General features: G+C 71.6%; 49 protein-coding genes and 2 tRNA genes (1 of these 51 running past the window's edge). 35 read left to right on the top strand and 16 right to left on the bottom strand.

Annotation, left to right across the window (positions count from 1 at the left end):
- The 4 genes from B9S57_RS03580 to moeZ form a co-directional block, all read left to right on the top strand.
- A protein-coding gene (locus B9S57_RS03580; protein ID WP_258036201.1) for a hypothetical protein crosses the window boundary here: on the top strand, positions 1-1,198 show its 3' portion. The gene continues 2 nt to the left of window position 1, outside the view; 1,198 of the gene's 1,200 nt are visible here — the last part of the coding sequence; its start codon straddles the left edge of the window (only 1 of its three bases is visible, at position 1); the stop codon is at positions 1,196-1,198.
- A gap of 134 nt (positions 1,199-1,332) precedes the next feature.
- Positions 1,333-2,298 (top strand): NAD(P)-dependent oxidoreductase, encoded by a 966-nt coding sequence (locus B9S57_RS03575; RefSeq protein ID WP_103514075.1) that lies wholly within the window; start codon positions 1,333-1,335, stop codon positions 2,296-2,298.
- Positions 2,286-3,113, top strand: a complete 828-nt coding sequence (locus tag B9S57_RS03570) for a spherulation-specific family 4 protein (RefSeq protein WP_103514074.1) — start codon at positions 2,286-2,288, stop codon at positions 3,111-3,113. The genes B9S57_RS03575 and B9S57_RS03570 overlap by 13 nt, the downstream gene beginning before the upstream one ends.
- 84 nt (positions 3,114-3,197) lie before the next feature.
- A complete protein-coding gene (moeZ, locus tag B9S57_RS03565) occupies positions 3,198-4,376 on the top strand; it encodes an adenylyltransferase/sulfurtransferase MoeZ (RefSeq protein WP_103514073.1) in 1,179 nt (392 codons plus the stop codon).
- Between the two features lie 134 nt (positions 4,377-4,510).
- On the opposite strand, the gene B9S57_RS03560 is transcribed toward moeZ, so the two are convergent.
- Positions 4,511-6,103 (bottom strand): alpha/beta hydrolase, encoded by a 1,593-nt coding sequence (locus B9S57_RS03560; protein WP_103514072.1) that lies wholly within the window; start codon positions 6,101-6,103, stop codon positions 4,511-4,513.
- A 77-nt stretch (positions 6,104-6,180) separates the two neighbouring features.
- Positions 6,181-8,937: a lysylphosphatidylglycerol synthase domain-containing protein gene (locus tag B9S57_RS03555; RefSeq protein WP_103514071.1), complete on the bottom strand. Its 2,757-nt coding sequence runs from the start codon at positions 8,935-8,937 to the stop codon at positions 6,181-6,183.
- A 216-nt stretch (positions 8,938-9,153) separates the two neighbouring features.
- Between B9S57_RS03555 and B9S57_RS03550 the strand changes: the two genes are divergently transcribed.
- The 5 genes from B9S57_RS03550 (at position 9,154) to nudC (ending at position 19,233) form a co-directional block, all read left to right on the top strand.
- A complete protein-coding gene (locus tag B9S57_RS03550; protein ID WP_103514070.1) occupies positions 9,154-9,564 on the top strand; it encodes an MGMT family protein in 411 nt (136 codons plus the stop codon).
- A gap of 309 nt (positions 9,565-9,873) precedes the next feature.
- Positions 9,874-13,236 carry an ATP-dependent DNA helicase gene (locus B9S57_RS03545; protein WP_103514069.1) on the top strand — a complete coding sequence of 1,121 codons (3,363 nt, stop codon included), beginning with the start codon at positions 9,874-9,876 and terminating at the stop codon, positions 13,234-13,236.
- Between the two features lie 59 nt (positions 13,237-13,295).
- Positions 13,296-16,835, top strand: coding sequence for an ATP-dependent DNA helicase (locus B9S57_RS03540; protein WP_103514068.1), 3,540 nt, complete (start codon positions 13,296-13,298; stop codon positions 16,833-16,835).
- A gap of 10 nt (positions 16,836-16,845) precedes the next feature.
- Positions 16,846-18,240, top strand: a complete 1,395-nt coding sequence (locus B9S57_RS03535) for a dipeptidase (protein ID WP_103514067.1) — start codon at positions 16,846-16,848, stop codon at positions 18,238-18,240.
- A gap of 45 nt (positions 18,241-18,285) precedes the next feature.
- Positions 18,286-19,233, top strand: a complete 948-nt coding sequence (nudC, locus tag B9S57_RS03530; RefSeq protein ID WP_181011219.1) for an NAD(+) diphosphatase — start codon at positions 18,286-18,288, stop codon at positions 19,231-19,233.
- 140 nt (positions 19,234-19,373) lie between these two features.
- Here the strand turns inward: nudC and B9S57_RS03525 are convergent, their stop codons facing one another.
- A complete protein-coding gene (locus tag B9S57_RS03525; RefSeq protein WP_103514066.1) occupies positions 19,374-19,631 on the bottom strand; it encodes a mycoredoxin in 258 nt (85 codons plus the stop codon).
- Positions 19,632-19,875: 244 nt separating this feature from the next.
- Between B9S57_RS03525 and B9S57_RS03520 the strand changes: the two genes are divergently transcribed.
- From B9S57_RS03520 to B9S57_RS03500, 5 genes are all read left to right on the top strand, one after another.
- On the top strand, positions 19,876-22,098 hold the full coding sequence (locus tag B9S57_RS03520) for an ATP-dependent DNA helicase UvrD2 (RefSeq protein ID WP_103514065.1): 2,223 nt from the start codon (positions 19,876-19,878) through the stop codon (positions 22,096-22,098).
- 167 nt (positions 22,099-22,265) lie between these two features.
- Complete coding sequence (locus tag B9S57_RS03515; protein WP_103514064.1) at positions 22,266-22,598, top strand: hypothetical protein; 333 nt, start codon at positions 22,266-22,268, stop codon at positions 22,596-22,598.
- A gap of 169 nt (positions 22,599-22,767) precedes the next feature.
- Positions 22,768-23,136 (top strand): WhiB family transcriptional regulator, encoded by a 369-nt coding sequence (locus tag B9S57_RS03510; RefSeq protein WP_031091240.1) that lies wholly within the window; start codon positions 22,768-22,770, stop codon positions 23,134-23,136.
- Positions 23,133-23,498: a hypothetical protein gene (locus tag B9S57_RS03505; protein WP_103514063.1), complete on the top strand. Its 366-nt coding sequence runs from the start codon at positions 23,133-23,135 to the stop codon at positions 23,496-23,498. The genes B9S57_RS03510 and B9S57_RS03505 overlap by 4 nt, the downstream gene beginning before the upstream one ends.
- A gap of 172 nt (positions 23,499-23,670) precedes the next feature.
- Positions 23,671-23,874 carry a hypothetical protein gene (locus B9S57_RS03500; protein WP_103514062.1) on the top strand — a complete coding sequence of 68 codons (204 nt, stop codon included), beginning with the start codon at positions 23,671-23,673 and terminating at the stop codon, positions 23,872-23,874.
- A 39-nt stretch (positions 23,875-23,913) separates the two neighbouring features.
- On the opposite strand, the gene B9S57_RS03495 is transcribed toward B9S57_RS03500, so the two are convergent.
- A complete protein-coding gene (locus B9S57_RS03495; RefSeq protein ID WP_258036199.1) occupies positions 23,914-25,389 on the bottom strand; it encodes an AarF/ABC1/UbiB kinase family protein in 1,476 nt (491 codons plus the stop codon).
- A 61-nt stretch (positions 25,390-25,450) separates the two neighbouring features.
- Positions 25,451-26,596 carry a ThiF family adenylyltransferase gene (locus B9S57_RS03490; RefSeq protein WP_103514061.1) on the bottom strand — a complete coding sequence of 382 codons (1,146 nt, stop codon included), beginning with the start codon at positions 26,594-26,596 and terminating at the stop codon, positions 25,451-25,453.
- Between the two features lie 180 nt (positions 26,597-26,776).
- On the opposite strand from B9S57_RS03490, the gene B9S57_RS03485 reads away from it, so the two are divergent.
- The 5 genes from B9S57_RS03485 to B9S57_RS03465 all read left to right on the top strand — a co-directional run bounded on the left by B9S57_RS03485 (position 26,777) and on the right by B9S57_RS03465 (position 31,902).
- Entirely contained in the window at positions 26,777-27,400 is a 624-nt protein-coding gene (locus tag B9S57_RS03485) for a M48 family metallopeptidase (RefSeq protein WP_103514060.1), read from the top strand.
- Between the two features lie 106 nt (positions 27,401-27,506).
- Entirely contained in the window at positions 27,507-29,081 is a 1,575-nt protein-coding gene (locus B9S57_RS03480; protein WP_103514059.1) for a TerD family protein, read from the top strand.
- Positions 29,082-29,092: 11 nt separating this feature from the next.
- Positions 29,093-29,773: an AIM24 family protein gene (locus tag B9S57_RS03475; RefSeq protein ID WP_103514058.1), complete on the top strand. Its 681-nt coding sequence runs from the start codon at positions 29,093-29,095 to the stop codon at positions 29,771-29,773.
- 18 nt (positions 29,774-29,791) lie between these two features.
- The gene (locus tag B9S57_RS03470; RefSeq protein WP_103514057.1) at positions 29,792-30,547 is read left to right on the top strand and encodes an AIM24 family protein; all 756 of its coding nucleotides are present in this window, start codon (positions 29,792-29,794) and stop codon (positions 30,545-30,547) included.
- 152 nt (positions 30,548-30,699) lie between these two features.
- A complete protein-coding gene (locus B9S57_RS03465) occupies positions 30,700-31,902 on the top strand; it encodes an IS630 family transposase (protein ID WP_258036202.1) in 1,203 nt (400 codons plus the stop codon).
- Here the strand turns inward: B9S57_RS03465 and B9S57_RS03460 are convergent.
- On the bottom strand, positions 31,882-32,316 hold the full coding sequence (locus B9S57_RS03460; RefSeq protein WP_103514056.1) for a MarR family winged helix-turn-helix transcriptional regulator: 435 nt from the start codon (positions 32,314-32,316) through the stop codon (positions 31,882-31,884). The two genes, B9S57_RS03465 and B9S57_RS03460, sit on opposite strands and share 21 nt — an antisense overlap.
- A gap of 106 nt (positions 32,317-32,422) precedes the next feature.
- Between B9S57_RS03460 and B9S57_RS03455 the strand changes: the two genes are divergently transcribed.
- A complete protein-coding gene (locus B9S57_RS03455) occupies positions 32,423-33,337 on the top strand; it encodes an alpha/beta hydrolase (RefSeq protein ID WP_103514055.1) in 915 nt (304 codons plus the stop codon).
- 35 nt (positions 33,338-33,372) lie between these two features.
- Here the strand turns inward: B9S57_RS03455 and B9S57_RS03450 are convergent, their stop codons facing one another.
- Positions 33,373-33,915, bottom strand: a complete 543-nt coding sequence (locus B9S57_RS03450) for an NUDIX hydrolase (RefSeq protein ID WP_103514054.1) — start codon at positions 33,913-33,915, stop codon at positions 33,373-33,375.
- Positions 33,912-35,375: a zinc-dependent metalloprotease gene (locus B9S57_RS03445; protein WP_103514053.1), complete on the bottom strand. Its 1,464-nt coding sequence runs from the start codon at positions 35,373-35,375 to the stop codon at positions 33,912-33,914. The genes B9S57_RS03450 and B9S57_RS03445 overlap by 4 nt, the downstream gene beginning before the upstream one ends.
- A gap of 191 nt (positions 35,376-35,566) precedes the next feature.
- Between B9S57_RS03445 and B9S57_RS03440 the strand changes: the two genes are divergently transcribed.
- The 4 genes from B9S57_RS03440 to B9S57_RS03430 all read left to right on the top strand — a co-directional run bounded on the left by B9S57_RS03440 (position 35,567) and on the right by B9S57_RS03430 (position 38,893).
- Positions 35,567-36,709: an SDR family oxidoreductase gene (locus B9S57_RS03440; RefSeq protein ID WP_103514052.1), complete on the top strand. Its 1,143-nt coding sequence runs from the start codon at positions 35,567-35,569 to the stop codon at positions 36,707-36,709.
- Positions 36,710-36,821: 112 nt separating this feature from the next.
- Positions 36,822-37,283, top strand: coding sequence for a molybdenum cofactor biosynthesis protein MoaE (locus tag B9S57_RS03435; protein WP_103514051.1), 462 nt, complete (start codon positions 36,822-36,824; stop codon positions 37,281-37,283).
- A gap of 127 nt (positions 37,284-37,410) precedes the next feature.
- A complete protein-coding gene (locus tag B9S57_RS34325) occupies positions 37,411-37,581 on the top strand; it encodes a hypothetical protein (RefSeq protein WP_181011218.1) in 171 nt (56 codons plus the stop codon).
- A gap of 205 nt (positions 37,582-37,786) precedes the next feature.
- Complete coding sequence (locus tag B9S57_RS03430; RefSeq protein ID WP_103514050.1) at positions 37,787-38,893, top strand: PDZ domain-containing protein; 1,107 nt, start codon at positions 37,787-37,789, stop codon at positions 38,891-38,893.
- Between the two features lie 19 nt (positions 38,894-38,912).
- Here the strand turns inward: B9S57_RS03430 and B9S57_RS03425 are convergent, their stop codons facing one another.
- Entirely contained in the window at positions 38,913-39,482 is a 570-nt protein-coding gene (locus B9S57_RS03425; protein WP_258036197.1) for a PPA1309 family protein, read from the bottom strand.
- Positions 39,483-39,609: 127 nt separating this feature from the next.
- Here B9S57_RS03425 and B9S57_RS03420 point away from each other — a divergent pair, with 127 nt between their 5' ends.
- The 4 genes from B9S57_RS03420 to B9S57_RS03405 all read left to right on the top strand — a co-directional run bounded on the left by B9S57_RS03420 (position 39,610) and on the right by B9S57_RS03405 (position 45,084).
- Positions 39,610-42,534, top strand: coding sequence for a UPF0182 family protein (locus B9S57_RS03420; RefSeq protein WP_103514048.1), 2,925 nt, complete (start codon positions 39,610-39,612; stop codon positions 42,532-42,534).
- Between the two features lie 42 nt (positions 42,535-42,576).
- Positions 42,577-42,650, top strand: a tRNA-Met gene (locus B9S57_RS03415).
- A gap of 212 nt (positions 42,651-42,862) precedes the next feature.
- Complete coding sequence (locus B9S57_RS03410; RefSeq protein WP_103514047.1) at positions 42,863-44,917, top strand: SEL1-like repeat protein; 2,055 nt, start codon at positions 42,863-42,865, stop codon at positions 44,915-44,917.
- 93 nt (positions 44,918-45,010) lie between these two features.
- Positions 45,011-45,084, top strand: a tRNA-Met gene (locus tag B9S57_RS03405).
- Between the two features lie 102 nt (positions 45,085-45,186).
- Here the strand turns inward: B9S57_RS03405 and B9S57_RS03400 are convergent.
- The gene (locus tag B9S57_RS03400) at positions 45,187-45,606 is read right to left on the bottom strand and encodes a Fur family transcriptional regulator (protein ID WP_103514046.1); all 420 of its coding nucleotides are present in this window, start codon (positions 45,604-45,606) and stop codon (positions 45,187-45,189) included.
- A 158-nt stretch (positions 45,607-45,764) separates the two neighbouring features.
- Between B9S57_RS03400 and B9S57_RS03395 the strand changes: the two genes are divergently transcribed.
- Positions 45,765-47,234, top strand: a complete 1,470-nt coding sequence (locus B9S57_RS03395; RefSeq protein ID WP_103514084.1) for a catalase — start codon at positions 45,765-45,767, stop codon at positions 47,232-47,234.
- A 143-nt stretch (positions 47,235-47,377) separates the two neighbouring features.
- Here the strand turns inward: B9S57_RS03395 and B9S57_RS03390 are convergent, their stop codons facing one another.
- Together B9S57_RS03390 and hisN are read right to left on the bottom strand one after the other, a co-directional pair.
- On the bottom strand, positions 47,378-47,779 hold the full coding sequence (locus B9S57_RS03390; RefSeq protein ID WP_103514045.1) for a cyclic nucleotide-binding/CBS domain-containing protein: 402 nt from the start codon (positions 47,777-47,779) through the stop codon (positions 47,378-47,380).
- A 363-nt stretch (positions 47,780-48,142) separates the two neighbouring features.
- Positions 48,143-48,943, bottom strand: a complete 801-nt coding sequence (gene hisN / locus B9S57_RS03385; protein ID WP_103514044.1) for a histidinol-phosphatase — start codon at positions 48,941-48,943, stop codon at positions 48,143-48,145.
- Between the two features lie 141 nt (positions 48,944-49,084).
- Here hisN and B9S57_RS03380 point away from each other — a divergent pair, with 141 nt between their 5' ends.
- Complete coding sequence (locus tag B9S57_RS03380; protein ID WP_103514043.1) at positions 49,085-49,723, top strand: TetR/AcrR family transcriptional regulator; 639 nt, start codon at positions 49,085-49,087, stop codon at positions 49,721-49,723.
- Here the strand turns inward: B9S57_RS03380 and B9S57_RS03375 are convergent.
- The 4 genes from B9S57_RS03375 to B9S57_RS03360 all read right to left on the bottom strand — a co-directional run bounded on the left by B9S57_RS03375 (position 49,615) and on the right by B9S57_RS03360 (position 53,270).
- A complete protein-coding gene (locus B9S57_RS03375; RefSeq protein WP_103514042.1) occupies positions 49,615-49,938 on the bottom strand; it encodes a multidrug efflux SMR transporter in 324 nt (107 codons plus the stop codon). The two genes, B9S57_RS03380 and B9S57_RS03375, sit on opposite strands and share 109 nt — an antisense overlap.
- Before the next feature lie 102 nt (positions 49,939-50,040).
- Entirely contained in the window at positions 50,041-51,057 is a 1,017-nt protein-coding gene (gene rsgA / locus B9S57_RS03370; RefSeq protein WP_103514041.1) for a ribosome small subunit-dependent GTPase A, read from the bottom strand.
- A 4-nt stretch (positions 51,058-51,061) separates the two neighbouring features.
- Positions 51,062-52,441, bottom strand: coding sequence for a 3-phosphoshikimate 1-carboxyvinyltransferase (gene aroA, locus B9S57_RS03365; protein ID WP_103514040.1), 1,380 nt, complete (start codon positions 52,439-52,441; stop codon positions 51,062-51,064).
- 115 nt (positions 52,442-52,556) lie between these two features.
- On the bottom strand, positions 52,557-53,270 hold the full coding sequence (locus B9S57_RS03360) for a M50 family metallopeptidase (protein WP_103514039.1): 714 nt from the start codon (positions 53,268-53,270) through the stop codon (positions 52,557-52,559).
- 74 nt (positions 53,271-53,344) lie between these two features.
- On the opposite strand from B9S57_RS03360, the gene B9S57_RS03355 reads away from it, so the two are divergent.
- From B9S57_RS03355 to B9S57_RS03335, 5 genes are all read left to right on the top strand, one after another.
- Positions 53,345-54,160 carry an SOS response-associated peptidase gene (locus B9S57_RS03355; protein WP_103514038.1) on the top strand — a complete coding sequence of 272 codons (816 nt, stop codon included), beginning with the start codon at positions 53,345-53,347 and terminating at the stop codon, positions 54,158-54,160.
- A 53-nt stretch (positions 54,161-54,213) separates the two neighbouring features.
- On the top strand, positions 54,214-54,867 hold the full coding sequence (locus B9S57_RS03350; RefSeq protein WP_181011221.1) for an alpha/beta family hydrolase: 654 nt from the start codon (positions 54,214-54,216) through the stop codon (positions 54,865-54,867).
- Between the two features lie 280 nt (positions 54,868-55,147).
- On the top strand, positions 55,148-55,804 hold the full coding sequence (locus tag B9S57_RS03345; protein ID WP_190174995.1) for a sigma-70 family RNA polymerase sigma factor: 657 nt from the start codon (positions 55,148-55,150) through the stop codon (positions 55,802-55,804).
- Positions 55,801-56,121 carry a mycothiol system anti-sigma-R factor gene (rsrA, locus tag B9S57_RS03340; RefSeq protein ID WP_103514035.1) on the top strand — a complete coding sequence of 107 codons (321 nt, stop codon included), beginning with the start codon at positions 55,801-55,803 and terminating at the stop codon, positions 56,119-56,121. Before B9S57_RS03345 ends, rsrA begins: the two co-directional genes overlap by 4 nt.
- Before the next feature lie 163 nt (positions 56,122-56,284).
- On the top strand, positions 56,285-57,671 hold a 1,387-nt coding region (locus B9S57_RS03335), incomplete at its 3' end, for an HD-GYP domain-containing protein (protein WP_103514034.1).

The raw sequence follows: 57,671 nt of genomic DNA, 5'->3' as shown, positions 1-57,671 counted from the left end.
GGGCAGACCGACCGACGCCCCGGCCCCGGACACCGGGGGAGAGGCGACGGACACCGGGCCGGGGGCGGTCCGGTCCGCCGTCCGGGCACCCGAGATCGCCTACCACCCCGCCCGCAGATCCGCGGCCCGGCGCGGCCCCGCGGACCCCGTGAAAGTGCTCATGCACCGCCACCGGGACCTCTGCGAGCGCGCCGTCGACCCCTTGGAGATCGCCGCCGGCCTGGAGGCCCACGGGCTCACCGACCGGACCGCCGCGCGCTACCGGCACCGCGACGTCTTCTCGCTCGCCGAGGAGCTCTACGCCCGCGTGCCCGGCGCGGGCAGACACGCCCCCCGCGCCCCCCGGCCGAGGCCCTACCCCGGCAGGGACGCGCGGGCGGGATGGACGTGCGCGGCGCTGCTTCCCGGGGCCGCCTGCCTCGCGACCGCCGGGGCGCTCAGGGCCACCGAGGGGGTGCTCGGCGGCGAAGCCCGGTTCGCGGTGACCGCCGCCGGCGCGCTGCTCGCCGTCCTCGGGCTCCGCCTCTGTCTGCGCGGCGGCCCGCTGCGCGCGCCGGACGGCACCGGGGGAGTCACGCCGTACGTCTGCTGGCTCCTCGGCTACGTCGTGTACGGCGACGACCTGCTCGCCCAGGTCATCAGCGGCGGTCCCGAAGGCGGCTGGACCGCCGCACCGGGCCCCTTGCTCGGGCTGGCGCTCGCCCTGGCCCCCGCGGCCTGGTGCGCCCACCTGTTCGCCGGGCACGCGCGCCACCGGCTCGCCGGCTCACACGCCCTGTCGGAGTTCGGCGCCGGTGTGCGCCCCCTCCTCCTCGGGGTCCTCGCGCTCTTCCTGTGCGCGCTGACCGCGCTGGTGTACCTCGCCGCCCTCGGCCTGCCCGGTCCGGGCAGCGGTCCGGCGGGACCGGTCGCGCTCGGCGCCCTGCTCTTCCTGGCCCGGCTGCTCGCCGTCCACGGCTTCCCGGAACCCGCCGCCACCGGGCTCGCCGCGGCCTGCGCCGTCGAAGTGGCCGCCCCCTTCCTGGTCCTCGCCGGACGCCTGCCCGGCCTCGACCTCCTCGCCCGGCCGGTGGACGCCGTGGTCACCGCCGCCGGCCCCGGCGGCGTACCCGTCCTCGCGTGCGGCATCGCCGCGTCCGGGCTGCTGATCCACGCATCGGTCACCCTCACCCGGGCGTCCGCCCACGCCTCGGCCTAGCCGGGCCCTCCCCGCCCCGCGGAGCCGACGCCGCGGGTCTTCCGTACCGCACACACCTTCCTCAAGGAGACACCGGACATGACCCCCCAATCCCCCGCTCCGGCAGCGCGCCGTCGGTACCGAGGGGGCGCGCGATGAGGGTTCTGCTGCTCGGAGCGAACGGATTCCTCGGCCGCTTCGTCGCCGACCGCCTGCTCGCCGACCCCGCCGTGCACCTCACGGCCCTCGGCCGCGGCGACGACGCCGACGTGCGCTTCGACCTCGCGGGCGGGAGTCCCGGGGCACTCACCCGCTTCCTGGACGCCGTCCACCCGGGGGTCGTCGTCAACTGCGCGGGCGCCACCCGCGGTGGTGCCAGGGACCTGACGCGCCACAACACCGTCGCCGTGGCCACCGTCTGCGAGGCCATGCGCCGCAGCGGCTGCACCGCACGGCTCGTCCAGGTCGGCTGCGCCTCCGAGTACGGACCCTCGCAACCCGGCTCGTCCACCGCCGAGGACGCCGTTCCCCGTCCCGGTGGCCCGTACGGCGTCAGCAAGCTCGCCGCCACCGAACTGGTCCTCGGCTCCGGTCTCGACGCCGTCGTGCTGCGGGTCTTCTCACCGGTGGGGCCCGGGACCCCGGCCGGTTCCCCGCTCGGCCGGCTCGCCGAGACGATGCGCCGCGCGATGCAGTCCGGCGACCCCGAGCTCAAGCTCAGCGGCCTCGGGGTGCAGCGCGACTTCGTCGACGTACGCGATGTGGCGCGCGCCGTGCACGCCGCCTCGCTCTCCGCCGCGCAGGGCGTCGTCAACATCGGCACCGGCAGGGCCGTACGGCTGCGCGACGCGGCAGCGGTCCTCGCCCGGGTCGCCGGATACGCCGGTGCGCTCCACGAGCTCGACGCGCCCCCGGCACGGCTCCCCATCGGCGCCCCCCGCGCGTCCACGGAGTCGGTCGTGGAGCACCTCGCGGCGACACCCTCCCCCTATCCCGACGGCTGTGGTGCCTGGCAGCAGGCCGATGTGCGCACCGCGCGGGACCGCCTCGGCTGGCGCCCCAGGATCAACCTGGAGGAGTCACTCGCCGACATCTGGATGGAGGCGGCGTGCCGCATCTGACCGGCACCGGAGCCACGCTGCGGACGGGCGTCGCGGAGCGGCTCGGCGTCGGTGTGCCCGGATACGCCCATCCGCTGCTCGCGCCCGCCGAATGGGCCGGGCTCAACCGGCCGGGCACCCCGCTGCACTGGGCGGTCCTCGACATCGACAACGGGCCGGGCGCCCGGCCCGACCCGCACTGCCTCGAAGCTGCCGGGCGGCTGCGCAACGCCCGTGAGCGGGCCCTGCACGGGGAGGCGCCCGAGGACACCGTCCGTGCCTCGGGAGGCAGGCTGCTCGGTCACATCGACCTGGCCTTCGGGGGCCGTCCCTTCGGCGAGCTGATCGCCGAGGCCCGGTCCTACCTCGACTGGTACCGCGTCGGCGGCTTCTACCTGGACCGCTGCCCCGCCGAGCGCGACGGGCTCCCGGCCGTCCGCCGTCTGACCAGCACCCTCGCGGCCCTGCTGGCCGACAGCGACAGCGCGGACGAGGAGGGCGGGCGTCTCGTCCTCGGCCACGGCACCCACCCGCACCCCGGCTACGCCGAGGCCGCCGACCAGCTGGTCACCTTCCGGGGAGCCTGGGCCGACTACCGCTGGTCGCAGGTGGCCGAGTGGACCGCCGCCTACGAACCGGGCCGCTTCGCCCACTTCGTCCACGGGGTCCCGCGCACCCACCTGGAGGAGGCCATGCGCATCGCCCGCTGGCAGGGCGCGGGCACGATCTTCTTCACCGACCGGGACGGCGCGAAGGGACAGACCGACCCATTCGCGGCACTGCCCAGCTACTGGGACGAATTCGTCTCGCGGATCGGACCTGGTATCTCGGAATGAGGAGCGGCGTGGCAGTGTTACGGGAGAACAACCGTACGTAGATGAAGTACGTAGAAACCGACCACCTGCATTGTTGAGGTTCCTGTGTCGCTGCCACCCCTGGTCGAGCCAGCTGCTGAGCTCACCGTCGACGAGGTCCGCAGGTACTCCCGCCACCTGATCATCCCGGATGTCGGGATGGACGGACAGAAGCGGCTGAAGAACGCGAAGGTGCTCTGTGTCGGTGCCGGCGGCCTCGGCTCGCCGGCCCTGATGTACCTGGCCGCGGCCGGTGTCGGCACGCTCGGCATCGTCGAGTTCGACGAGGTCGACGAGTCGAACCTGCAGCGCCAGATCATCCACAGCCAGGCCGACATCGGCAAGTCCAAGGCCCAGTCGGCCAAGGAGACCGTCCAGGGGATCAACCCCCTGGTGAACGTGATCCTTCACGAGGAGCGGCTCGAAGCCGAGAACGTGATGGGCATCTTCGCCGACTACGACCTGATCGTGGACGGCACGGACAACTTCGCCACCCGCTATCTCGTCAACGACGCCGCGGTCCTGCTGAACAAGCCCTACGTGTGGGGTTCGATCTACCGCTTCGACGGCCAGGCTTCCGTCTTCTGGTCCGAGCACGGTCCCTGCTACCGCTGCCTGTACCCGGAGCCGCCGCCCCCCGGCATGGTTCCCTCCTGCGCCGAGGGCGGTGTCCTCGGCGTGCTCTGCGCGTCCGTCGGCTCCATCCAGGTCAACGAGGCCATCAAGCTGCTCGCCGGTATCGGTGACCCGCTGGTCGGCCGTCTGATGATCTACGACGCGCTGGAGATGCAGTACCGCCAGGTGAAGGTCCGTAAGGACCCCGACTGCGCGGTCTGCGGCGAGAACCCCACCGTCACCGAACTCATCGACTACGAGGCCTTCTGCGGCGTCGTGTCCGAGGAGGCCCAGGAGGCGGCGGCCGGTTCCACGATCACTCCCAAGCAGCTCAAGGAGTGGATCGACGGCGACGAGAAGATCGAGATCATCGACGTCCGCGAGCCGAACGAGTACGAGATCGTCTCGATCCCGGGCTCCCGGCTGATCCCGAAGAACGAGTTCCTGATGGGCAACGCCCTCCAGGACCTTCCGCAGGACAGGCGCATCGTCCTGAACTGCAAGACGGGCGTCCGCAGCGCCGAGGTCCTCGCGGTCCTCAAGTCGGCGGGCTTCGCCGACGCGGTGCACGTCGGTGGCGGCGTCATCGGCTGGGTCCACCAGATCGAGCCCGAGAAGCCGGTCTACTAGGGGCCTCTCGTGTGGATCATGCCTGGCCCCGCGAGCCCGGCCTGATCCACACGAAAGACCCTGGACCCGCGGCACGACGTACGAAGGGGCCGGCTCCGGCGACGGGGCCGGCCCCTTCGCGTGCCCCGACGCGGTCACCTGCAGACCGTTCCCGACTCGGGCACCTTCCCCGCCAGCAGGTAGCTGTCCACGGCCCGCTGCACACAGGTGCTGCCGCCGTTGTACGCCCCGTGGCCCTCGCCCTTGTACGTGAGCTCGATCCCGACGCCCTTGCCGAGTCCGGCGGCCATCGCCTTCGCCCCGGCGTACGGCGTCGCCGGGTCCCCGGTGTTGCCGATGACCAGGATCGGGGCGGAGCCGGGTGCGCTGACCTCGGGGGTGTCCCAGGCGCCCGCGACCGGCCAGCCGGTGCAGGCCATGAGCCCCCAGCCCAGGTAGTCGCCGAACACGGGGGAGGCCTTGCGGAACTCGGGGAGCGCCTTCCTGGTCTGCTCCAGGGTGTACCGCTGCTTGGAGTCCGCGCAGTTGATGGCCGTGTTGGCGGCGTTGGAGTTGTCGTAGCGCCCGTCCTCGGAGCGGCCGTTCAGCGAGTCGGCCAGCGCCAGCAGCAGTCCTCCGTTGCCGCCGTCGGCTTCGTCGAGCCCCTGTTCGAGCAGGGGCCAGGTCTCCTTGGAGTAGAGGGCCGACGCGATGCCGGTGGTGGCCTGGGTCTCCGTCAGTTCCCGTTCGCCGAGTCCCGGGACGGGCTTCTTCTCCAGCTTCGCGAGGAGATCGGCGATCCACTCCTGGACCTCCTCGGAGGTGGTTCCCGGGAGCTTGCAGTCGTCCCGCCCGGCGCAGTCCGCGGTGAAGTTGTCCAGGGCGAGCTGGAAGCCCTCCGCCTGGCCGAGCGAGGACTGCAGCGAGTCCTCCGTGGGGTCGACGACCGCGTCCAGGACGGCCCGGCCCACCTTCTTCGGGTACAGGTGCGCGTAGACGCCGCCCAGTTCGGTGCCGTACGAGATGCCGAAGTAGTACAACTTGTCGTCGCCGAGCACCTGGCGCATCAGATCCATGTCCCGGGCGGCGTTCGTCGTGCCCACGTAGGGCAGTTCGTCGCCGGAGTTCTCCTCGCAGTCCGCGATGTAGGACTTCTGGTCGTCGACGAACGCCTTCTCCTCCTCGGAGTCGTCCGGGGTGCCGTCCTGCTCGTAACGGGCGTCGAGCTCCGCGTCGTCCGAGCACTCGATGCCCTCGCTGCGGCCGACCCCGCGCGGGTCGAAGCTCACCAGGTCGTAGCGGGTGCGGAGCGCGTCGTAGTCGGTGCCGAAGGACGGGAGCGTGGCGACACCGGAGGCGCCCGGTCCGCCGAAGTTGAAGATCAGCGAGCCGATCCTCCGGTCCTGGTTCCTGGCCGCGGCACGGATGAGCGCGAGTTCGATGGTCCGGCCCCCGGGATCCGCGTAGTCGAGGGGGACGTCCATGAAGGAGCACTGCCAGGACGTCCCGCCCGGGAGCGGCGAGGGTGACGTGCCGCTGCCCTGGGCCTCACTGGGGGCCGGGCAGGGCTTCCAGTCGAGCTTCTGGGAGGAGAGCTCCTGCGGCGTCGCCGTGGGGGACGCGGTCGAGGCGGCCGACGGCCTCCCCTGCTCCGTACCGCCGTCGCCACCGTCGTCCGAGCAGGCGGCCAGCGGCAGCAGCACGGTGACGGCGAGGGCAGCGGTGCGCAGAGCGGGAGAGGTCCTCATGGCCCCATCGTGCTTCGGGGCGCCGGGGAACGCGCGGGGCACGGTCCATGCGGGTGGCGCACCCTCGCGCGTACGTTCTAGAGCTCGCCCTTGCGTGTCAGTTGGTTGAAGCAGATCCAGCCGGGAAGCACCGGCAGCCAGAGCGTCATCACGCGGTACAGCAGCACCGCCGGCGCGGCGACCTCCTTCGGCAGGCCCACGGCGATCAGACCCAGGGTCAGCGCGCCCTCGACCGCGCCCATACCGCCCGGGGTGGGCGCCGCCGATCCGAGGGCGTTGCCCGCGAGGAAGACGACCGCGATGCTCGCGTAGCTGAGCTGGGGGACGTCGGGACCGCTGAACGCGCGGATCGACGCGTCCAGGCACAGCACGAACAGCCCGGTCAGCAGCAGCATGCCGCCGATGCCCGTGACCAGCTTCTGCGGGCGCTGCACCACGTCGAGCATGCGCGGGACGACGCCGGCGAACAGCGAGCGCACCCGGGTGACGACGAACTTCCGCAGGAACGGGATCGCCGTCACCACGAGGACGAGCACGGCGACCGTGAGCAGTCCGGCGATGACGGTCCTCGACGGGGTGAGCGAATCCGGGGTCTTCTCCGTGCCGGTCAGGTACCCGAACAGCGCCAGCAGCAGGATGTGGGCGCCGAGGCCGAACAACTGGGACGCGCCCACGCTCGCCACGGCGAGCCCCGGGCGCACCCCGGCGCGTTGCAGGAAGCGTGTGTTCAGTGCGACACCGCCGACCGCCGCCGGCGCCACGATCTTCACGAACGACCCCGCCACCTGCGCCAGCACGGTCTTCCCGAAGGGCACCCGCTCCGGCACGAAGCCGAGCAGGCTCATCGCCGCGGCGATGTAGCTCAGGGCGGAGAAGCCCAGTGCAGCCGCCACCCAGCCCCACTCCGCCTGCTCCACGACCGTGCCGAAGTCGGCCTCGGTGACCTGTGAGATCAGGAAGTAGGCGGCGATCGAACCCGCGATGAAGCTGAAGAGGGTGCGCGGCTTGATGCGCTCCAGCCGGACCGGCTCCACCGGGGCCTGCGGCCTGATCAGCAGTACCTGGCCGCGGATCTGCGCGAGCATGTCCTCCTCGCGTGCCTCTTCCAGGGCGTCGTCCATCGCCCGCTTCTCCGCCTGCTTCTCCGTGCGCTGCGACTTGCGGACGGCCTTGCGGTCGCCGGCCGCCGAGGCGTCGTGCTCCTCCGCCCTGGTCTGCTTCGCCGCCTGCGAGGCCTCCAGCACCGCCTCCCGCTCGCGCTGCGAACGCTCCCGGGCGAGCCTGCGCAGCGTCGCCCGGGTGGAGCGGCTCAGCGCGATCGGCTGGAGCAGCGGCAGACAGTCGGCCACGGCGTCGGGACCGAGGACGGCGAGGGCCCCCGCGACGGCCCGTTCGGCGCCCACACGCAGCCCCGTGGTGGTGAGGAGCTGGGCGACGTCCATGCGCAGGATCAGGTCGCCCGCCGCGATCTCGCCGCCCCTCAGGTCGGTGACGAACACCGTGCCGGAACGATCCACCAGGATGGCGTCACCGGTGAGCCTGCGGTGCGCGATCCGCCGCGACTGGAGCGCCCTCACCTGCCGCCAGGCACCCCGCACCAGGTCGTCGGTGATCTCCTCGTCCTCCAGCGCGTCCAGCGAGCGCCCGCCGATGTGCTCGTAGACGAGCATCACGGCGTCGGGTCCGAGCTCGGACGTGGCGATCAGCTTGGGCGCGTTGGCCCCGGCCGCGATAGCCGCGTACGCGAGGAGCGCCTCCTGCTCCAGGGCCTGGCGCAGGGACTGGATCGAACGGCGCTGGGTGATGCTGCGCAGGGTGAGTCTGCGCCACACCCGGTAGAAGAAGCCCTGGGCCTGCTGTTCACGGTCGACGACCGTCACGTCCAGCGGTGGCCCGTCCTCCAGGGTGACCAGATAGCGGCGGCCCCGGTCGTTCTGGTCGATGTTGTCGGGTGCGTCCTCGGTGCGCATGGCGGCCACCGGACGGAAACCGACGTGGCGCAGACCGGCCATCAGGTGCTGTCCGGTCGGGCGGACGTTCGGCGAGCCGACCGCGTAGAGCGTGCCGTACGCCACGGTCCAGCCGATCAGCACGGTGAGGACGATCGAGAACGGTGTGGTGTAGCCGCCGACGAGCATCGCGAAGGCGTCCAGGAGCAGCACCACCCACAGCACGACCCGCCAGCGGGGTCTCCTGGCCATCCCGACGGCCGTCATGTAGGCGATGACAGGTGCCAGATACCCGTGCACCGGGTCGGTCAGCGCGTCCCCCGGCTGGGGCTGGGTCAGCGCCTCCCGGATGGTCCCGGGGGCCGACCTGGCCACCCAGAGATCGGTGGCCAGTGTCACCCCGTGGGCGAGCACGGCGGCGAGCACGCCGTCCGCGATCCGCAGCCCGTCGCGTTTGACCAGGCGTTCGATCGCGAAGGCGACCGGCACGAGGAGGACGGCGATGCTGGACACCAGACCGGCCAGCTTGATCAGCAGATCGGGGGCCTGGTCGGTGCCCTTGGAGATGTCGTCCTCGAGGCCGGTGGTCGTCCCCTGGGCGAAGGCGGCGATGGAGAAGAGCAGGACGATCGCGAGGACCCCGACGAGCAGCCGCAGCAGGTCGGAAGGGCGGTGCACACGGGCGGGCAGCAACGGTTCGTCGCCGGAGACACGGTCGGTCAGCGCGGCCCCGGACGACGCGAGCGTCGAGCCCGCGAGGTGCTCCGGGGGCCGGGGGGCCTCCCCGGTCCTCTCCGCCTCCGGCGCACCGGGCGTCTCCGGCGAACCGGGCGCGTCGGGGCGCGGCTCGGCGTCAGAGGCGTCGGCCGCCTTCGGTGGCTGCACGCCCTGCTCCTTAGCCTCTGATGGATCTTCGTGTTCTCGTATCACCGGTCACCGCCCGCATGATGGTGGCACGGCCTGCAGACAGAGGGGGGCATCAGGGTGCATTGCGCGGGTGCGATGCGCAACATACGCCGCTCCGCCCCCACGCGCACGCTGTGTGACCGGTCCGACATCGGACGGGCGCCGTTGTCGGTGCCGTACGGCAGGATGGGACGGATGAGCCAAGACCGGACGAGCGGTGACCGGACCGGTGCCGCGCCCGCAGGCCCCATGGCCCCCGAGCTGCCCGCGTACGCCGAGCGGGTCCTGGACGTGGCGGACCTGATCCCGCCCGGCCACGTCATGACCTACGGCGATGTGGCGGAGTGGCTGGGGGACGGCGGGCCGAGACAGGTCGGCCGGGTGATGGCCCTCTACGGCTCCGCGGCTCCCTGGTGGCGTGTGGTGCGGGCCGACGGGCTGATGCTGCCGGGGCATGAGCTGCGGGCGCTCGGCCACTACCGCGAGGAGGGGACCCCGCTGCGCCCGGCCCCGCGCGACGCCGACGGGCACGTCCCGCGGCTCGACATGAAGCGCGCCCGATGGGACGGCACGGCCGACGGTCCGGGCGAGGAAGCTCACACCTGACAGCTTCCGCCATCGTGCTCCTGCGGCACAGGCGACGGGCCGGTGAACAGGACGTCCCGGCGCGCCGGGGCCGTCCCGCGGGACGTGGCCGGTGTCCCCTGTGACGGAGGACGCGGCCCACCACCCGGTGTCCGCCCCGCCGCTGGCGTAGCGTCGTCCACACGCGGCACGCTCCGCCCCCTCATCCGTTCCGTCACGACCGGCCGTCCACCGGCCCCCGGCTCCGCCCGTCACACCGGGGCGGCCGTCACCACCAGGCCCAGGCCACACCGCGCAGACCGAGTACACCCACCAGGACCGGCGATCCACGTGAGCTCCTCCTTCACCACCCGGAACAGCCCGCACCGTCAGGCACGGCGGCGGGCTCCGGGCGCGTACCGGCTGGTGCGCACGCCGCCCGGAGCCGTGGAGCCCCCTCTCCTGGACGCGCCGCAGCGCGCGGTGGCCGATCACCGCGACGGCCCGCTCCTCGTCCTCGCCGGACCGGGCACGGGCAAGACCACGACCCTGGTCGAGACGGTCGCGCACCGCGTGGCCCGAGGGACCGATCCCGCCCGCATCCTCGTCCTCACCTTCAGCCGCAAGGCCGCGGTCGAGCTGCGCGACAGGATGGCGGCCCGGCTCGGCGGAACCAGGGGTCCGCAGGCGACCACCTTCCACTCCTACTGCTACGCCCTGGTCCGCGCCCACCAGGACGCCGACCTCTTCGCCGATCCGCTGCGCCTGCTCTCCGGACCCGAACAGGACGTCACCGTCCGTGAACTGCTCGCCGGCCAGCTCGGCCTGGAGCGGTCCGGGCTCGCCCACGTCCGCTGGCCCGACGAACTGCGCGCCTGCCTGACCACCCGGGGCTTCGCCGACGAGGTGCGCGCGGTGCTGGCACGCAGCCGGGAGCTGGGCCTCGGCCCGGACGCGCTGGCCGCCTTCGCCCGCCGCACCGGCCGCCCGGACTGGAGCGCCGCCGCCCAGTTCCTCGCCGAGTACCTCGACGTCCTGGACGCCCAGGGCGTCCTCGACTACGCGGAGCTGGTCCACCGCGCGGTCCTGCTCGCCGAGGAGCCGGAGGTCGCGGCGGAGCTGGCCCGGAGCTACGACGTCGTCCTCGTCGACGAGTACCAGGACACGGACCCCGCGCAGGTACGGCTCCTGCACGCGCTGGCCGGGAACCGGGGGAGCGCCGCCCCCGGCACCGGCGGCGGCCGGACACTGATCGCCTTCGGCGACCCCGACCAGTCGATCTACGCCTTCCGGGGCGCCGACGTGAACGGAATCCTCGACTTCCCGGACACCTTCCGCCGTGCCGACGGTTCACCCGCCCCCGTCGGCGTCCTCACCACCTCCCGCCGCTCCGGCGCGAAGCTGCTCGAGGCCACCCGGCTGCTCACCCGCCGCATGCCTCTCACCCGCCTGCCCTCGGCCAAGGTCCGCGCCCACCGGGAGCTGTCCCCGGTGCGCGACGGCGGCCGGGTCGAGACGTACACCTACCCGACGCCCTCCACCGAGCTGGAGAACATCGCCGACCTGCTCCGGCGCGCCCACCTGGAGGAGGGCGTGGCCTGGAGGGACATGGCGGTCCTCGTGCGCGCCGGCGGCCGTTCCCTCCCCTCCGTGCGCCGGGCGCTCACCTCCGCCGGGGTCCCCCTGGAGGTCGACGGCGACGACCTGCCACTGCGCCACGAGCCGGCGGTCGCCCCGTTCCTGGCCGCGCTGCGCACCGTCGCCACGGCGGCGCTGCACTCCGGCGTCGCCGAGGACGGGGAGGCCCGGTCCGGTGCCGGGAGCGACGGGGCGGCACCCGGCGCCCTCGACACCGAGACCGCCCTGGCCCTCCTCACCTCACCCCTCGGCTCCATGGACGCGGCCGACCTGCGCCGTCTCGGACGTGCGCTGCGCGACGAGGAACGTGCCGCCGGGAACCGCGTACCGCCGCCGTCCGGGGAGCTGCTGGCCCGGGCACTCGCCGAGCCCGAGCGGCTGGTCACACACGATCCGGCGTACGCCCGCGGCGCCCAGCGGCTCGGCGCGCTGCTGGCCAGGGCCCGCGAACTCCTCGAAGGAGGCGGCACCGCCGAGGAAGCCCTGTGGACCCTGTGGAACGGAACACCCTGGCCCGGCCGGCTGGAGCGGGCCGCGCTGCGCGGCGGGGCCGGCGGCCGGAACGCCGACCGGGACCTCGACGCCGTGTGCGCCCTCTTCGACACCGCGGCACGGGCCGAGGAACGCACCGGCGGACGTGGCGCGCTCAACTTCCTGGAGGAGGTCGACGCCCAGGACATCGCCGCCGACACCCTGTCCCGCCGCGCCGTGCGCCCCGACGCCGTACGCCTGATGACCGCGCACCGCTCCAAGGGACTGGAATGGCGCCTGGTGGTCGTCGCCGGGGTGCAGGAGGGTCTCTGGCCCGACCTGCGCCGCCGGGGCTCGCTCCTGGAGGCGGACCGGATCGGTCGGGACGGACTGGCCGAACCACTCACCCCGGGGGCGCTCCTCGCCGAGGAACGCCGCCTCTTCTACGTCGCCGCGACCCGGGCCCGCGACCGTCTCGTCGTCACCGCCGTCAAGGCGCCCGCCGACGACGGCGACCACCCCTCGCGCTTCCTCGCCGAACTCGGCGTCGAGCCCCGGGACGTCACCGGGCGCCCCCGTCGCCCGCTCGCCGTGGCCCCGCTCGTCGCCGAACTCCGGGCGACGACCGTCGACCCCGGTGCCTCGCCGGCCCTGCGCGACGCCGCCGCCCGCAGACTCGCCCGGCTCGCGGCGCTCACCGACGACGAGGGTGGGCCGCTGGTGCCCGCGGCCCACCCGTACCGCTGGTGGGGGCTGCACGAACCGACCAGGTCCGAGGTCCCGCTGCGCGACCGGGACCGTCCCGTCGCGCTCTCCGGGAGCGCGCTCGACCAGCTGGCCAACACCTGCGCCCTCCAGTGGTTCCTGGGCCGCGAGGTGAAGGCCGACGCCCCGGCGACGGCGGCGCAGGGCTTCGGCAACGTCGTCCACGTACTGGCCGACGAGGTGGCCTCCGGACGCACCGCCGCCGACCTGGACGTCCTGATGGAACGCCTCGACTCCGTATGGGACGGGCTGGTCTTCGACGCCCCCTGGAAGTCCCGGCAGGAGAAGGACCAGGCGCGCGCCGCCCTGGAGCGCTTCCTGCGCTGGCACGTCATGGACCGCGCGGGGCGTACCCCCGCCGCCAGCGAGCACGACTTCGACGTCACCCTCGAAGCGGGCGAGTACGCCGTGCGCATCCGCGGTTCCATGGACCGGGTCGAACAGGACACCGAGGGCAGGGCCTACGTCGTCGACTTCAAGACCGGCAAGGGGGCGCCGACCAGGGACGAGGTCGCCGCCCACCCCCAGCTCGCCGTCTACCAGCTCGCGGTCAGGGAGGGCGCCGTCGACGAGGTCTTCGACGGCCGCAGCCCCGAACCGGGCGGCGCCGAGCTCGTCCAGCTGCGCCAGCCCGCACCGAAGAAGGAGGGCGGCGACGCCCTTCCCAAGGTGCAGGCCCAGGAACCGCTCGCCGGCGAGTGGGTCTCCGACCTGCTCGCCACGGCCGCCGGACGGGTCCTGGACGAACGGTTCACCCCCACGACCGGTCAGCACTGCACCCACTGCACCTTCAAGGCGTCGTGCAGCGCCCAGCCCGAGGGCCGCCAGATCATCGAATGACCTTCCGGCCGCAACCGCACGGGTCCGCTGTGTCGGTGCGTCCGGTTAGCCTCTCTGGAGTGACCTCCCGCATCACCGACCCCGAGCAGCTCAAGGAGCTCCTCGGGATCCCCTTCACCCCCGAGCAGACGGCGTGCATCACCGCGCCGCCCGCCCCACAGGTGATCGTGGCCGGCGCGGGCTCGGGGAAGACCACGGTGATGGCCGCCCGCGTGGTGTGGCTCGTGGGGACCGGACAGGTCGCCCCCGAACAGGTCCTCGGCCTGACCTTCACGAACAAGGCCGCCGGCGAGCTCGCCGAGCGGGTCCGCAAGGCCCTCGTCGCGGCCGGGGTCACCGACCCCGACGTCATCGACCCGGACAACCCCCCGGGCGAGCCCAGCATCTCCACCTACCACGCCTTCGCCGGCCGGCTCCTCACCGACCACGGCCTGCGGATCGGCCTCGAACCCACCACCCGGCTCCTCGCCGACGCCACCCGCTACCAGCTCGCGGCCCGGGTGCTGCGCGAGGCACCCGGCCCCTACCCGGCCCTGACCCGGTCCTTCCCCACCCTCGTCAGCGACCTGCTGGCCCTGGACGCGGAGCTCGCCGAACACCTCGTACGCCCCGAGCAGCTCGCCGAGCACGACACCGGCCTGCTCCAGGCCCTGGAGACGGCCCGGCTCACCAACGCCGAGCTGCGCAGGATCCCGGAGACGGCAGCGGCCCGCCGTGAGCTGCTCGAACTGACCCGGCGCTACCGGTCGGCCAAGCGCAGCCGCGATCTGCTGGACTTCGGCGACCAGATCGCCCTCTCCGCCGAGCTGGCCCTCACCCGGCCCGAGGTCGGCGCCGTCCTGCGCGACACCTACCGGGTCGTCCTGCTCGACGAGTACCAGGACACCTCCGTGGCCCAGCGGCTGCTTCTTGCCGCGCTCTTCGGCGGCGGGGGCGGGAGCGGCACGGCAGGACACGCCGTCACCGCCGTCGGCGACCCCTGCCAGGCGATCTACGGATGGCGCGGTGCCTCCGTGGCCAACCTCGACGACTTCCCGCACCACTTCCCGCACGCCGACGGCACCCCCGCCACCCGCTACTCCCTCAGCGAGAACCGCCGCAGCGGAGGCCGTCTCCTCGATCTCGCCAACGGCCTCGCCGCACCCCTGCGCGCCATGCACGAGGGCGTCGAGGCGCTGCGCCCCGCACCCGGGGCCGAGCGGGACGGCACGGTCCGCTGCGCCCTCCTGCGCACCCACGCGGAGGAGATCGACTGGCTCGGGGACTCGCTCGCCCACCTCGTGCGGACCGGTACGGCGCCCGGGGAGATCGCCGTCCTGTGCCGGACCGCGGGAGACTTCCCCCGCATCCAGGCCGCCCTCGTCGCCCGGGACGTCCCGGTCGAGGTCGTCGGGCTCTCCGGGCTGCTGCACCTCCCCGAGGTCGCCGACCTCGTCGCCGTCTGCGAGGTCCTCCAGGACCCAGGGGCCAACGCCTCTCTGGTCCGGCTGCTCACCGGACCGCGCTGGCGGATCGGCCCCCGGGACCTCGCTCTGCTGGGGCGCCGCGCCCGCCTCCTCGTCCACCGCACCGCCCCCGGCGACGACGGCGCCGACCCGGACCGGCGCCTGGCCGAAGCCGTCGAGGGCATCGACCCCGCCGAGGTGATCTCGCTCGCCGACGCCCTCGACACCTTCCTGGAGTCGGGCGGGTCCGAGGACGACCAGCTGCCCTTCTCCGCCGAGGCGCGGGTCCGCTTCGCCCGCCTCGCCACCGAGCTCCGCGACCTCCGCCGCTCGCTGGCAGACCCGCTCATGGACGTCCTGCACCGCGTCCTCGCAACGACCGGCCTCGAAGTGGAGCTCTCCGCCTCGCCGCACGCCCTGGCCGCACGCCGCCGCGAGACCCTCGCCAACTTCCTCGACGTCGCGGCCGGCTTCGCCGCGGTCGACGGGGAGGCGACCCTGCTCGCCTTCCTCGGCTTCCTGCGGACCGCCGCGCAGTACGAGAAGGGGCTGGACAACGCCCTGCCCGGCGGCGAGGACACGGTGAAGGTCCTCACCGCCCACAAGTCCAAGGGCCTGGAATGGGACGTCGTGGCCGTCCCCGGCCTCGTCCCCGGCCAGTTCCCCAGCACACAGTCCCGGGACGCGTGGACCGCGCAGTCCCACGTCCTGCCGCACGCCCTGCGCGGCGACGCCCCCACACTCCCCGCCCTCCACTCCTTCGACGCCAAGGGCCTCAAGGCGTTCAAGGAGGAGATGAAGGGGCACCAGCACACCGAGGAGCTCCGCCTCGGCTACGTCACCTTCACCCGTCCCCGCAGCCTCCTGCTCGGCTCCGGCCACTGGTGGGGGCCGTCCCAGAAGAAGCCGCGCGGCCCGTCGGCGTTCCTGGACGCGCTGTACGAGCACTGTGCGGCGGGACACGGCGAGATCGAGGTCTGGCAGGAGGAGCCGGAGGAGGGTGAGGAGAACCCGGCGCTCCAGGACCGTGGCGCCGAGCAGGCATGGCCGCTCCCGCTCGACGACGCCGCCCTGGTCCGCCGCCGCGCCGCCCGCGACACGGTGCTCGCCCACCTGGATGCCCTGGCCGCCACGCCCGTCCCGGACGTGTACGAGGAGCCCCGGGACGATGAGCCCTACGGGGACGGGCCCCAGGACGGTCCTCCGCACGAGGAGGAGCCCCCGTACGAGGAGGCGCCGCTCCACGACGAGGCCGACGCCCCGTACGACGACCCGTTCCCGTACGACGACCCGTTCCCGGGCGGTGACCCGTTCCCGGGCGGTGACCCGGGCGCCGGCCCGTTCCCTGACGGTGGCCCGGCCGCGGATCCGGACGACGCGGGCCCGCCCCCGCACCGGAGGGCCGCCCCCGCACCACACGTTCCGGCCGCCCGTACGCCGGCGGACGCTGGCCTCACCCCGGAGGAGTCCCGCACCCTCGCCTCCTGGGACCGCGACCTCGACGCGCTCGCCGGTGAGCTGCGGCGTGCCCGTGCATCCGTGCACGACGTCGTCGTCCCCGCCACGCTCTCCGCCACCCAGCTCCTGCACCTCGCCGACGACCCCGACGGCTTCGCGCGGGAGCTCGCCCGCCCCATGCCCCGCCCTCCGCAGCCCGCCGCCCGCCGGGGCACCCGCTTCCACGCCTGGGTCGAGTCCCGGTTCGAGGAACTGCCGCTGCCCATGCTGGGGCCCGACGAACTCCCCGGAGGCGACGGGAGCGACGCGGAGATCGCCGACGAACGCGACCTCGCCGAGCTCAAGGAGGCCTTCGAGCGCACCGCGTACGCCCGGCGCACTCCGTACCGCGTCGAGACACCGTTCCAGATCACGCTCGGAGGCCGGGTGATCCGCGGCCGGATCGACGCCGTCTACCGCACGGGGGACACCTACGAGATCGTCGACTGGAAGACCACCCGGCACCGCACGGCCGACCCGCTCCAGCTCGCCGTCTACCGGCTGGCCTGGGCCGAACTGCACGGGCTGCCTCCGGAAGCCGTCACCGCGACCTTCCTCTACGTCCGCACGGGGGAGACCTCCCGACCCGAGGGGCTGCCGGGCCGGGAGGAACTGGAGAGGCTCCTGCTGGACGAGCCACCTCCGCAGGGCCGATAGGCTCATGAGCATGAGTGACACCCCGGACAGCGCCGTCCGTACGTACACCGAGCAGCACAGTGGGGCCTTCCTCGACGACCTCGCCGAGTGGCTGCGCATCCCCTCGGTGTCCGCTCAGCCGGAGCGCCAGGGGGACGTACGGCGCAGTGCGGAGTGGCTCGCCGGGAAGCTCGCGGAGACCGGGTTCCCGGTCACCGAGATCTGGGAGACCCCCGGAGCCCCCGCGGTCTTCGGCGAGTGGCCCTCGGAGGATCCCGACGCACCCGTCGTCCTCGTCTACGGCCACCACGACGTGCAGCCCGCGGCCCGCGAGGACGGCTGGAGCACCGACCCGTTCGACCCGGTGATCCGTGACGGCAGGATGTACGGACGCGGCGCGGCCGACGACAAGGGCCAGGTGTTCTTCCACACACTCGGTGTCCGCGCCCACCTCGCCGCGACCGGCCGCTCGACCCCCGCCGTGCACCTCAAGCTCCTCGTCGAGGGCGAGGAGGAGTCCGGCTCGCCGCACTTCCGCGCCCTGGCCGAGGAGCGGGCCGCTCGTCTCGAGGCCGATGTCGTGATCGTCTCCGACACGGGCATGTGGGACGAGAACACCCCCACCGTCTGCACGGGCATGCGCGGTCTCGCGGAGTGCGAGATCGAGCTGTCCGGGCCCGGCCAGGACATCCACTCCGGGTCCTTCGGCGGCGCCGTCCCCAACCCCGCGACCGCACTCGCCCGTCTCGTCGCGGCGCTCCACGACACGGAGGGCAGGGTCGCGGTCCCCGGTTTCTACGACGGGGTCGCCGAGCTCACCGAGGCCGAACGCGACCTCTTCGCCGAGCTGCCCTTCGACGAGGCCGCCTGGCTGCGCACGGCTTCCTCGCGGGCCACCGCGGGCGAGGCCGGCTACTCCACCCTGGAGCGGATCTGGGCCCGCCCCACCGCCGAGGTCAACGGCATCGGCGGCGGCTACCAAGGGGCGGGCAGCAAGACCGTCATCCCCTCGTCCGCCCTGGTGAAGCTGAGCTTCCGGCTGGTCGCCGGCCAGGATCCGGAGCGTATCCAGGAGGCGGTCCGCACCTGGGCCGAGGCCCAGGTACCCGCCGGTGTCCGCCACCGCATCACCTTCGCCCCCGCGACCCGCCCCTGTCTGACACCTCTCGGCCACCCCGCCCTCCAGGCGCTGGCCCGCGCCATGGGAACGGCCTTCGGGACGAAGGTCCTCTTCACCCGCGAGGGGGGCTCGGGGCCCGCCGCCGACCTGCAGGACGTGCTCGGCGCACCCGTCCTCTTCCTGGGCATCTCCGTACCGTCCGACGGCTGGCACGGCCCCGACGAGAAGGTCGAGCTCGACCTCCTCCTCAAGGGCGTGGAGACCACCGCCCATCTGTGGGGCGAGCTGGCCGACGCCCTCCGCTGAATCCTCTGAACGCCCGATCCACCCCCGGGGGAGTAGGAAGCACCTGTGAGCACCTTCGACAACGCCACCACGAACCGTCCCATCGGTTTCACCGCGCCCAGCGGTATCGACCGCGCCGCGCACCACCGGCTCGACGAGGCGTGGCTCGCCGCTGCCTGGAGCCACCCGACGACCAGAGTGTTCGTGGTGTCCGGGGGCCAGGCGCTCGTCGACGACACCCCCGACGGCGGCACCGAGCTCGTCATGACCCCCGCCTTCGAGGCGCCGGTCACCGAGACCCACCGTTACTTCCTGGGCACCGACGAACAGGGCGTGCGGTACTTCGCGCTCCAGAAGGACTCGCTGCCGGGCCGCATGGACCAGTCCGCACGCCCCGCCGGACTGCGCGAGGCGGGGCTGCTCCTGGGCCCGCGTGACGCCGGACTGATGGTGCACGCGGTGGCACTGGAGAACTGGCAGCGGCTGCACCGCTTCTGCTCACGCTGCGGCGAGCGCACCGTCATCGCCGCCGCCGGTCACATCCGCCGTTGCCAGGCCTGCGGGGCGGAGCACTACCCGCGGACCGACCCCGCGGTGATCATGCTGGTCACGGACGACCAGGACCGCGCCCTGCTGGGACGCCAGGTGCACTGGCCCGAGGGCCGCTTCTCGACCCTCGCCGGCTTCGTCGAGCCGGGGGAGTCGATCGAGCAGTCCGTGGTCCGCGAGGTGTTCGAGGAGGCGGGGGTCACCGTCGGCGAGGTCGAGTACGTCGCCAGCCAGCCCTGGCCGTTCCCCTCCAGCCTGATGCTCGGATTCATGGCGCGGGCCGTCTCCTCGGAGATCACCGTCGACGGCGAGGAGATCGAGGAGGCCCGCTGGTTCTCCCGCGAGGACCTGACGGCCGCCTTCGACTCGGGCGAGGTACTGCCGCCCTTCGGCGTCTCGATCGCCGCGCGCCTGATCGAGCTCTGGTACGGCAAGCCGCTCCCCAGGCCGGGCAACGCGGCCTGAGACACCCGCGCCGTCACTGACGAAGGCCCCCGCCGAGGCGGGGGCCTTCGTCAGTGACGGCGCGGATCAGGCGCCGATCTTCTGCTCGACCTGGGCCAGCGACGCGTTCGTCAGCGGCCGGGGGTTGCGTCTCGCGAGAGTCAAGCGCCGAGCGCCTCCTTGACCTGGGCAAGACTCGGGTTCGTCATGACGACCTCAGAGCCCCCCTCGGCGGGAATTACCAGAACCGTCGGGACCGTCTGGTTCCCGCCGTTCGCCTTCTCCACGAAGGCCGCCGAATCCGGGTCGTGCTCGATGTTGACCTCGGTGTACGCGATGCCCTCGCGATCCATCTGGCCCTTGAGCCGGCGGCAGTAGCCGCACCACGTGGTGCTGTACATCGTCACAGTGCCCGGCATGTCGTCGGTGCTCCTCGTCTCGTGTGTCCCACTGGGTTCCGTCCGTCCCCCCGGGAAAAGCCTCGCCGGAGACGCGCGACGCGTACGTCCGCGCGGGCTCCCGCAGTGAGGGAACGTCCGTGACCCGGCCACCATTCCCGGCCCCGCCCCTCCATGAGCGACGCCCGGCCCTGCCGGTACGACAATCGCGGGCCCCTGTGGACAACCGCTCCGGCGCCCGCTTGCGACCTGGCAGCATGGCAGGGTGACAGCAGCAACGCGTTCCACCCTCTTCCCCCAGGTCCCCGACTCCGCGGACGCCGTGCTCGACGGGCTCGACCCGGAGCAGCGCGAGGTCGCGACGGCCCTCGGCGGACCCGTGTGCGTGCTGGCCGGAGCCGGTACGGGCAAGACGCGGGCGATCACGCACCGCATCGCCTACGGGGTGCGGGCCGGCATCCTCCAGCCGACGACCGTGCTCGCCGTCACCTTCACCAACCGGGCGGCCGGGGAGATGCGCGGGAGGCTCCGCCAGCTCGGCGCGACCGGTGTCCAGGCCCGGACGTTCCACTCCGCGGCCCTGCGCCAGCTCCAGTACTTCTGGCCGAAAGCAGTCGGTGGGACGCTCCCGCGTCTGGTGGAGCGCAAGGTCCAGCTGGTCGCCGAGGCCGCGGCACGCTGCGGGATCCGGCTCGACCGCAACGAGCTCCGGGACGCCACCAGTGAGATCGAGTGGGCCAAGGTCACCCAGACCGTGCCCGCCGACTACCCGGCCGCGGTCGCGAAGACCCAGCGGGACGCCCCGCGTGATCCGGCCGAGCTCTCCCAGATCTACGCGATGTACGAGCAGCTGAAGCGCGACCGGTCGGTGATCGACTTCGAGGACGTGCTGCTGCTGACCGTCGGCATCCTCCAGGACCGGCACGACATCGCCGATCACGTGCGCCGTCAGTACCAGCACTTCGTCGTCGACGAGTACCAGGACGTCAGCCCGCTCCAGCAGCGGCTCCTGGACCTCTGGCTGGGGGAGCGGGACGATCTCTGCGTCGTCGGCGACGCGGGGCAGACGATCTACTCCTTCACCGGCGCCACCCCCGACCACCTGCTGAACTTCCGCACCCGTCATCCGGACGCGACGGTGGTCAAGCTGGTGCGGGACTACCGCTCGACACCCCAGGTCGTCCACCTGGCCAACGGGCTGCTGAGCCAGGCGCGCGGCAAGGCGGCCGAGCACCGGCTGGAGCTGGTCTCGCAGCGGGACAAGGGCCCCGAACCCGTCTACACGGAGTACGCGGACGAGCCCGCGGAGGCCGAAGGCACCGCGCGCCGGATCCGCGATCTGATCGCCACCGGAGTCCCCGCCGGTGAGATCGCCGTGCTGTACCGGGTCAACTCCCAGTCAGAGGTCTACGAGCAGGCACTCGCCGACGCGGGCGTGCCCTACCAGCTGCGCGGCGCCGAGCGCTTCTTCGACCGCCCCGAGGTGCGGGAGGCGGGTGTCGCCCTGCGCGGCGCCGCTCGCGCGGGGGGCAACGACTCCCTTCTCGACGGGGCCGACGACCTGCCCTCCGAGGTGCGGGCGGTTCTCTCCACCAAGGGATGGACCTCCAAGCCGCCCACCGGCTCGGGGGCGGTGCGGGACCGCTGGGAGTCCCTCGCCGCGCTGGTGCGTCTGGCGGAGGACTTCGAACAGGCCAGGCCGGGAGCGACGCTCTCCGACCTCGTGGCAGAGCTCGACGAGCGGGCCGCGGCCCAGCACGCACCCACGGTCCAGGGCGTCACTCTGGCGTCGCTGCACTCGGCGAAGGGCCTGGAGTGGGACGCGGCGTTCCTCGTCGGGCTCACCGAGGGCATGATGCCGATCGCCTACGCCAAGACGGACGAGCAGGTCGAGGAGGAGCGCCGCCTGCTGTACGTCGGAGTCACCCGGGCCCGCTTCCACCTCTCGCTCTCCTGGGCCCTGTCCCGCTCGCCCGGCGGCCGCGGGAACCGCAGGGCCACCCGCTTCCTCAACGGGCTGCGGCCCGGCTCGGCCGCACTCGGAGCACGGGGCGGTGCGGGAGGGGGCGGCGGGATCGACCGGGGCTCCCGTGCGGGCACGGGCGGCGCCGGCACGGAGAAACCTGCCAGGCCCGGGCGGCGGGGCCCGGTGCGGTGCCGGGTCTGCGGCAGGACACTCACCGAGGCCGGCGAGATGAAACTGATGCGATGCGAGGACTGCCCCTCGGACATGGACGAGGGCCTGTACGAGCGGCTGCACGAGTGGCGCGCGGACCGGGCGAAGGAGATCAGCCAGCCCGCCTGGTGCGTCTTCACGGACAAGACGCTGATGGCGATCGCCGAGAGGTCGCCCGACAGCGAGGGCGAGCTCGTCGTCATCGCGGGTGTCGGCAACCGGAAGCTGACCAGGTTCGGGGCCGATGTCCTGGCCATCTGCGCAGGTCGGACGGTGGGTCAGGAGCCGGAGGGAGACGGCGGGGACGTGTGAGAAAAACTCGTCGAAAAAATAGTTTGCGCCCGCAGCGGCAAGCACCATAGGTTCTTAACCACGGGAACAGCGACTTCTCTGAAGCCCTGACTCCGTGCTGTACTTATCCGAATACCGCAGGATCGGCCCCGGCCGGTCCCTTGAGACGCCGAGAGGAGGCGATTGTCGTGATCAGCATCATCAACACCATCAAAATGACCGATCCGTCGGTCGTCTCCACCTGCTCGCTCGGCCTCACCCGCTCTTCGGCGCTCTCGCTTCGTGGCACCGGTGTGTCCGGTATTTCCCTGGTCAGCCCGCTGTCCCTGGCGAGCCTGCCCGTGCGGGAACGCAATGAGCGACCGACCGGGGCACCGGCAGCAGCAGTAGCGAAGGGACAGGCCTCGGCCTATGCCTTTGCGGCCGCCGCAGCCGGTGCCGGAGCCAAGAAGCAGACGACGCAGCACCACCACACGATGTGGGCCTTCCGTGGGCCTGAACCCTGGAGTGATCCAGCCTGATCAGCATCAGGCCGGCGCCTTCAGGGCCGCGGAACCCCACTCGGGATCCGCGGCCCTTTTGTTTTGTCCGAACGGATGAGACGAGACGAAGGAGCCTCGGGACAGCAGGACCTGGTACCAGCCGCCAACCGGCCAACAGCCGGCACGACCAGACGAGGACAACGCCACCGTGCAACTCGAGACGCACGCCCCGTCCGTACCGCCTTCCGACACGATCTCCCCGCCCGGCCTCACGGAGGACTCCACCTTGATCCCGCTCACCGCGCTCACCGCGCTCGACGACGCCATCGAGAACCTCGGCGTACCCGTCCCCTGCCGTTCCTACGACCCGGAGGTCTTCTTCGCGGAGTCGCCGGCGGATGTCGAGTACGCCAAGTCCCTCTGCCGCACCTGCCCGCTGATGGAGGCCTGCCTCGCCGGGGCCAAGGAGCGGCGCGAGCCGTGGGGCGTCTGGGGCGGCGAGCTCTTCGTCCAGGGCGTCGTCGTCGCCCGCAAGCGTCCGCGTGGCCGTCCGCGCAAGAACCCGGTCGCGGCGTGACCGCCGGCCTGGGGGCCATGGCTCCCGCACGAACCGAGCGCATCGGAACCATCGACCGTCCCCAGACCCATGACCCCCGGAATCAGGCACCAATGACCACGACCACCACCACGCGGGAGCCCGTCGGCTCCGCGACCCCGGACGTCACCATCATCGGCGCGAACGACTCGCGTCAGAACAGGACCCGCGAAATGCAACTCATCCCAGAAGCTCTGGCCCGTGCGCATATGCACGACCGCATGAGGGAGGCCGAGGAGGGGCGCCAGGCATCCCGCCTGGTGGCCGCCCGGCGGATGCAGCGCCGTGCGGAGCGCGCCTCGATGCGCGCCCGCCGCGCGCTCGCCATGGCCGTCATGCACTGACAGCTCCACCGGATCCACCGGATCCACCGGATCCACCGGATCCACCGGCTGCCGGGCAAACCGCTCCGCCCTCAGGCCGCCACCCTCCCCTTCCGCGGGGCCGGCCCGAACGGGCCGGCCCCGCGGTGCGTCGCGGCGCGCGCCGCTCGGCCCGCGGCGATATCGTCGCGGGGTGGACGAGGAGACCCATCACCCAGGGGAGCCGGTCGCCGGCCGTGTGACGTGCGCCCGGTGCGGCACCGTCGCGGACGCGGACGCGCCGCCCCCGACCTGGCTCTGCTCCGTGGAGAACGGCAGGCGCCACTACGTCTGTGACGTCTGCGCCCGCACGCACATCAGGGCGATCGAGGGCCGGCTCGACTCCGACTGGTGGTGACCCGCGGGCGGAGGGGCGCTCCTCCGCCACACCGTCCTCCTACACCTCGACCGCCGCACTCTCCTGGGCGCTGCCCTCGTCCGCTCCGGACTCCGGTCCGTCCTGCCCGGTCCCTTCCTCGTCCTCGTGGTCCAGGAGGAATCCCGGTAGCCAGGACTCCAGTTCGTCCCGGAGCCGGACGGTCGCGCCCAGCTGGCACAGCACCCCGATCGTGCTGAGCGTGACGCGGTGGATGAGCAGATAGGACGGTGGGAGGTTCAGCTGCTTGCCCAGCTGATGTGCCGGGGAGCGCGGATCAGCGATCCGGGCGGCCTGGCTGCGCAGCCAGGAACGGGTGAACGTGAACGCGTCCGCCTGTGCCGGCTCGATGATGGGGAGCAGATAGTCGAGCACGGCGTCCGGTTCGAGGTCGATCGACTCCTTGACGAAGCCCGCCTCGCGCAGCATGGAGTAGACGCCGTCGGCGTCCCCGTCCAGCGTCATCCGCAGGGCGTCGCCGATGGTCTGCGGCAGGCCGCCCGGAAGCCGGTCCACCGTGCCGAAGTCCAGGACACCCAGGCGCCATCCGCCCGACGTCCCGTCAGGGTCACTCTCACCGACGCCTGTTACGTCGCCCGTTACGGCGCCCGTTACGTCCGCCGGGGGCAGCAGCCGGAAGTTGCCCGGATGGGGGTCGGCATGCAGCAGACCGGTGCGGGCGGGGCCCGAGAACAGGAAGCGCGCCAGAAGTTGGCCCGCCCGGTCCCGCTGTTCCGTCGTGCCGTCGGCGATCACCTCCGACAGCGGCACTCCGTCGATCCACTCCGTCACCAGTACCTGTTCGGACTGGTGCACCACGACCGGGATCACCACGTCCGGATCGTCCTCGAACTCCACCGCGTGCTCCTGCTGGGCCCGGGCCTCGAGCTCGTAGTCCAGTTCCTCCGACACCCGGTCGCGCAGCTCCGTGATGAGCGGCTTGATGTCCATCCCGGGGACCAGCGGCCCGAGCAGCCGTGCGAAGCGGCTGAGTTGGGTGAGATCCGACAGCAACGCCTCACCGGCACCCGGATACTGCACCTTGACGGCGACCTCGCGTCCGTCGTGCCACACGGCTCGGTGGACCTGCCCGATCGAGGCCGCGGCGGAGGGCCGGTCGTCGAACTCGGTGAACAGCTCCCGCCAGTCCTCTCCGAGCCGTTCCGCCAGCACCCCGTGGACGGTGTGGGTCGGCATGGGCGGTGCCGCCTCCTGCAATTTGGTCAGCGCCGCACGGTAGGGGCCCGCGACGTCTTCGGGCAGCGCGGACTCGAAGACGGACAGCGCCTGTCCGAGCTTCATCGCCCCGCCCTTCAACTCGCCGAGCACTTTGAAGAGCTGATCCGCGGTGCGCTGCTGGACCTCACGGGCCACGAGCTCGGCGGACTTCCCGCCGATCCGCTTGCCCAGCCCCCATGTGGCACGGCCGGCGAAGCCGAGCGGCAGAGCTGCCAGCTTCGCGGTACGGGTGACCGCCTTCCGGGGAAGATCAGACATGTGCCCCTCCAGTTCCCAGACTGCCGTGCCGCGTGAGTATCCGGCTCCGTTCCGCCGGCGGTCACCCGGCCATTGTGTCCTGCGCGGCGCCGGCCGCGGAGGTGAGCTCCACCTCAGTGTGCCCGGCGGCCCCGCAGGCGCAGTCGGGATGCGGACCCAGCCGCTCCGACCGCCAGTCCAGCAGCGGCATGGCGGCCTCCCATCGCGCGCCCGTGCAGGCGGGGAGCTCTCCGTCGAGAAAGGACAGGGCGTGGGAGGCGGCGAGGCCGGCCACCGCTGTCGCCAGGCCCAGGTCGCAGGCCTGCACGCAGGTGCGCCGTCCGGACCTCCACTGCGCGAGCATCCTCGGCCACTGGGGGTCCGCCTCCGCCCGGTGCAGGGCGAGGCAGCCGGCGCATCCGGTGCCTCCGGGCAGGACCAGCGGCCCGACCACTCCGGTGGCTTCGATCACTCCCGCGTAGAGATGGGGTGTGCCCGAGGCGATCCACGGCGCGGCGTCATCCGGATCGGGGGCATAGACCGAGAGGCCGTCCCTGGGGGCCACCACGATCAGGGACAGAGCGGGGTCGGTGCTCGGCGGGACCCCGCCCGTCCCGCCCGTCCGTGGGGGGCCGCCGGCCGAGGATCTGCGCACCAGTTGCCGGGCCGCCGTGTCCCGGCGCTCACCGACCGACGACGCAGGGAGCCCGCCCGGGGCCACGTCCCAGGGTTCGGTGCGGCCGCCGTCGAGCACCTCGACGTGGCCCACCCCCGACCCTGACAGCACGGCGGCGATCGCCGCTCCCACCCTGCCCGCGCCGCGCACCTGGACCCGCATCGCGCGGCGGGCCGCGAGCCTGCGCAGCCCCCCGCCGGGCGCCGGGTGGACGACGGAGAGGGCCGCCGCGTCCGGCCGCTGCCGCTCGAGGGTCTCGGCACGACGGCGTAAGGCGTCCGCTTCCGGGCCGCCCGCATCCGGATCGTCCAGCAGACCCGCCTGCGTAAGGCGCGACACGAGAATGTCCACATGACGGTCCGACAGATCCAGGGCCCTGGCTTCTTCGCGGAGCAGGGGAAGCCCACGCGTTCCGTCGAGCAGTTCCAGGAAGCTGCCCGTCGCGATATCCATCGGCCCCAGCGTTACGGCGTGCGCGGGCGTGACACCGAATTGCACGGTGTTCCGTCCACGCCAGGCCCGGCGGAGTGCGGGCTTCAGCATCGGATGCATGACTTCTCCCAGGTCGGCTTCGCGTTCTGTTGCCAGAATGCAACGTGGCGGCGGAACGAGCCGAAAGTTATCCACAGGCTGGGGCATTAGTCGTTCAAATGGTGCATGGAGAGAAGTGGATCAACGTTGAACCGTCGAGGGGGCGGGACTTCCCCCACTGCCAGCGGGTAACGTCGTGTCGTGCCCGCCGACTCGTCTCCCGGTCTCACCGGGGGGACCCCCGCGCGCAACGCCGGACGCCGGCAGCGCAGCGCAGCCACCCAGCAGCCCCGCGCATCGGTGTCGAGCGCTGTCGAGGTCCGCAGAAGCGCCCGGCGCAGCAGGACGGTCTCCGCCTACCGGGAGGGTGACCGCACCATCGTGCTCATCCCCGCCCGGATGTCGGAGGCCGAGGAGCAGCGCTGGGTGGGTGTGATGCTCGACAAGCTCGCCGCCCAGGAGAGCAGACGTGTCATCGGTGACGGCGAGCTGGCCGAACGGGCCGAGCGGCTCTCCGGGCAGTACCTGGGGGGCAGGGCACGGCCCGCCTCCGTGCGGTGGGTGACCAACCAGAACACCCGCTGGGGCTCCTGCACCCCGGCCGAGGGCAGCATCCGTCTGTCGCACCGGCTGCAGGGCATGCCGGAGTACGTCCTCGACTACGTCCTCCTCCACGAGCTGGCACATCTGCTGGTCCCCGGCCACGGGCCGCGCTTCTGGCGCCTGCTCGACGCGTACTCCCGTACCGAGCGCGCGCGTGGTTATCTCGAAGGAGTCGTGGCGGCCGACCGGCTTCCGTATCTGCCGGGCGCCCGCGAGGAGTGACCTTGCCGATTCTGTACCGGGTCTGTACCGGCTTGGCTCGTTGTCGTGGTTTGCGGTTAGCCTGACGCGACGCATTCACCTTCGGGATGGGGGACGGTCGTTACGCATGGCCAGGGAATTTCAACGCGGCCACAAGGCCAAGATCAGTGATCTCACGTCAGGGACGGATCTGTACGTAGGTGTGCAGATCGCAGGCGCCGGCCTGACGTTCGACATCAGCTGCTTCGGTCTCGACGCCAACGAGCAGCTCTCCGACGACCGGTATTTCATCTTCTTCAATCAGCCGAAATCGCCTGAGGAGTCCATTCAGCTCCTCGGTGCCCAGGCCGGTGACACCGAGTCGTTCCGCGTCACCCTCGACCGCATTCCTGCGAACATCCACAAGCTGTCGTTCACCGCGACGCTCGACGGTGCCGGACAGATGTCTCAGGTGGGCCCCGGATATATCCGGATTGTCGCCGGAGGCGAGGAAGTGGTGAAGTACGCCTTCACCGGTTCCGAGTTCACCACCGAACGCGCGGTCATGCTCGGCGACTTCTATCTGAAGGACGTCTGGCGCTTCGCCGCCGTCGGCCAGGGATTCGACGGCGGGCTCGACGCGCTGCTCAAGAACTTCGGCGGCGAGGTCGCCGAGGAGGAACCCGCCGCGCCGGCCCAGGCCGCTCCCTCGTTCGCGCCCCCCGCCCAGGCCTCCGCACCCCCTGCCTTCGGTGCTCCCGCCGCTCCCCAGTCGCCGCAGCCGGCCCCTGCCTTCGGCGCTCCGGCGCAGCAGCAGCCGATGCACGCCGCGCCGACGATCGCGGCCCCGCTGGCGCCTCAGGCCCCCGCCCCGTACGGGCAGCAGCCGCAGTTCGGGCAGGTCCCGGGGCAGGGCGCCCCGCCGGCGGCACCGCCGTTCGGGCAGCAGGCTCCTGCGTCCCCGCCGTTCGGCCAGCAGGCTCCGCCGCCCTTCGGGCAGCAGCCCCCAGGCATGCAGCCCGGTATGCCGCAAGGCGTTCCCCAGGGTGTTCCTGCGGGCGGCGCAGGCCTGCAGGCCGCCCTCCAGCCGTACAAGGAGGCGGCCACCGGGCAGCGCTGGACCTCGCAGAGCCAGCAGCTGATGCGCGTCGACCTCACGATGGGCGGCACACCGGTGCTGGCCCGTCAGGGCAGCATGGTGATGTACCAGGGCAAGGTCGACTTCGGCTACAAGGGCGCGGGCTTCGCCGGCCGCATGGTCGGCAACGCCACGGGCCAGGAGATGCAGCTGATGCGCTGCACCGGTCGCGGCCAGGTCTTCCTCGCAGAGGAGGGAGCCCACCTGCACCCGATCGAGCTGCAGGGCGACGGCATCTGCGTCTCCGCGGAGAGCGTCCTCGCCTTCGACGAGTCCCTTCAGTACGAGGTCCGCAGGATCGAGGGGCACGGCATTCCCGGCGGCGCCCTGTTCACCATGCTGTTCCAGGGCACCGGCACCGTCGTCGTCAAGACCCACGGCGTGCCCGTCGTCCTCCCCGTCACGCCGACCACCTTCGCGGACTGCAACGCCGTGGTGGCCTGGTCGGCCGCCTCCCAGGTGATCCTCTCCAGCCAGGTCCGGCTGCGTCGCAACGCGTATCCGGGCCACAGCGGGGAGACCGTGAACCTCCAGTTCCGGGGAGCACCCGGCAACTTCATCGTCGTCCAGCCCTACGAGGTCTGAGGGAGCCCGTCATGAACCAGCAACTCGCGGGCTTCGCCCCGACCCCCGTCACGGCCCGCATGGAGAACCACGGCCGCACGATGCTCAAGGTCGCCATGGCCACCGGCCAGGACCTCTACGCGCGCACCGGCTCGATGGTGGCCTACGAGGGCTTCATCCAGTACGAACCCAATCCGCCCGCCGTCCGACAGATCGCCTCCCAGTGGATCACCGGCGAGGGCGCGCCCCTGATGAAGTGCGCCGGTGACGGACTGCTCTACCTCGCCGACTACGGCGCGGACGTGGTCGTCATCAATCTCAACAACGACTCGCTCTCGGTCAACGGCACCAACCTCCTGGCGTTCGACGGCCACCTCACCTGGGGCGTGGAGCGGGTCAAGGGCCTGGCCAAGTTCGCCGGCCAGGGCCTGTGGAACGTCATGGTCCAGGGCACGGGATGGGTGGCCATCACCTCGCGCGGCACGCCCATCGTCGTCGACTGCGGCCGGGGCGAGGACGAGACGTACGTCGACCCCGACGCACTCGTCGCGTGGTCCCCGAACCTCAAGGTGAAGGGCAAGCGCAGCTTCAAGGCGGGCTCGCTCATCGGCCGCGGCAGCGGAGAGGCGTACCAGATGGCCTTCTCCGGGCAGGGCATCGTCGTCGTCCAGCCGAGCGAGGACAGTACCGACCGCCTGCGCGCCCGGAACTGAGCGGGGGAGGAACACACCATGCAGAGTCCGCTTTTCAGCCACACCGAACAGCAGTCCCAGGACCGCTACACCGTCCAGAACCCACAGCTCCTGCGGGTCGCGCTGACGGGCACCGACGACGTCCTCGCCCGTAAGGGCGCCATGGTCGCCTACCAGGGGCTCATGGAGTTCGACGGCGAGTACCAGTCGCACGGCCAGCGCAGCGCCCGGAGGAACACCGGTGAGGGCCTCGACCTGATGCGCTGCTCCGGTCAGGGCACGGTCTACCTGGCGAACCTCGCCCAGTACATCCACGTGATCGACGTCGACCACGAGGGAATGACGGTCGACAGCGCCTACGTCCTCGCCCTGGACTCCTCGCTGCACACCGAGGTCATCGCGGTGGACAGCCAGTACGGGATCTCCGGCACCGGCAAGTACCAGCTCAACATCTCCGGCAACGGCAAGGTCGCGCTGATGACCTCCGGCCAGCCGTTGATGATGCAGGTCACCCCGGACAAGTACGTCAATGTCGACGCCGACGCGATCGTCGCATGGTCGAGCGGGCTGAGGGTCCAGATGCAGGCGCAGACCCACTCCTCGGGCGTCTTCCGGCGCCGCGGCAACACGGGGGAGGGCTGGGAGCTGAGCTTCCTGGGCCAGGGCTTCGCGCTCGTCCAGCCGAGTGAGGTGCTCCCCCCGCAGCACACCCAGATCGGCCAGGGCGCCGCTGCCCAGTTCGGCGTGGGCCAGCAGGGCGCGAGGGGCCAGAACCAGAACAACGCCTGGAACTGAGCCGCCGCATTCAGGCGAAGTCCGGCTGAGGGGCGGTTCCCGACGGGAGCCGCCCCACCCGCTCCCTAGTGCTCTGACCGGGAAGGTTCGCCGGGTCGGCGGTTCCAGCGGTTGGATGTCCGGAGACGTCCGACCCAACCGTTGGGGGTGTGGTGGCTGAGCCCGTCCGTGTGCGCGGATTGACCGACCAGGAGGGGCAGAAGCTGCAGCAGATCGTGCGCCGGGGCAGCGCCAGCTCGGTGCGATACCGGCGCGCGATGATGCTGTTGGCCTCGGCCGGCGGAAACCGGGTCCCGGTGATCGCGAAGCTGGTTCAGGCTGACGAGGACACCGTCCGCGACGTGATCCATCGGTTCAACGAGATCGGCCTGGCTTGCCTGGACCCTCGCCGGGCGGGAGGCCGCCCCCGCCTGCTCGGTCCTGACGACGAGGACTTCGTCGTCCAGACGGCCATCACCCGCCCGACCAAGCTCGGCCAGCCCTTCACCCGCTGGTCGATCCGTAAACTCGCCGCCTACCTGCGGAAGGTGCACGGCCGTGTGATCCGGATCGGCCGCGAGGCATTACGGTGCCTGCTCGCCCGCCGCGGCATCACCTTCCAGCGCACCAAAACCTGGAAGGAGTCGCCCGACCCCGAGCATGACGCCAAGCTGGACCGCATCGAGGACGTGGTGGAACGCTTCGCGGACCGCGTGTTCGCGTTCGACGAGTTCGGGCCGCTCGGCATCCGCCCCACCGCCGGGACCGGCTGGGCTCCCGCCGGTCACCCCGAGCGCCATCCCGCGACCCGACACCGCACCCACGGGGTGCGGTACTTCCACGGCTGCTATTCCGTCGGCGACGACCGGCTGTGGGGCGTCAACCGCCGCAAGAAGGGTGCGGTGAACACCCTGGCCGCACTGAGGTCGATCTGGGCCGCGCGCCCGGACGGCGCCCCGATCTACGTCATCCTGGACAACCTGTCCGCCCACAAGGACGACAAGATCCGTCGCTGGGCGAAGAAGAACCATGTCGAGCTGTGCTTCACCCCGACCTACGCCTCGTGGGCCAACCCGATCGAAGCCCATTTCGGGCCACTGCGGCAGTTCACGATTGCCAACTCCAACCACCGCAACCACAGCGTGCAAACCCGGGCCCTGCACGCCTACCTGCGCTGGCGAAACACCAACACCCGCCACCTCGACATCCTCGCGGCGCAGCGTCGCGAACGTGCCCGCGTCCGAAGCGAGAAGGGCATCCGCTGGGGCGGACGTCCCTTGCCGTCGCAACCTGAACGATCTGACGAATCCATGCGGTCGCGGCCCGAACGTGCAGCAGAGCACCGGACAGACGAATCACTCGCGCATACGGCCTGACGCGGGCGAGGCGAGCATCGCTTTGAGGATGCGTTGTAGCTCAACGCGGTCCTGGGGGGTGACCCTCGCCAACCTGCGGTCGTACTCCGCCGTGAGAGCTGCACGTGCTCGATCGCGTGCTTGCGTGCCCTCAGCGGTCAGTACGAGCCGATGACGCCGCAAGTCCGCCTCGTCGATCTCGCGGCGGACAAAGCCCTTGGCGACGAGGTTGCGAACGTAGACCGTCACGCTCGCCTTGGGCAGCAGCAGCGCAGTCGCGATCTCAGCCGGGTACGGCGACGCCTCCACCTCGGCCAGGACGAAAAACTCCTTCGTCTCCAACCCAAGCTCGGCCAGCTCCCCCGTGCAGGCATCCATCACAACACCCAGCAGCCGCTGGTTCAGCGTCCACAGCTGCGCCCCATCGACTGACATCGACCCCCCATTCATGTAGTACAGTTTCGTATTAGTTTCAGATCGTACAAGATGGCGTCTTGTACTGGACTCCTATGGAATAACAATCTCACGAAGGAAACCAGGCATGATCCAGCACCTCACGATCCCGCGCGGCCCCATCAACCTCGCCGCGAACCTCCACCTGCCGGACAACGCCGACAGCAGCGCACCGCTGCCCGCCGTGGTGCTCTCCACCCCAGGCAGCAGCGTCAAGGAGCAGATCGGCGCCAACTACGCCTCCCGCCTCGCCGCCCACGGCATCGCCGCCCTTGTCCTCGACCCCGCCCACCAGGGCCAGAGCGAGGGCGATCCCCGCGACCTCGAAGACCCCTACCGCCGAGGCGAGGACATCTCCTACGCCATCGACGCGCTCACCACGACCCCCGGCATCGACCCGCAGCGCATCGGCGTCCTCGGCATCTGCGCCGGTGGCGGCTACGCCGTGCACACCGCCCGCACGGACCACCGCATCAAAGCGGTCGGCACGGTCGTCCCCGTCAACATCGGCAACGCGTTCCGCAGCTTCTCCCCCGACGGTCCGGCCGCAGCACTCGACGCCCTCGCGGACGCACGGACCGAAGAGGCCCGCTCCGGCGAGACGACCCGCGTGAACTGGCTGCCCGACACCCTCGAGGACGCCGCGGCAGCGGGCCTGACCGACATCGACACCACTCAGGCCATCACCTACTACCGCACCGAGCGCGGCGGCAACGAACACTCCACGAACCGGCGCCCCCTGCGCAGCGACCCCCTCCTGCTGGGCTACGACGCCTTCCACCTGGCCGATCAGCTCATGACCCAACCACTCCAGGTCGTCCTCGCCGGACGCATCGGCAACACCGGCTCCTACGACACCGGCATGCAGCTGTGGAAGCTGGCCCCCAACCCCGTCGACCTCATAGTGATCGACGGCGCCGGCCACTACGAGATGTACGACGAACCCGCATACGTCGACGCCGCCGTCGAACGACTCGCCAGCTTCTATGCGAACAACCTGTAAGGCATACGAACCGGCGAACCTATGCGGTCACGGCACTAGCCTCGGTCCAGCCGTGCGCGGGCGCTCTCCAGCAGCCGTAGGACCGAGGTGTCCGCCACGCCGGCCACCTCGTCGTAGGGGAACCAGCGCAGATCGAGGGACTCGTCGCTGATCTGCTCCACGGCCCCGGCCGAGGCCGTCGCCGCGTACTGCACGTCGAGGTGCCAGTGGCAGGGCGCGGGGATGGGATGCCGGTCCAGCCGCACCGGCCCGCCGGGCAGCAGGGTGAGCCCGGCGATCCCCGACTCCTCGGTGGCCTCACGCAGGGCGGCCGCGGCCAGGGAGGTGTCCTGGGGCTCGCAGTGCCCGCCCATCTGCAACCACATCCGCAGCTTCCTGTGCAGCGTCAGCAGGACCCTGCCGCGCTCCGGGTCGACCACCAGCGCGCTGGCCGTCAGATGCCCGGCCCCACAGGCCTTCCACATGCCGTCGGGGTGCCCGGCCAGATGGTCCAGATACGTCCCGCGCAGCTCCGCCTGCCGCGCGTCGGCCCCGTCGTAGCCGCTGAGTACCGAAACGGCGTCGTCGTGCAGGCTCACTGACCGGTGTCGTCCTTGCCGTCGCTCTTCGGCCCGTCCCCGGGCTCGTCGTCCTTGCCCTGGTCCCTGCCCTGGTCCTCGGCTGCGGGCTTCTGCGGTCCCTTGGCCGCCTCGCCGAGCATCTTGTCCAGCTCGGAGAAGTCCAGCTGCTCGTGATGGACGAAGCCGTCGGGGTCGTCCAGGTCGTGCGCCGTCGGCAGCATGTCCGGGTGCTCCCACAGGCCGTCCCGGCCGTCGACACCCCGGGCGTCCGTGAGCGAGGCCCACAGCCGGGAGGCGTCCCGGAGCCGGCGCGGCCGCAGCTGGAGACCGATGAGCGTGGCGAATGTCTGCTCGGCGGGCCCCCCGGAGGCCCGGCGGCGGCGCATCGTCTCGCGCAGCGCGTCCGCCGAGGTCAGCCGGGACTTCGCGGCCTCGTGCACCACGGCGTCGACCCAGCCCTCGACGAGGGCCAGGGCGGTCTCCAGACGTGCCAGCGACGCCTTCTGCTCCGGGGTGTCCTCCGGCTGGAACATGCCCTGCTGGAGAGCGTCCTGCAGCTGCTCGGGCTGCGACGGGTCGAACTGGCCGACGACGTCCTCGAGCTTGCTGGTGTCGACCTTGATGCCGCGCGCATAGGCCTCGACCGCGCCGAACAGATGCGAGCGCAGCCACGGGACGTGCGCGAAGAGCCGCTGGTGGGCCGCCTCGCGCAGCGCCAGGTAGAGCCGCACCTCGTCCTGCGGCACGCTCAGGTCCTTGCCGAACCGCTCGACGTTCAGCGGAAGCAGCGCCGCCTTGCCGGCGGGCGCCAGCGGGAGGCCGATGTCGGTCGAGCCGACGACCTCGCCGGCGAGCACACCCACGGCCTGCCCGATCTGCTGGCCGAACATGGCGCCGCCCATCGACCGCATCATGCCGATCAGCGGGCCCGCCATGGCCTGCATCTCCTCAGGGAGGACATCGCCCATGGCCAGGCCGACGCGCTCGGCCACCGGGTCCACCAGCTGCTGCCACGCGGGCAGGGAGGCCTCGACCCACTCGGCGCGGCTCCAGGCCACCGTCGAGACGGAGCCGGAGGGCAGTGACGTCACGCCGTCCAGCCAGAGGTCGGCGAGACGCAGCGCCTCGTCGACGGAGGACCGCTCCGCCGGACCGACGCTCGCGTCCTTGCTGCCGTCCGTGGTGCCCTGCGACACCGTCTGGCGGGCGATCTGCTTGGCCATGTCCCAGTTGACCGGGCCGCCCTCGTAGCTCAGCATCTGGCCGAGCTGCTGGAAGGCCGCGCCCAGGTCGTTCGGGTTCATCGAGCCGAACATCGCGGCGAACGGGTTGTCCCCGCCCGCGCCGGGCCCGAAGCCGAACGGGTTCGCCGGCCCGTCCGCGCCCTGCCCACCACCGGTGGGGTCCTTCTTCTTGCCTTCGTCGCCGTCTTCCGGCTCCTCCGGCGGAAGGCCGAATCCGAATGGGGTGTCACTCACGGGTTTCCTCGGCTCGTAGGGCCGCCGGCTCGAACCGACGGCGACTGCCCGACATCACCATCCAGCGTAGACACCAAAGACCGCTCGGGGCCTCAGTGCTCCGCCGGCTCCCGGCCTGCGGCAGGATGGACGCCACCTGGTACGTACGCGTCATTCGGGTACGTACTGAAGACAACCGCTGGAGACGCCCGGTGAGTTCCCCAGATCCGCAGGTTCGCGCAGCGCGAAACCTGGCCGACCCCTCGCCCGAAAGCAAGCCCACGAAAAATCTCTCCCGAAGCCGCGGCCCCGTCGTCGCGGTCACAGGCGCCGCGACCGGCGTCGGTGAACTGCTCACCGCCCACCTCGCCGCATCGGACGCGATCAAGCAGGTCATCGCCATCGACGAGCGCCGAGGCGACGTCTCCGAGGCGACGTGGCACATCCTGGACGTACGGGACCCCGCCATCGCCGAGAAGCTGCGCGGCGCGGACGTCGTCGTGCACATGGCGCTCGACCTCGACCTGGAGACCGACCCCGCCGCCCGTACCGCGTACAACGTGCGGGGCACCCAGACGGTGCTGACCGCCGCGGCGGCCGTGGGCGTCCACCGGGTCGTGCTGTGCACCTCGGCGATGGTCTACGGCGCTCTGCCCGACAACGACATCCCCCTCTCCGAGGACGCCGAGCTGCGGGCCACGGCGGAGGCCACCGGGGTCGGCGACCTCCTGGAGATCGAGAGGCTCGGCCGCCGCGCCCCCCGCGCCCACCCCGGCCTCAACGTCACGGTGGTACGCCCCACCGTCCTGGTGGGCGGTACGGACACGGCGCTCACCAGGTACTTCGAGTCCCCCCGCCTCCTGGTCGTCGCCGGATCACGGCCCGCCTGGCAGTTCTGCCACGTGGACGACCTGGTCAGCGCCCTGGAGTACGCGGCTCTCGAGAAGATCGAGGGCGAGTTCGCCGTCGGCTGCGACGGCTGGCTCGAACAGGAGGAGGTGGAGGAGCTCTCCGGGGTGCGGCGCATGGAACTGCCGTCCGCGGTGGCGCTCGGCGCAGCCGCCCGGCTGCACCGAATCGGTCTCACGCCGTCACCCGCGGGCGACCTCGCCTACACCATGCACCCCTGGGTGGTCAGTGTGAGCCGGCTCCACGACGCGGGCTGGCGCCCCAGGTGGACCAACGAGGAGGTCCTGGCGGCGCTCCTGGAAGAGGTGGAGGGGCGCCACACGGTCGCCGGACGCAGGCTCGGCCGCAAGGACGCCACCGCGGCGGGTGCCGCCGGCGCGACGGTCGCACTCCTCGGCACGGCGGCGCTGGTCCGGCGGGCCCGCAAGGCGCGCCGGCGCTTCTAGGCGGACGGCGGCCCGGGGCGGCCCCGCCTGGTAGGAGGCTCCAAGCGGGCCGGCCCGCCACCGGTCGAAAGCGCTATTCCGTGAATCCGGTGCCGTGCGGCACGATGGCCTCATGGCACGCACCCACGACCACCCCGGCGAGCAGGCGGCCCAGGACCCCATCCGGCTTCTGGACATCCGTGACACACCGCTCTCCGTCGACGAGATCTTCCGCGCGGTCGGGGACGACGCCGCGGGAGGAATGGCCCTCTTCGTCGGCACGGTGCGCAACCACGACGACGGGCAGGACGTCGGCTCCCTCGGGTACTCCTGCCATCCGACGGCCGCGGACGAGCTCCGCAGGGTGGCCGAGAAGGTGGTGGCGGAGTTCCCGGTGCGGGCACTGGCCGCCGTCCACCGGGTGGGTGAACTGGGTGTGGGCGATCTGGCCGTGGTCGTCGCCGTGTCCTGCGCCCATCGGGGTGAGGCCTTCGACGCCTGCCGCAAGCTCATCGACGACCTCAAGCACGAGGTCCCGATCTGGAAGCACCAGCGTTTCTCCGACGGTACGGAGGAGTGGGTCGGCGCCTGCTGATCGCAAACCGCCCCGGGGGTCATCAGCCCCGATTTGCGTAACCGCACCCCTGCCGTGAGCGTTGGTCCTGCAGGTGGTTAATCTTCTGATCGTCAGTTGCGGTCGCTCATGGGGCAGGGAGGTCGTGATGGCAGCACTCGCTTGGCTGTTGATTCCGCTTATAGCCGCGCTCGGCGCGGCGATATGGGGCGGGTGGGCAGCCCGCAATCGAACGACCGGCGACGTCACCGAACTCGCCGGCTACGCCAGGTTCCGTGAAGCGATGGAGAAGCCGCACTCCGGTTCCGAGGCCGTCTGAGACTCCGCGGCTGTACGCAGCCGCCAATTTCCGCACCGCATCGGTCCCGTGGGCAGGGCCCGCGCAGCGGGCGCGCCCACCGAGCGCACTGCGCGCCGTGAACGACCCGCGACGCCCCCCGGTCCCGCAGGACCCCCCAGGTCGTCCGCCCCGTACGGACCGGCCCCGACGGTGCACTGACAGGCCGTTCCCGTACTGTCGTTCCATGCCACGCCGCACCGCGACGATGCTCGCCTCCACCCTCATCCTGATCGCGCTGCTCTGCGCAGGCGTGCTGCTCCGCGTGCCGTACGCCGAGATGTCTCCCGGTCCGACGGTGAACACCCTCGGCGACGCACGGGGCGAGCCGGTGCTGCACATCAGCGGGCACAAGACCTACCCGACGTCCGGACACCTCAACATGACGACGGTCCGGGTCACCGGAGCGGACTACGACATGAACATCGTCGAGGCCGTCTACGGCTGGCTGGCCCACGACAGTGTGGTCGTGCCCCATGACACGCTCTACCCGGACGGCAAGACCGAGGAGCAGTCGACGCAGGAGAACGCCGAGGAGTTCAGCCAGTCCCAGGAGAGCGCCAAGGTGGCGGCCCTGGATGAGCTGAAGATCCCCGTCACCTCCCGGGTGGTCGTCTCCACCGTCGTGAAGGACAGCGCCGCCGAGGGCGAGCTGCACGCGGGTGACGTGATCAAGGCGGTCGACGGCACGGCGGTCGAGAAGCCGGCGGACGTCGCGAAACTCGTCACGAAGCACGAGCCCGGCGAGGACGTCGTCTTCACGATCGTCCCGGCCAAGGCCGCGGCAGCCGCCGAGAAGGCAGGCAAGGAGCCCACAGGCTCGCAGGACGTCACCCTGACCACGCGGAAGGCGCCCAAGGACCCCTCGAACCCCTCGGAGGACCGGGCGATCGTCGGGATCCAGGCAGGGACGGACCACACCTTCCCGTTCGACATCGACATCAAGCTGGCCGACGTCGGCGGCCCGAGCGCCGGCCTGATGTTCTCGCTGGGCATCGTCGACAAGCTGACGCCCGGAAAGCTGACGGGCGGCAAGTTCATCGCGGGCACCGGCACCATCGACGACGACGGCAAGGTCGGCCCCATCGGCGGGATCAACATGAAGCTGGTCGGGGCCCGCGACGCGGGTGCCTCCTACTTCCTCACGCCGGACGACAACTGCGCCGCCGCGGCGTCGGACACCCCCGTCGGCCTCACCCTGGTGCGGGTGAAGACCCTCGACGACGCCACGAAGTCCCTGGAGAAGATCCGCGCGGGGGACACGGCCGGCCTGCCGAGCTGCTCGACGGGCTGAGGCCGGCCCCCGCGGGAGGTCAGGACTCGAAGGTGGCCGCGAGCGCCTCGGCCAGCCCGGGGACCAGCCCCGCACCGGTCAGGACCTCGGTCGGGGAGTCCTTCTCCCGCAGCCGCACGGCGGAGTCCCGAGCCCCGTCCCGCAGCACCGCCACGGTCATCCGCACCTCCTGCCGGTCCGGTTGCTCGGACACCCACCTGGTCAGCTGGGCGTCGGTCAGGCCGTCCGGCACGGAGGCCTCCGCGGACGGCGGCAGCATCATCCGTTCCACGGTCATGGCGCAGCCGACCACGGCGTCGGGCCAGGCGATCGTGGCCAGGAACTCGTCCAGCGCGGTGCCCGCGGGGAGCTCCTCCTGCTCGACCGGGGTGAGGGTGGCGGTGGTGGAAGCGGAGTCGTCGAGGCCGAGCTGGGCGGCGAGGCCCGGCTCGTGGGCACGCAGCCGGGCGGTGTCGACGAGGGCGAACAGCCGGGCCGGCTGGTCCCAGCCGAGGGTGGCGGCGTAGGCGTCGATTTCGAGGACGGCGACGGTGAGTGGGCTCGCGGCCATCGGAGGGCCTGAGGGAGAAACGTTGGGCATACCCAACATCCTGCCTCCTTCCGCCCCGGTAACGGGAACTAGGTAAAGCCTCAGTAAGTTGCATAGGTGGGCTCTACGATCGCTGGGCCTGCTTCACACGACCGCGAACTTCGAGGTGCGCACGTTGGCTTTCCAGATGCCGGACCGCGGCGGAGGCCCGACCGGGCCACGGATCAGAGTCGGCCGCCCGTCCCGGCGCGTCCGTACCCTGCTCATGACATTGGGTGTCCTGGCGGTTCTCGCCATGGTCTTCGTCATGTTCGCGGGGTTCTGGACGGACTGGCTCTGGTACAGGTCGGTCGCGTTTACGTCTGTCTTCACCACCACCCTGTGGACCAAGATCGGGCTGTTCCTCGTCTTCGGACTGCTGATGGCCGTGGCCATCGGTGTGAACATCTGGCTCGCGCACCGGCTCCGGCCGCCGCTGAGCGCGATGTCGCTGGAGCAGCAGAGTCTCGACCGGTACCGGATGAGCGTCGCCCCCTACAAGAAGTGGGTGCTGCTCGCGGTCACCGCGCTCGTCGGGCTCATCGCCGGCGCCTCGGCGTCGGGACAGTGGCGCACCTGGCTGATGTACGTCAACGGCGTGTCGTTCGGGCAGAAGGACCCCCAGTTCAAGCTGGACGTCTCCTTCTACGCCTTCGACCTGCCGTGGTACCGCTTCCTGCTCGGCTTCGGCTTCGCCGCCGTGGTGCTGTCGCTGATCGCGGCGGCCGTGACCCACTACCTGTACGGCGGACTCCGGGTCACCAGCCCGGGTGCGCGGGCGACGGGTGCGGCCACCGGCCATCTCTCCGTGCTGCTCGGCGTCTTCGTCTCGCTGAAGGCCGTGGCGTACTGGCTCGACCGGTACGGCCTCGCCGTGAAGTCCAGCGACTTCAAGGCCACGGACAACTGGACGGGCCTGCGGTACGTCGACGCCAACGCCTACCTGCCGGCGAAGACGATCCTGTTCTGCATCGCCGTGATCTGCGCCATGCTCTTCTTCGCGACCCTCTGGCGGCGCACCTGGCAGCTGCCGGTGATCGGCTTCGGCCTGATGGTGCTGTCGGCGATCCTCATCGGCGGTCTCTACCCGGCGATCGTGCAGAAGTTCCAGGTCCAGCCCAACGAGCAGGCCAAGGAAGCACCGTTCATCCGGAAGAACATCGACGCGACGCGTGATGCCTACGACATCGACGACGCGAAGGTGGAGGACTACTCCGGCAAGAGCAAGACGACGGACGGGGTCAAGCTCCGGGCCTCCGCGAGCGACGCGGCGAGCTACCGGGTGATGGATCCGAACGTCGTCTCCCCGGCCTTCCAGCAGCTCCAGCAGAGGAGGAACTACTACCAGTTCCCCAAGACGCTGGACGTCGACCGCTACAAGGGTGAGGACGGCAAGGAGCAGGACACCGTCATCGGCCTGCGCGAGCTCAACATCGACGGCCTTCCCAAGCGGAACTGGATCAACGACCACTTCACGTACACCCACGGCTACGGCGCCATCGCGGCCCGGGGCACCACGACGGGCACCAATCCGACGGGTTCCCCCGACTTCACGGAGTCGGGCCTGCCGACCACCGGCGAGCTGGGGGAGTACGAGCAGCGGATCTACTACGGCGAGAAGACCGAGCAGTACTCCATCGTCGGGGGTCCCCAGAAGGAGCTCGACTACGAGCAGGACGGCGAGAGGACCACCAGCTACAAGGGTGACAGCGGGGTCAGTCTCTCCAACGCCTTCAACCGTGCCGCCTACGCGGTGTCGATGAGCGAGCCGCAGATCCTGTACTCCGGGGCCATCGGCGAGGGATCGCGCATCCTGTACAACCGGACACCCAAGGAGCGCGTCGAGGCGGTCGCCCCCTGGCTGACCATCGACGGCGACGCCTATCCGGCGGTCGTCGGCAAGCGGATCCAGTGGGTCGTCGACGCGTACACCACGACCAACGGCTACCCGTACGCCTCGCGTACGACGCTCGGTGACACCACGGCCGACTCGCTGACCACCAACCAGCGTGCGGTCGTCGCCCAGCAGAACCAGGTCAACTACATCCGCAATTCGGTGAAGGCCACCGTCGACGCCTACACCGGCAAGGTCACGCTCTACGAGTGGGACACCCAGGACCCGGTGCTCAAGACGTGGCGCAAGGCCTTCCCCGGGACCGTGAAGTCCAGGGGCGACATCCCGCAGGACCTGATGGACCACCTGCGCTACCCGCAGGACCTGTTCAAGGTCCAGCGCGAGCTGCTCACGCGCTATCACGTCCAGGACCCCGCCCAGTTCTACAGCGGCAGTGACGCCTGGCAGGTGCCCGACGACCCCACCAACAAGGAGCCCGGGGCCGTTCCGCCGTACTACCTGAGCATGAAGATGCCGGGCCAGGACGAGCAGAAGTTCTCGCTGACCACCACGTTCACCCCGAGAGGGCGGCCCAACCTCGGGGCGTTCATGGCGGTGGACGCGGACGCGGCCGGCAAGGACTACGGCACGATAAGGCTGCTGAGAGTCACCACCACGGTGAAGGGCCCCGGTCAGGTACAGAGTGAGCTCAACGGCAACGACGACGTCGCTGAGTTCGTGAGAAACCTCAAGGGCACCGACTCGGACATCGAGTACGGCAATCTGCTGACCGTGCCGCTCGACGGGGGCTTCCTCTACATCGAACCGGTCTACACGCGCGGTGGCACGCAGAACTATCCCCTGCTGCGCAAGGTCGCCGCCTCGTACGGGTCGAAGATCGTCTTCGAGAACAGTCTCGGGGAGGCGCTCAACGCGGTCTTCGGGGTCGAGGGGTCGGACACGACCACGCCGCCGACGGAGCCGACCGAGCCACCGGGCGACACCACGGAGCCACCGGCCACCGGGGACGCCGCGCTGAAGAAGGCCATCGCGGACGCCCAGAAGGCGTACACGGACGGCGAGGCGGCTCTCAAGGAGCAGGACTGGCAGGCCTACGGCAAGGCCCAGGCGGACCTCCAGGACGCTTTGGAGCGGGCCGCCGCGGCGCAGCCCAAGTCCGGCTCGCCCTCGGGGACCGAGGGCGCAGAGAAGCCGGCGGGCGACGACCAGGGCAGCTGAGAAAGGTCCACCCCGCGTCGTGGTACGGTTTGAACACAACGACGCGGGGTGGAGCAGCTCGGTAGCTCGCTGGGCTCATAACCCAGAGGTCGCAGGTTCAAATCCTGTCCCCGCTACTGAAAGGTGAAGGCCCGGATCCTTTGGGATCCGGGCCTTTGTCATGTCATGAGGCGTTTTCTCAAGTTGTCGGAGTGAAGTGCGGTTCGCGGGGCACCAGTTGGACTCAACCGTGTTTCACTTGTCTCTCTGTGGGCATGTCGACAAAACGCTGAAGTGACCTCACTGGCCGCGATATACCAGGTGTACGCGGGTTACAGGTGGTGCGACGATGGTATTTATGGGGGACAGGGCAACTCTGTTGGAGACAGGGCGGTTTGTGCAGCGACGCGGCCGGACGGCGGATAACGAGGCAGATGCGGCATTCGCCGCTGCCCTGGCCGGGACCGCCGATACCGCAGACGCCGCGCACGAGACCCCGATCCTCACCACGGACATCACCGGCACGGGCGATGCGGCCCTGAGCGCCGACGTCGAGGGGACGGATGCCTCCGAGGGTGCGGACACCACCGACACCGCGGATCACGCCGACGAGACCGAGGCCCGGCACCGGCGGGCCGCGGAGTCCGGGGACACTGCGTCGATGAGTGTCCTGGGGGCCCTCCTGCTGCGCCGCGGCGACCTCGACGGGGCGGAGGCCCACCTGCGCGCCGCCACCGCCGAGGGCGACCGTGCTGCGGCGAACAACCTCGGCGTGCTCCTCCATCAGAGGGGCTACGCGGACGAGGCGGCGGGCTGGTGGCGCATCGCCGCGGTCGCCGGCTCCGCCGCGGCCGCGCACGCTCTGGGGCGCCACTTCCGTGAGCGGGGGGACGAGCCCGGCGCCGAGTACTGGCTGTGCCAGTCCGCCGAACAGGGCCACGCACTGGGCGCGTACGCGCTGGCCGACCTCCTGGAGCACCGCGGCGACGCGGGCGCCGAGCGCTGGCTGCGTGCGGCAGCGGAGCAGGGGCACAGGGAGGCCGCGTACCGGCTGGCGCGGACGATCGAGCGCAACGCCGTGGGTGACGCCCACGATGCGTTCGGGATGGGCCGTGCCGTGGGCGAGGACCGCCGTGCGCCGGGCACCGGTGCGCCGGTGAAGCGGGACAGCCCCGTGGCGGGCCCCGATGCGGGACGGGTCGGCGAGGCCGAGCAGTGGTACCGCCAGGCCGCCGCGCGCGGCCACCGCCGTGCCGCCCTGCATCTCGGCGCGATCCTCGAACAGCGTGGCGAGCTGAAGGAGGCCGGCCGCTGGTATCTCACCGCCGCCAAGGACGGCGAGGCCCGCGCGGCCTGCGCCCTCGGCTTCCTGCTGCGTGACGCGGGCGACGAGGAGAGCGCAGCCGTCTGGTGGCTGCGTGCCGCCCAGGACGGCGACGGCAACGCGGCCAACGCCCTGGGCGCGCTGCACGCCGCCAGGGGTGAGCAGCAGACCGCGGAGCGCTGGTACCGCGCCGCCATGGACGCGGGTGACGTCAACGGCGCGTACAACCTCGGCCTGCTCTGCGCCGCTCAGGACCGGATCCCGCAGGCCGAGCAGTGGTACCGCCGTGCCGCCTACGCCGGGCACCGCGAGGCGGCGAACGCGCTGGCCGTCCTGCTGCTCCAGGAGGGCGACGCGACCGGGGCCGAGCCCTGGTTCTCCAAGGCGGCCGAGGCGGGCAGCGTGGACGCGGCCTTCAACCTCGGGATCCTGCACGCCGGGCGGGACGAGGACCGCACGGCGCTCGGCTGGTACCAGCGGGCGGCGGCGGCCGGGCACACCGATGCCGCGCTCCAGGTCGGCATGGCGCTGCTGAGGGACGGCGAGGAGCAGGAGGCCGAGCGTCATCTCCGGTGCGCCGCGGGTGGCGGCAGTGCCGAGGCCGCCTTCCGGCTGGCCGGTGTCCTCGACCTGCGCCAGCCGGCCCCCGGGCCTCCCGCGCTGGGGGAGCCGATGCCGGAGAGGACGGAGTGCGAGGAGTGGTACGAGAGAGCGGCCGAGCAGGGGCACCGCCGCGCCCAGGTCAGGGCCGGGATGCTCGCGGCCGCGCGCGGTGACATGGCCAACGCCGCCCGCTGGTACCGCGAGGCCGCCGAGTCGGGCAGCCGGAACGGGGCCTTCAACCTCGGCCTGCTGCTCGCCCGTGAGGGCAGCGAGCGCGAGGCGGCCCTGTGGTGGAGCCGCGCCGCCAACGACGGGCACGGCCGGGCGGCGCTGCGCCTCGCCCTGCTCGCCGCCCGCAGGGGTGAGCTCACCGAGGGGCAGCGCTGGTGCGCCCGGGCGGTCGAGCTCGGGCCTGCGGAGGTCACCGAGCGGGCGGCGCGACTGCTGGAGGCGCTGCACCAGGAGCTCACCGCCTGACGACGGCCCCTTGGTGCGGACGGGCCGTGCGGGGGGCCGGGGAATGAATTTGCTCCTGCGGGCGAGCGTGCCGTAGTGTTGCACTCACAACGACGCGGGGTGGAGCAGCTCGGTAGCTCGCTGGGCTCATAACCCAGAGGTCGCAGGTTCAAATCCTGTCCCCGCTACTGAAAGACAGAGGCCCGGATCCTTCCAAGGATCCGGGCCTCTGTCGTATGCCCCCGCAAAGGGTGCCCGGCGTGAGGGTGCGGGCGGGCGCTCCCTCAGACTCAGGCCGCTGCGGCGCAGTTCGGGCAGATACCCCGGTACGTCACCTCGACGTTCGAGACGGTGAAGCCGAAGCGCTCGTCGGCCGGCAGGTCCGCCAGCGGGTTGCCCGACGGGTGTACGTCCCGGATCGCTCCGCAGCTCCCGCACACCAGGTGGTGGTGGGGGCGGTGGGCGTTCGGGTCGTACCGCTTCGCCCTGCGGTCGGTGGAGACCTCGATGACCTCGCCGAGGGACACCATCTCGCCCAGCGTGTTGTAGACCGTGGCGCGGGAGATCTCGGGCAGTCGTGCGACGGCCCTCGCGTGAACCTCGTCCGCCGTCAGGTGCACATGGTCCCCCTCGAGAACCTCGGCCACCACGCGCCGCTGTGCCGTCATGCGCCAGCCGCGTCCACGAAGTCGTTCCAGGAGGTCACTCATGGGCCCAGCCTAACAGTGGCACGGCCGAGTCCCGAGTAGGTGTGACTTTAGATGTCTCCTTGACTTGGACAAAGTCCATTGTAGGATCGTCGGCATACCGGCCAAGGACAGGCCACGGCCGGGAACAGGCTGCACGGGGGAACGACGCTGTGCAGGACATGACGCAGGAGGCGCGCGTGACTCAGGGACCGCTCACCACGGAGGCCGGCGCTCCGGTGGCCGACAACCAGAACAGCGAGACCGCCGGCCCGGGAGGACCGGTTCTCGTCCAGGACCAGGCGCTTCTCGAGAAGCTCGCCCACTTCAACCGCGAGCGCATCCCCGAGCGCGTGGTGCACGCCCGTGGCGCCGGCGCCTACGGCACCTTCACGCTGACCCGCGACGTCTCGCGGTGGACCAGGGCGAAGTTCCTCTCGGAGGTCGGCAAGCAGACCGAGACCTTCCTGCGCTTCTCCACCGTGGCGGGCAACCTCGGCTCCGCCGACGCGGCCCGTGACCCCCGCGGCTGGGCGCTGAAGTTCTACACCGAGGAGGGCAACTACGACCTCGTCGGCAACAACACCCCGGTGTTCTTCATCAAGGACGCCATCAAGTTCCCCGACTTCATCCACACCCAGAAGCGCGACCCGTACACCGGCTCGCAGGAGGCGGACAACGTCTGGGACTTCTGGGGACTGTCGCCCGAGTCCACGCATCAGGTGACCTGGCTCTTCGGCGATCGGGGCATCCCGGCCTCGTACCGCCACATGAACGGCTACGGCTCGCACACCTTCCAGTGGAACAACGAGGCCGGCGAGGTCTTCTGGGTCAAGTACCACTTCAAGACCGACCAGGGCATCAAGAACCTCACCACCGAGGAGGCCGTCCGCCTCTCCGGTGTGGACCCGGACAGCCACCAGCGCGACCTGCGCGAGTCGATCGAGCGGGGCGACTTCCCGTCCTGGACCGTGCAGGTCCAGGTCATGCCCGCGGCCGAGGCGGCGGCGTACCGCTTCAACCCCTTCGACCTCACCAAGGTGTGGCCGCACGAGGACTACCCGCCGATCGAGATCGGCACGCTGGAACTCAACCGCAACCCGGAGAACGTCTTCGCCGAGGTCGAGCAGTCGATCTTCAGCCCGGGACACTTCGTGCCCGGCATCGGCCCCTCCCCGGACAAGATGCTCCAGGGCCGCCTCTTCGCGTACGGCGACGCCCACCGCTACCGCGTCGGCATCAACGCCGACCACCTGCCGGTGAACCGCCCGCACGCCACCGAGGTGCGCACCAACAGCCGTGACGGCCACCTGTACGACGGCCGCCACAAGGGCACGAAGAACTACGAGCCGAACAGCTTCGGCGGCCCCGCCCAGACCGGCCGGCCGCTCTGGCAGCCGGTGCCCGTCACCGGTGGCACCGGCAACCACGAGGCCCCGGGTCACGCGGAGGACGACGACTTCGTGCAGGCGGGCAACCTCTACCGGCTCCTCGCGGAGGACGAGAAGGGCCGGCTGATCGACAACCTGGCCGGGTTCATCTCCCAGGTCTCGCGCGACGACATCGCCGAGCGCGCGATCGGCAACTTCCGTCAGGCCGACGGGGACTTCGGCAAGCGGCTGGAGGCCGCGGTCCAAGCCCTGCGCGGCTGACCCGGACGCCTGTCGGCGGCGGGCCGGATGTCCCTGGACGGTTCAGGGTGTCCGGCCCGCAGCCGTGTCCTGGCCCGGGCGGCCGTGGCGCGGGGCGGGCCGCCGCTGCCGGGGTCTCGCTCCGGCGTGCCGACGCGGCGGGTTCAGAGCACCATCCCGGCCGCCCGTCGTCGCACCGGGGCCCAGCACCGGATGATGTCGCGCACCGAGACGATGCCGACGGGGCCGTCGCCGTCCAGGACGATCAGATGCCGGAAACCTCCGTGCGTCATGGCTTCCGCGGCCTCCTCCAGGGTCCAGGCGGGGGAGGCGAAGACCACATCGGTGGTGGTGTGGGTGGACGCGGTCTCGACGTCGGGATCCAGACCCGAGCCCACGGCGTCGAGGATGTCGCGCTCGGTGATGATGCCGAGACCGCAGGTGTCCGGGTCGTGGACGACAGCTGCTCCGATACGGCGGGCCGACATCAGCCGGGCCGCCTGGCGGAGTGTGTGGGCCGGTCCGATGCTCAGGACCAGCGTGCTCATGGCGTCACGGACGAGCATGAAAGGAGCCACCTCCTTCGTGAAGTGACCTGTGGAGCGGTCTTCGTGAGCCGATTCACAAGTTCACAAGTGGGGGGACTTTCAGAGTGGCACCTCCGGGGGGACACAACAAGGCCCCCGGCGCCCCGGCACCGCGGAGAGCGTCCCACGGACCCCGGGTGCCGCGGGCGCCCCGGATCGGACCGGGCCCGGCGGTCGCGCGGCGGCTGCCGCGGCGCACGTCGATGACCACGGCGACCGTCTACAGCCGGCGCGCCGCGCGTGCTCGCCTGCCCGGCCCGGCATGCCCGTGCGACTCCGCCCGGCGCCACAGGTTCCCCGCAGGGCTCCCGCGCATGCGTCACGCGGGACGGAACTCCGGTCTCAGTAGCGCTGGTTGAGATAGCCGAGCAGCTCGTGGTGGAGCAGCCCGTTGGACGCCGCCGCGTTGCCGCCACCGGGCCCGGAGACGCCGTCCAGGCTGGTGAATTGCCCGCCCGCCTCCTGGACGATGATCGCGTTCGCCGCCATGTCCCACAGGGAGAGCTCCGGCTCCGCGCAGATGTCCACCGACCCCTCGGCAACCATCATGTACGGCCAGAAGTCCCCGTAGCCCCGGGTCCGCCAGCAGGCCCGCGTCAGATCCATGAAGCCGTCGAGCCGCCCCTGCTCCTCCCAGCCGGTCATCGAGGCGTACGCGAACGAGGAGTCCGCGACGCGCTCGACCTTCGACACGTGCAGCCGGGTCGCGGACGTCAGGCTGCGGCCGGAGAAGGCCCCGGCGCCCTTCGCCGCCCACCAGCGTCGGCTCAGCGCCGGTGCCGAGACCACGCCGACCACCGGCTGGAAACCGTCCTCGCCGGCTTCCATCAACGAGATCAGGGTCGCCCAGACGGGGACACCCCGTACGTAGTTCTTCGTGCCGTCGATCGGGTCGATGACCCAGCGCCGCGGGCCCGTGCCCTCGATCCCGTACTCCTCGCCCAGGATCGCGTCGCGTGGGCGGGCCCGGTGCAGGTGCCCGCGGATCAGCTCCTCCGCGTGTTTGTCGGCCTCGCTCACCGGCGTCATGTCCGGCTTGGTCTCGACCTTGAGGTCCAGAGCCTTGAACCGGTCCATCGTCGCCGCGTCGGCGGCGTCCGCCAGTACATGGGCCAGGCGCAGATCATCGTGGTAGTCGGGCATGCCGTCACAGTATCCACAGCCACCCGCCCGGGCTACACGGCCCCGTGCGGGGTGCGGGCCCGGCCCGCACGTGCGCGGACCCTTGACAGCCCTCCTGGACGCCTCAACTCTGACCACAGGCCCCCGGCGTGGGAGGCGACGATGCCCTCGGCGCGAGAAGCACTGCTGGACTCCGCACACTCGTCACTGTCGGCGCTGCCCTGGACGGCCGTGCGCATGGTCGACGTGGCGGCGGCGGCCGGGGTCTCCCGGCAGACCCTCTACAACGAGTTCGGCAGCAAGGGCGGTCTGGCCCGCGCGCTGATCCGGCGTGCGGCGGACGGCTATCTGGCCGGTGTGGAGGAGACGCTCGGCCGGGCCGGGGACGAGGGGCCCGCGGCACTCGCCCGCTGGACGGTCCGGTCGGCCCGCGCGGACGTGCTCGTCAAGGCGCTGCTCACCGGCGTCCGGGGTGACCGCCTACCCGGGCCGGGGGCACTGCCTCCCGCCGGGCGGGACGCCTGGGCGTCACTTCCCACGCCTGGCGAGCTGCTCGTACTCGTCAGGGACCGGGCCGTCGCCGCCCTGCGGAGAGGTCCCGCCCCGTGCGAGGCGGCGAAGCTGGGGAGGGAGTGCGAGATCGCGCTGAGGCTGGCCATCTCCTACATGCTGGTGCCGGCGGACGACGAGGCTCACTGTGCCGAACCGGACAGCTGCAGACCGATCACGCCGATGATCACCAGCGAGATCGACACCAGCTTGAGGGCGGAGACCACGTCGTCGAGGAAGACCATTCCGTAGATCGCCGTCCCCGCGGCCCCGATGCCCGTCCACACGGCGTACGCGGGTCCCACGTCGAGCTTCTTGAGGGCCAGTGTGAGCAGGCCGAAGCTGCCGAGTGCGAACGCGCAGAAAGCGATCGTCGGCCAGAGACGGGTGAATCCGTGCGAGAGCTTCAGACACACGGCGAAGCCGGTCTCGAGCAGTCCGGCGACCACGACCAGCAACCACGCCATCGTCAGGTGCCTCCCACGTAGGTGACGCTTCGTCCACTCGACGCGATTATGCCCTTACCGGGGGTGGCGGCCCGCAAACGTGCGCGCGTCGGCCGTGACGCCTCAGTCGCCCTCGCGCCGCTCCCGGGTCGAGAGGAGCCTGCGCAGCGAGTCGAGCCGCGCCGGGTCGGCGTGTCCCTCCGCGACCCACGCGTCCAGGGCGCACTCCGGTTCCTGACCGTCGTGGGTGCAGCCGCGCGGACAGTTCTCCGTACCCGGCTCCAGGTCGGGGAAGGCGTTGATGACCCGCGAGGGGTCGACGTGGTGCAGCCCGAACGACCGCACGCCCGGGGTGTCGACCACCCAGCCGCGGCCGTCGGGCAGCGGCAGCGCGAGGGCCGATGTGGTGGTGTGTCTGCCGCGGCCCGTGACGGCGTTGACCACCCCGGTCGTGCGCCGTCGGTCCTTCGGCACCAGAGCGTTGACCAGGGTCGTCTTGCCGACCCCGGAGTGCCCGACGAAGGCGGTCACCCGGTCGTTCAGGAGCTCGCGGACCCGGTCGGCGGCGTCGCCGTTCTCCAGCTCCTCGCGGCTGGTCACGACGTAGGGGACGCCCAGAGGCGTGTAGGCCTCCAGGAGCTTGTCGGCGGAGGCCAGGTCGGACTTGGTCAGCACCAGGAGCGGGGTGAGCCCGCCGTCGTACGCCGCGACCAGGCAGCGGTCGATCATGCGCGGGCGTGGCTCCGGGTCGGCGAGCGCCGTGACGATGGCCAGCTGGTCCGCGTTGGCCACGACCACCCGCTCGAAGGGGTCGTCGTCGTCGGCCGTGCGGCGGAGTACCGACGTACGCGCGCCGATCCGCACGATGCGCGCCAGGGTGTCCTTGCCGCCGGAGAGGTCACCCACCAGCGAGACCCGGTCGCCCACCACGGCGGCCTTGCGGCCCAGCTCGCGGGCCTTCATGGCCACCACCGTGCGGTCCTCGACCAGGCAGGTCAGCCTGCCCCGGTCGACGGTGAGGACCATGCCGTCCTCGGCGTCCTCGTGCTTGGGGCGTGTGTGGGTACGGGGCCGGTTCCCCTTGGGGTTGGGGCGGACGCGGATGTCGTCCTCGTCGGGGTTCTTCCCGTAGCGGCGCATGTCCTCAGACCCCGCGCCTTCCCGGCGCGGCGCCGAGCGCTCCGGGTGAGACGCCGACGGTGCCGGAGGGCTCTCCGAGCATGCCGGTCCACATCTCCGGGAAGTCCGGCAGGGTCTTGGCCGTCGTGCCGATGTTCTCGATCTCCACCCCGGCGACGGTGAGACCGATGATCGCGCCCGCGGTCGCCATCCGGTGGTCGTCGTACGTGTGGAAGGTGCCGGCGTGCAGCGGCCGGGGGTTGATCCGCAGACCGTCGGCGGTCTCCGTGACGTCGCCGCCGAGACCGTTGATCTCCTTGGTGAGCGCCGCGAGCCGGTCCGTCTCGTGCAGCCGCAGGTGCGCGACGCCGCTCAGGGTGGAGGGGGAGTCGGCGAGGGCGGCCAGGGCGGCGATGCCCGGCGTCAGCTCACCGACCTCGCTCAGGTCGACGTCGATGCCGTGGACCCTGCCCGAGCCCCTGAAGGTGAGACCGCGCTCGGTCAGCTCGCACGTACCACCCATTGCGGTGAAGATCTCGCGCAGTGCGTCACCCGGCTGGGTGGTCCGCAGCGGCCAGTCGGGGACGGTGACCCGGCCGCCGGTCACGAGGGCGGCGGCCAGGAACGGCTGGGCGTTGGAGAGATCCGGCTCGACGGTCAGGTCGCGGCCCAGCAGGGCGGAGGGCGAGACCCGCCAGACGTCGGGCTCGCCGCCCGACTCCGGCTCGTCGACCTGGGCGCCCACGGCGCGCAGCATGTCGACGGTCATCCGGATGTGCGGCATGGACGGCAGGGCCGAGCCCGTGTGGCGCACCTCCACGCCCTGGTTGAAACGGGGTGCGGACAGCAGCAGCGCCGAGACGAACTGGGACGACGAGGAGGCGTCGATGGCCACCGGGCCCCCGTCCAGCGCGCCCGCGCCGTGGACGGTCAGCGGGAGCGTCCCGCGGCCGTCGTCGTCGATCCTGGCTCCCAGCGCCTTCAGGGCACCGATCACGCCGTGCAGGGGCCGCTCGTAGGACCGCGGGTCCCCGTCGAAGTGGACGGGTCCGTCCGCGAGGCAGGCCACGGGCGGCAGGAAGCGCATGACGGTTCCCGCGTTGCCGACGTCCACCCGGGCCGGGCCGTGCAGACCGGCGGGGATGACGCGCCATGCCTCGCCCGAGCCGTCCGGACCGACGCCCTCCTCGATGCCGACGCCCATCGCCCGGAGGGCCTGGGCCATCAGCAGGGTGTCGCGGCTGCGGAGCGGGCGGCGCAGCCAGCCCGGCTCGGAGGAGAGCGAGGCGAGGACGAGAGCACGGTTGGTGACCGACTTCGATCCGGGCACGGTGACGGTCGCGTCGACGGCCCCGGTCGCGAGGGGGGCGGGCCAGAGGGCGGGGTGCACGGAACTTTCGGTCATGCCCCTCACTTTAGTGGCTCAGCGCAAACCCAGATCCTGAACAAATAGGAGGAAATCGGGGCGTAATGCAAGGGTGGTACAGGGCCCGTGCCCACGTGTGCGCGTCCGGTGACCGTCACAGTCCGAGAAGCCAGCGTCCGCCGCCGATCAGCGCGCAGAGCGAGACCGCGTGGAAGAGGAACAGCCAGATCGCGGCCGGGGCGTGCGTCAGCCGCGCGAGCTGGTCCGCGTCGGAGTCGGGGGCCCCGCCGTACCTGCGCTTGGACTGGAGCTCGAACGCCGGGCGCACGCCGCCGAGCAGCAGGAACCAGACCGCAGTGTAAGCGAACGCCGACTGGACGTCGGCCGAGGTCAGCCAGGACACCAGCAGGAAGGTCGTCCCCGTGAGGATGACCGTCAGCGCCCCGTACAGATTGCGGATCATCACCAGCATCACCGCCAGGAGCGCGGTGGCCAGCCACAGGAACAGGGTGATCCGGCCGTTGGTGAGCAGCCAGGCGCCGCCCAGGCCGAGCAGCGGGGGCGCGGTGTAGCCCGCCGCCGCCGTGAGGATCATCCCGATACCGGTGGGCTTGCCGCGGCTGACGGTGAGGCCGCTGGTGTCCGAGTGCAGCCGGATGCCCGAGAGCTGCCGTCCGGTGAGCAGGGCGACCAAGCCGTGGCCCCCCTCGTGCGCGATGGTGATCGCGTTGCGCGAGAGCCGCCATATGAGGTTCGGGACCACGGCGACGAGCGCCGCGGTGGCCGTGACGACCACCAGCCACTGCTCGGGGGCCGGCTGGGTTCCGAAGACGCGATCCCACAGATCGCCCAGTTCGGTGCTGTCCATGGTGAGAGCGGCTCCTTGAGGTACTCGGGGGATCGGCGTCCACCCGGGTGGCGGGTCGTGGCAGTCTGGCACTTATGTGCGGACGGTATGCGGCGAGCAGGCGGCCAGAGGATCTGACCGGGCTCTTCGGTGTGGAGAAGTGGGAACCCACCGAGGCTCTGGAACCCGACTGGAACGTCGCGCCGACCAAGGAGGTCTACGCGGTTCTGGACCGTCCTGTGAAGGACGCGGACGATCAGCGCCCGGTTCGCCAGCTGCGGGTTCTGAAATGGGGACTCGTGCCGTCCTGGGCGAAGTCGCCGGAGGGCGGGGCCCGGATGATCAACGCCCGGGCGGAGACCGTCCACGAGAAGCCGTCCTTCCGCCGCCCCTTCGTGTCGCGGCGCTGCATCCTGCCCGCCGACGGCTACTACGAGTGGGTCACCGGGGCCGACGAGCGTCAGCTGGAGGAGAAGGGCAGGAAGAAGCGGCCGCGCAAACAGCCGTACTTCGTGACCCCCGCCGACGGCTCCGTCTTCGCGATGGCGGGCCTGTACGAGTTCTGGCGCGACCGGACCCTGCCCGACGACCACCCGGGGGCCTGGTGGGTCACCTGCTCGGTGATCACCACCGAGGCGGAGACGGCACCGCTCGCCGTCGCTCCGGCCGAGGGCCCCGCCTCGCTGTCCGACATCCACCCCCGGATGCCGCTGATGCTGACCCCGGACCGCTGGGACGACTGGCTCGACCCGTCGCGCACCGGCGTCGAGGAGCTCACGGCGCTGCTGGAGCCGCCGCCCGGCGGGCTGATGCGCGCGTATCCGGTGGGCACCGCCGTCAGCAACGTGCGCAACAACGGTCCGGAACTCCTGGAGGAACTCGCCGCGCCTGAGGCGGGCACGCTCTTCTGACGCGGCAGGATGGCCCCGTGAGCCGTACGACAGCGACGACGCGGAAGACCGAGATGGCCGGCACGGACGCCGGGGAGGCCAGGATCACCTGGATCCCCGCGAAGGGGGCCCGTCTGGTGCTCGCCGCCGGCCACGGCGCCGGAGGCGGCATCGAGGCCCGGGACCTCCAGGCGCTGGCGGCGGTGCTGCCGCGCCACCGGGTGACCGTGGCCCTGGTGGAGCAGCCCTGGCGGGTGGCCGGCAAGAAGCTCGCACCGGCGCCCCGGACCCTGGACACCGGCTGGCGGGGCCTGTGGCCGGCGCTGACGGCACCGGGGCTGCCGGTCGTCGCCGGGGGGCGGAGCGCGGGGGCGCGGGTCGCCTGCCGTACGGCGGCGGAGCTGGGCGCCCGCGCCGTGCTCGCCCTGAGCTTCCCTCTCCACCCGCCGGGGAAGCCGGAGAAGTCCCGGGCTGACGAGCTGCTCGGCACGGGCCTCCCCACCCTCGTGGTGCAGGGCGGCCGTGACCCGTTCGGGCGCCCCGAGGAGTTCCCCCCGGGGGAGCACGGGCTCGTCGAGGTGCCGTACGCGGATCACGGCTTCGCCGTACCGAAGAAGGCACCGCTGACCCAGGATCAGGCGCTGGACACCCTGACGGGCGCGGTGGCCGGGTGGCTGGAGGGGCTCTCCCGGCCACACGGTCCTTCTCGCCCCCTGAGGGCCCCCTGAGGGCCCCCGGAGGCCCCGGGAATGCGCCGTGCGGGGCGGCTGTTGTGCGTGATGTCGGTACAACAACGTCGTACGTGGAGAGGGAGTCCGTCGCATGGGTTCGACCATCTGCCCGAGCCGCTCGAACACCGCAGAGCTGGAGTGGACGGTGCTTCACGCGGCCAAGAGCACTCCGGCGCGCGCCCCGGGCGGAGCCGATCGACAGCCCGAGCGGAAGCAAGGTCGACTATTCTCCGATGCGAGCGGGTCCGGTTTCGGCTCCGCCACATCGTTGGAGGAGGTGGGTCCGGTCACTGGGACCGACACAGGGACCGACGACGGCCGTGCGGAGGAGACGACTGCCGAGCGCAACGCGCGCTTCGAGCGGGACGCCCTCGGGTATCTCGACCAGATGTACTCGGCCGCGCTGCGCATGACGCGCAACCCCGCGGATGCCGAGGACCTGGTCCAGGAGACGTACGCGAAGGCGTACGGCTCCTTCCACCAGTTCCGCGAGGGGACGAACCTCAAGGCGTGGATGTACCGCATCCTCACCAACACTTTCATCAACTCGTACCGCAAGAAGCAGCGCGAACCCCAGCGGAGCGCCGCCGAGGAGATCGAGGACTGGCAGCTGGCACGTGCGGAGTCGCACATGTCGACGGGCCTGCGCTCGGCGGAGTCCCAGGCGCTCGACCACCTGCCGGACTCCGACGTGAAGTCCGCGCTGCAGTCGATCCCCGAAGAGTTCCGCATCGCCGTGTATCTCGCCGATGTGGAGGGCTTTGCCTACAAGGAGATCGCGGACATCATGGGGACACCCATCGGTACGGTGATGTCCCGGCTGCACCGGGGGCGCCGTCAGCTGCGCGGCATGCTGGAGGACTACGCGCGTGAGCGCGGGCTCGTCCCGGCCGGAGCCGGTGAGTCGGACGACAGGAAAGGCTCGGCCTCATGAGCTGCGGAGAGCCGCACGAGACGGACTGCTCGGAGGTTCTCGATCATCTCTACGAGTTCCTCGACCATGAGATGCCCGAGGGCGACTGCACCAAGTTCGAGGTGCACTTCGAGGAGTGCTCCCCGTGTCTTGAGAAGTACGGCCTCGAGCAGGCCGTGAAGAAGCTGGTCAAGCGCTGCTGCGGACAGGACGACGTCCCTGCCGACCTGCGTTCGAAGGTGATGGGCCGGATCGACCTGATCCGTTCCGGACAGGCCGTGCCCGAGCAGGACGTGGCCCTGGGCGGCGCCGACCGTCCGGCCGCCACCGCCGAGTGACCCTGCTCACCCGGCCGCACCCCGCGAACTGAACCGGCGGCCGTGCCGCCGAACCCCGCTCATGTCACCCGAATGTGCTAATCCGGCCTGTTCGGGCCCCGGTCGACCCCTTGCTCGCTAGCCTGGCGCCTCCATTGACCAGGATGGGGGGCGGGCGGATCGGGTGAGGGGCACACCGGGGGCGGCGCGCTTCCACATCCTGTGCGCGGCGGTCTGCGCCGCACTCTGCGTGCTGCCCGCGCTCTCCCCGGGGGCCGCCACCCCATGGGGCACGCTCGGCCTCCTGGCCGCCCTCCACCTCGTCTGCGAACTCCCCGGCCGCTGCCGTCTCTTCGGCGGCTCCGTGCCGGTCGGTGCCGGATCGTTCTTTCCGCTGCTGCTCGCCGCCGCCTTCCTGCTCCCGCCGTCCGCCGCCGCTCTCGTCGCCGTACCCGGCGCGCTGGCGGGCCGGGTGGAACGGCCGCCCGTCGCGTCGCGCCGTGTCTGGCGGGCCGCCCAGCTCGCCCTGACCGTGGGGGCCGCCTCGTGGGCGTACGCACTGCTGGGCGGCCCCGCCACGCTCGGTGGCCCCTCGGACGGGGGCGTCCCCGACCTTCCGTACGCCCTCCTCCCGGCCTGCGCCACAGCGCTCGTCTTCAGCCTGGTGCTGGCCGCGCTGGACGGCAGCATCCTCGTCACGGCCGAGCGTGTGGCCGTCGGGCACGCCTGGCGGGGGCTGCCGTCCCGCTCCGTGGGGCCGCACCTGGTGCACGCGCTCGCGGGGCTGATGATGGCCGTCCTGTGGCGCAGCTCCTACGGGCCGCCGGCCGCGCTGGTCGTCCTGCTGCCGATGTACATCTCCTGCTGGGTGTTCGGGCAGTACCACCGCCGGCACGCCGCCCACCGGGCCACCATCAGGGCGCTCGTCCAGGCGGTCGACATCAAGGACGGATACACCCGCGGACACAGCGAGCGGGTGGGACACGCCTCCGAGCTGATCGCCCGTGAACTCGGCATGGAGGAGAGCCGCATGGAGGCGCTCCGCTTCGCAGGCATCCTGCACGACGTCGGAAAGCTCGGCGTCCCGACGCGGGTCCTGCGCAAGGACGGGCCGCTCACCCCCGAGGAGCGCCGCGTCATCGAGCTGCACCCCGAGTACGGCCACGAGATCGTCCGGGGCATCGCCTTCCTGGACGAGGCGCGCGCCGCGATCCTGCACCACCACGAACGGCTCGACGGAAGCGGCTACCCGTACGGCCTCGCCGGCGACAGCATCCCCGAATTCGCCCGGGTCGTCGCCGTCGCGGACGCCTTCGACGCCATGACGTCCACGCGCTCCTACCGGCGCGGACGGCCCGTCCCCGCGGCCGTGGAGGAGCTGAGGAGCTGCGCGGGGAGCCAGTTCGATCCGCGCATGGTGGGTGCGCTGGCCCGCGCCCTGGACCGCCACGGCTGGTCCGCCGCGGCCAACACGGTCACCTCGGACGAGGAGCCGGCGGGGCTGCCGCGCCAGCGGCCGGGGACACGGCCTCCCGCCGGCGAGCCCGCTGACCGCCGCCCGGGGCAGCCCC

It is taken from the genome of Streptomyces sp. SM10 (genome assembly GCF_002910915.1).
GTDB lineage: Bacteria > Actinomycetota > Actinomycetes > Streptomycetales > Streptomycetaceae > Streptomyces.
This window is presented reverse-complemented; position numbering and strand designations above follow the sequence as displayed.

What these genes read in the sequence shown, in the direction of transcription:
- B9S57_RS03575 (WP_103514075.1), top strand. Translation starts at nt 1,333, where the DNA reads ATGAGGGTTCTGCTGCTCGGAGCGAACGGATTCCTCGGCCGCTTCGTC.
- B9S57_RS03560 (WP_103514072.1), bottom strand. Translation starts at nt 6,103, where the DNA reads ATGAGGACCTCTCCCGCTCTGCGCACCGCTGCCCTCGCCGTCACCGTG.
- B9S57_RS03550 (WP_103514070.1), top strand. Translation starts at nt 9,154, where the DNA reads ATGAGCCAAGACCGGACGAGCGGTGACCGGACCGGTGCCGCGCCCGCA.
- B9S57_RS03535 (WP_103514067.1), top strand. Translation starts at nt 16,846, where the DNA reads ATGAGTGACACCCCGGACAGCGCCGTCCGTACGTACACCGAGCAGCAC.
- B9S57_RS03525 (WP_103514066.1), bottom strand. Translation starts at nt 19,631, where the DNA reads ATGCCGGGCACTGTGACGATGTACAGCACCACGTGGTGCGGCTACTGC.
- B9S57_RS03495 (WP_258036199.1), bottom strand. Translation starts at nt 25,389, where the DNA reads ATGTCTGATCTTCCCCGGAAGGCGGTCACCCGTACCGCGAAGCTGGCA.
- B9S57_RS03490 (WP_103514061.1), bottom strand. Translation starts at nt 26,596, where the DNA reads ATGCATCCGATGCTGAAGCCCGCACTCCGCCGGGCCTGGCGTGGACGG.
- B9S57_RS03480 (WP_103514059.1), top strand. Translation starts at nt 27,507, where the DNA reads ATGGCCAGGGAATTTCAACGCGGCCACAAGGCCAAGATCAGTGATCTC.
- B9S57_RS03475 (WP_103514058.1), top strand. Translation starts at nt 29,093, where the DNA reads ATGAACCAGCAACTCGCGGGCTTCGCCCCGACCCCCGTCACGGCCCGC.
- B9S57_RS03470 (WP_103514057.1), top strand. Translation starts at nt 29,792, where the DNA reads ATGCAGAGTCCGCTTTTCAGCCACACCGAACAGCAGTCCCAGGACCGC.
- B9S57_RS03460 (WP_103514056.1), bottom strand. Translation starts at nt 32,316, where the DNA reads ATGTCAGTCGATGGGGCGCAGCTGTGGACGCTGAACCAGCGGCTGCTG.
- B9S57_RS03455 (WP_103514055.1), top strand. Translation starts at nt 32,423, where the DNA reads ATGATCCAGCACCTCACGATCCCGCGCGGCCCCATCAACCTCGCCGCG.
- B9S57_RS03435 (WP_103514051.1), top strand. Translation starts at nt 36,822, where the DNA reads ATGGCACGCACCCACGACCACCCCGGCGAGCAGGCGGCCCAGGACCCC.
- B9S57_RS34325 (WP_181011218.1), top strand. Translation starts at nt 37,411, where the DNA reads ATGGCAGCACTCGCTTGGCTGTTGATTCCGCTTATAGCCGCGCTCGGC.
- B9S57_RS03430 (WP_103514050.1), top strand. Translation starts at nt 37,787, where the DNA reads ATGCCACGCCGCACCGCGACGATGCTCGCCTCCACCCTCATCCTGATC.
- B9S57_RS03425 (WP_258036197.1), bottom strand. Translation starts at nt 39,482, where the DNA reads ATGTTGGGTATGCCCAACGTTTCTCCCTCAGGCCCTCCGATGGCCGCG.
- B9S57_RS03420 (WP_103514048.1), top strand. Translation starts at nt 39,610, where the DNA reads ATGCCGGACCGCGGCGGAGGCCCGACCGGGCCACGGATCAGAGTCGGC.
- B9S57_RS03410 (WP_103514047.1), top strand. Translation starts at nt 42,863, where the DNA reads ATGGTATTTATGGGGGACAGGGCAACTCTGTTGGAGACAGGGCGGTTT.
- B9S57_RS03400 (WP_103514046.1), bottom strand. Translation starts at nt 45,606, where the DNA reads ATGAGTGACCTCCTGGAACGACTTCGTGGACGCGGCTGGCGCATGACG.
- B9S57_RS03395 (WP_103514084.1), top strand. Translation starts at nt 45,765, where the DNA reads ATGACGCAGGAGGCGCGCGTGACTCAGGGACCGCTCACCACGGAGGCC.
- B9S57_RS03390 (WP_103514045.1), bottom strand. Translation starts at nt 47,779, where the DNA reads ATGCTCGTCCGTGACGCCATGAGCACGCTGGTCCTGAGCATCGGACCG.
- hisN (WP_103514044.1), bottom strand. Translation starts at nt 48,943, where the DNA reads ATGCCCGACTACCACGATGATCTGCGCCTGGCCCATGTACTGGCGGAC.
- B9S57_RS03380 (WP_103514043.1), top strand. Translation starts at nt 49,085, where the DNA reads ATGCCCTCGGCGCGAGAAGCACTGCTGGACTCCGCACACTCGTCACTG.
- B9S57_RS03375 (WP_103514042.1), bottom strand. Translation starts at nt 49,938, where the DNA reads ATGGCGTGGTTGCTGGTCGTGGTCGCCGGACTGCTCGAGACCGGCTTC.
- rsgA (WP_103514041.1), bottom strand. Translation starts at nt 51,057, where the DNA reads ATGCGCCGCTACGGGAAGAACCCCGACGAGGACGACATCCGCGTCCGC.
- aroA (WP_103514040.1), bottom strand. Translation starts at nt 52,441, where the DNA reads ATGACCGAAAGTTCCGTGCACCCCGCCCTCTGGCCCGCCCCCCTCGCG.
- B9S57_RS03360 (WP_103514039.1), bottom strand. Translation starts at nt 53,270, where the DNA reads ATGGACAGCACCGAACTGGGCGATCTGTGGGATCGCGTCTTCGGAACC.
- B9S57_RS03355 (WP_103514038.1), top strand. Translation starts at nt 53,345, where the DNA reads ATGTGCGGACGGTATGCGGCGAGCAGGCGGCCAGAGGATCTGACCGGG.
- B9S57_RS03350 (WP_181011221.1), top strand. Translation starts at nt 54,214, where the DNA reads ATGGCCGGCACGGACGCCGGGGAGGCCAGGATCACCTGGATCCCCGCG.
- rsrA (WP_103514035.1), top strand. Translation starts at nt 55,801, where the DNA reads ATGAGCTGCGGAGAGCCGCACGAGACGGACTGCTCGGAGGTTCTCGAT.